This is a genomic window from Pseudomonas sp. MF09150, from assembly GCF_059862355.1.
Genome location: NZ_JCBCUS010000002.1, coordinates 1 through 55486, shown reverse-complemented (window position 1 = coordinate 55486; position 55486 = coordinate 1). Strand labels below are relative to the sequence as shown.

The 55486-nt window shown below is 63.3% G+C and carries 51 protein-coding genes and 1 pseudogene (1 of these 52 cut by a window edge); 17 read left to right on the top strand and 35 right to left on the bottom strand.

The features are described 5' to 3' along the window. Window positions 1–1923: the 3' portion of a pilus assembly protein TadG-related protein gene (locus AC19YX_RS09800; protein ID WP_421548825.1), read on the top strand. It extends 72 nt beyond the left edge of the window; only the last 1923 of its 1995 coding nucleotides appear in the window; the start codon falls outside the window, past its left edge; it ends in the stop codon at window positions 1921–1923. On the opposite strand, the gene AC19YX_RS09795 is transcribed toward AC19YX_RS09800, so the two are convergent. Beyond that, window positions 1908–4661: a PAS domain-containing sensor histidine kinase gene (locus AC19YX_RS09795; RefSeq protein ID WP_421548824.1), complete on the bottom strand. Its 2754-nt coding sequence runs from the start codon at window positions 4659–4661 to the stop codon at window positions 1908–1910. The two genes, AC19YX_RS09800 and AC19YX_RS09795, sit on opposite strands and share 16 nt — an antisense overlap. After that, a complete protein-coding gene (locus tag AC19YX_RS09790; protein ID WP_078469644.1) occupies window positions 4658–5095 on the bottom strand; it encodes a TadE/TadG family type IV pilus assembly protein in 438 nt (145 codons plus the stop codon). Before AC19YX_RS09790 ends, AC19YX_RS09795 begins: the two co-directional genes overlap by 4 nt. A gap of 76 nt (window positions 5096–5171) precedes the next feature. Here AC19YX_RS09790 and AC19YX_RS09785 point away from each other — a divergent pair, with 76 nt between their 5' ends. Both AC19YX_RS09785 and AC19YX_RS09780 read left to right on the top strand, forming a co-directional pair. Next, window positions 5172–5642 carry a prepilin peptidase gene (locus AC19YX_RS09785; protein WP_020299172.1) on the top strand — a complete coding sequence of 157 codons (471 nt, stop codon included), beginning with the start codon at window positions 5172–5174 and terminating at the stop codon, window positions 5640–5642. A 113-nt stretch (window positions 5643–5755) separates the two neighbouring features. Further along, complete coding sequence (locus AC19YX_RS09780) at window positions 5756–6556, top strand: response regulator (RefSeq protein ID WP_500606160.1); 801 nt, start codon at window positions 5756–5758, stop codon at window positions 6554–6556. Window positions 6557–6611: 55 nt separating this feature from the next. Here AC19YX_RS09780 and AC19YX_RS09775 read toward each other — a convergent pair whose 3' ends face one another. Genes AC19YX_RS09775 through cpaB form a run of 8 tightly spaced genes read right to left on the bottom strand, consistent with a single transcriptional unit; the run spans window position 6612 to window position 14068 of the window. Then, window positions 6612–6878 carry a DUF3613 domain-containing protein gene (locus AC19YX_RS09775; RefSeq protein ID WP_020299174.1) on the bottom strand — a complete coding sequence of 89 codons (267 nt, stop codon included), beginning with the start codon at window positions 6876–6878 and terminating at the stop codon, window positions 6612–6614. Window positions 6879–6896: 18 nt separating this feature from the next. Beyond that, window positions 6897–7616, bottom strand: coding sequence for a tetratricopeptide repeat protein (locus tag AC19YX_RS09770; RefSeq protein ID WP_500606159.1), 720 nt, complete (start codon window positions 7614–7616; stop codon window positions 6897–6899). Between the two features lie 10 nt (window positions 7617–7626). After that, entirely contained in the window at window positions 7627–8511 is an 885-nt protein-coding gene (locus AC19YX_RS09765; protein ID WP_500606158.1) for a type II secretion system F family protein, read from the bottom strand. Window position 8512: 1 nt separating this feature from the next. Continuing rightward, entirely contained in the window at window positions 8513–9394 is an 882-nt protein-coding gene (locus AC19YX_RS09760) for a type II secretion system F family protein (RefSeq protein WP_078469648.1), read from the bottom strand. Window positions 9395–9408: 14 nt separating this feature from the next. After that, window positions 9409–10683: a TadA family conjugal transfer-associated ATPase gene (locus AC19YX_RS09755; RefSeq protein ID WP_201129274.1), complete on the bottom strand. Its 1275-nt coding sequence runs from the start codon at window positions 10681–10683 to the stop codon at window positions 9409–9411. Continuing rightward, a complete protein-coding gene (locus tag AC19YX_RS09750) occupies window positions 10680–11870 on the bottom strand; it encodes a CpaE/TadZ family protein (protein ID WP_500606157.1) in 1191 nt (396 codons plus the stop codon). Before AC19YX_RS09750 ends, AC19YX_RS09755 begins: the two co-directional genes overlap by 4 nt. Next, complete coding sequence (locus tag AC19YX_RS09745) at window positions 11867–13111, bottom strand: type II and III secretion system protein family protein (protein WP_500606156.1); 1245 nt, start codon at window positions 13109–13111, stop codon at window positions 11867–11869. Before AC19YX_RS09745 ends, AC19YX_RS09750 begins: the two co-directional genes overlap by 4 nt. 18 nt (window positions 13112–13129) lie before the next feature. Next, window positions 13130–14068: a Flp pilus assembly protein CpaB gene (cpaB, locus tag AC19YX_RS09740; protein WP_078469652.1), complete on the bottom strand. Its 939-nt coding sequence runs from the start codon at window positions 14066–14068 to the stop codon at window positions 13130–13132. Window positions 14069–14404: 336 nt separating this feature from the next. Between cpaB and AC19YX_RS09735 the strand changes: the two genes are divergently transcribed. The 3 genes from AC19YX_RS09735 to AC19YX_RS09725 all read left to right on the top strand — a co-directional run bounded on the left by AC19YX_RS09735 (window position 14405) and on the right by AC19YX_RS09725 (window position 15373). Next, window positions 14405–14611, top strand: a complete 207-nt coding sequence (locus AC19YX_RS09735; protein ID WP_078469653.1) for a Flp family type IVb pilin — start codon at window positions 14405–14407, stop codon at window positions 14609–14611. A gap of 79 nt (window positions 14612–14690) precedes the next feature. Then, window positions 14691–14900, top strand: coding sequence for a Flp family type IVb pilin (locus tag AC19YX_RS09730; protein WP_078469698.1), 210 nt, complete (start codon window positions 14691–14693; stop codon window positions 14898–14900). Between the two features lie 56 nt (window positions 14901–14956). After that, a complete protein-coding gene (locus AC19YX_RS09725; RefSeq protein ID WP_043230252.1) occupies window positions 14957–15373 on the top strand; it encodes a response regulator in 417 nt (138 codons plus the stop codon). 182 nt (window positions 15374–15555) lie between these two features. On the opposite strand, the gene AC19YX_RS09720 is transcribed toward AC19YX_RS09725, so the two are convergent. Both AC19YX_RS09720 and AC19YX_RS09715 read right to left on the bottom strand, forming a co-directional pair. After that, window positions 15556–17223, bottom strand: coding sequence for a ShlB/FhaC/HecB family hemolysin secretion/activation protein (locus AC19YX_RS09720; RefSeq protein ID WP_078469654.1), 1668 nt, complete (start codon window positions 17221–17223; stop codon window positions 15556–15558). 191 nt (window positions 17224–17414) lie between these two features. Next, complete coding sequence (locus AC19YX_RS09715; protein ID WP_201129278.1) at window positions 17415–18935, bottom strand: collagen-like triple helix repeat-containing protein; 1521 nt, start codon at window positions 18933–18935, stop codon at window positions 17415–17417. Between the two features lie 417 nt (window positions 18936–19352). Here AC19YX_RS09715 and AC19YX_RS09710 point away from each other — a divergent pair, with 417 nt between their 5' ends. Next, window positions 19353–19802 (top strand): DMT family transporter, encoded by a 450-nt coding sequence (locus AC19YX_RS09710; RefSeq protein WP_020299355.1) that lies wholly within the window; start codon window positions 19353–19355, stop codon window positions 19800–19802. An 8-nt stretch (window positions 19803–19810) separates the two neighbouring features. Here AC19YX_RS09710 and AC19YX_RS09705 read toward each other — a convergent pair whose 3' ends face one another. Then, window positions 19811–20665: a MaoC family dehydratase gene (locus tag AC19YX_RS09705; RefSeq protein ID WP_500606155.1), complete on the bottom strand. Its 855-nt coding sequence runs from the start codon at window positions 20663–20665 to the stop codon at window positions 19811–19813. Window positions 20666–20667: 2 nt separating this feature from the next. Further along, window positions 20668–22020 (bottom strand): 3-oxoacyl-ACP reductase, encoded by a 1353-nt coding sequence (locus AC19YX_RS09700; protein ID WP_500606154.1) that lies wholly within the window; start codon window positions 22018–22020, stop codon window positions 20668–20670. Window positions 22021–22205: 185 nt separating this feature from the next. Here AC19YX_RS09700 and AC19YX_RS09695 point away from each other — a divergent pair, with 185 nt between their 5' ends. Beyond that, a complete protein-coding gene (locus AC19YX_RS09695) occupies window positions 22206–23483 on the top strand; it encodes an acetyl-CoA C-acetyltransferase (RefSeq protein ID WP_500606153.1) in 1278 nt (425 codons plus the stop codon). 41 nt (window positions 23484–23524) lie between these two features. Here AC19YX_RS09695 and AC19YX_RS09690 read toward each other — a convergent pair whose 3' ends face one another. Continuing rightward, the gene (locus AC19YX_RS09690) at window positions 23525–24253 is read right to left on the bottom strand and encodes a methyl-accepting chemotaxis protein (RefSeq protein ID WP_421548916.1); all 729 of its coding nucleotides are present in this window, start codon (window positions 24251–24253) and stop codon (window positions 23525–23527) included. A 129-nt stretch (window positions 24254–24382) separates the two neighbouring features. Continuing rightward, window positions 24383–25315: pseudogene (locus AC19YX_RS09685) on the bottom strand (cache domain-containing protein); the annotation flags it as partial. A 645-nt stretch (window positions 25316–25960) separates the two neighbouring features. On the opposite strand from AC19YX_RS09685, the gene AC19YX_RS09680 reads away from it, so the two are divergent. Beyond that, window positions 25961–26857, top strand: a complete 897-nt coding sequence (locus AC19YX_RS09680; RefSeq protein WP_020299360.1) for a PA4780 family RIO1-like protein kinase — start codon at window positions 25961–25963, stop codon at window positions 26855–26857. Between the two features lie 173 nt (window positions 26858–27030). Here the strand turns inward: AC19YX_RS09680 and cueR are convergent, their stop codons facing one another. From cueR to AC19YX_RS09665, 3 genes are all read right to left on the bottom strand, one after another. Continuing rightward, window positions 27031–27444: a Cu(I)-responsive transcriptional regulator gene (gene cueR, locus AC19YX_RS09675; RefSeq protein ID WP_078469661.1), complete on the bottom strand. Its 414-nt coding sequence runs from the start codon at window positions 27442–27444 to the stop codon at window positions 27031–27033. After that, on the bottom strand, window positions 27441–29837 hold the full coding sequence (locus tag AC19YX_RS09670) for a heavy metal translocating P-type ATPase (protein WP_500606152.1): 2397 nt from the start codon (window positions 29835–29837) through the stop codon (window positions 27441–27443). The genes cueR and AC19YX_RS09670 overlap by 4 nt, the downstream gene beginning before the upstream one ends. A gap of 116 nt (window positions 29838–29953) precedes the next feature. Next, window positions 29954–30337, bottom strand: coding sequence for a hypothetical protein (locus tag AC19YX_RS09665; RefSeq protein ID WP_500606151.1), 384 nt, complete (start codon window positions 30335–30337; stop codon window positions 29954–29956). A gap of 147 nt (window positions 30338–30484) precedes the next feature. On the opposite strand from AC19YX_RS09665, the gene AC19YX_RS09660 reads away from it, so the two are divergent. Together AC19YX_RS09660 and AC19YX_RS09655 are read left to right on the top strand one after the other, a co-directional pair. Next, a complete protein-coding gene (locus tag AC19YX_RS09660) occupies window positions 30485–30682 on the top strand; it encodes a heavy-metal-associated domain-containing protein (protein WP_020299364.1) in 198 nt (65 codons plus the stop codon). Window positions 30683–30777: 95 nt separating this feature from the next. After that, window positions 30778–31974 (top strand): multidrug effflux MFS transporter, encoded by a 1197-nt coding sequence (locus AC19YX_RS09655; protein ID WP_078469664.1) that lies wholly within the window; start codon window positions 30778–30780, stop codon window positions 31972–31974. A 1-nt stretch (window position 31975) separates the two neighbouring features. On the opposite strand, the gene AC19YX_RS09650 is transcribed toward AC19YX_RS09655, so the two are convergent. The 3 genes from AC19YX_RS09650 to AC19YX_RS09640 all read right to left on the bottom strand — a co-directional run bounded on the left by AC19YX_RS09650 (window position 31976) and on the right by AC19YX_RS09640 (window position 33769). Next, window positions 31976–32155 (bottom strand): hypothetical protein, encoded by a 180-nt coding sequence (locus tag AC19YX_RS09650; protein ID WP_020299366.1) that lies wholly within the window; start codon window positions 32153–32155, stop codon window positions 31976–31978. A gap of 275 nt (window positions 32156–32430) precedes the next feature. After that, window positions 32431–33444 carry a zinc-binding alcohol dehydrogenase family protein gene (locus AC19YX_RS09645; protein ID WP_500606150.1) on the bottom strand — a complete coding sequence of 338 codons (1014 nt, stop codon included), beginning with the start codon at window positions 33442–33444 and terminating at the stop codon, window positions 32431–32433. Between the two features lie 31 nt (window positions 33445–33475). Next, a complete protein-coding gene (locus AC19YX_RS09640; RefSeq protein ID WP_201129294.1) occupies window positions 33476–33769 on the bottom strand; it encodes a putative quinol monooxygenase in 294 nt (97 codons plus the stop codon). A gap of 119 nt (window positions 33770–33888) precedes the next feature. Between AC19YX_RS09640 and vimR the strand changes: the two genes are divergently transcribed. After that, window positions 33889–34818 (top strand): transcription regulator VimR, encoded by a 930-nt coding sequence (gene vimR, locus AC19YX_RS09635; protein WP_078469667.1) that lies wholly within the window; start codon window positions 33889–33891, stop codon window positions 34816–34818. A gap of 107 nt (window positions 34819–34925) precedes the next feature. Beyond that, a complete protein-coding gene (locus AC19YX_RS09630) occupies window positions 34926–36302 on the top strand; it encodes an MFS transporter (RefSeq protein WP_421548813.1) in 1377 nt (458 codons plus the stop codon). A 110-nt stretch (window positions 36303–36412) separates the two neighbouring features. Here the strand turns inward: AC19YX_RS09630 and AC19YX_RS09625 are convergent, their stop codons facing one another. The 3 genes from AC19YX_RS09625 to AC19YX_RS09615 all read right to left on the bottom strand — a co-directional run bounded on the left by AC19YX_RS09625 (window position 36413) and on the right by AC19YX_RS09615 (window position 39669). After that, window positions 36413–37366 (bottom strand): adenosine deaminase, encoded by a 954-nt coding sequence (locus AC19YX_RS09625; RefSeq protein WP_500606149.1) that lies wholly within the window; start codon window positions 37364–37366, stop codon window positions 36413–36415. Window positions 37367–37462: 96 nt separating this feature from the next. Continuing rightward, the gene (locus AC19YX_RS09620) at window positions 37463–38428 is read right to left on the bottom strand and encodes a 2-oxoglutarate and iron-dependent oxygenase domain-containing protein (protein ID WP_078469669.1); all 966 of its coding nucleotides are present in this window, start codon (window positions 38426–38428) and stop codon (window positions 37463–37465) included. A 158-nt stretch (window positions 38429–38586) separates the two neighbouring features. Then, window positions 38587–39669 (bottom strand): BMP family ABC transporter substrate-binding protein, encoded by a 1083-nt coding sequence (locus tag AC19YX_RS09615; protein WP_078469699.1) that lies wholly within the window; start codon window positions 39667–39669, stop codon window positions 38587–38589. A 312-nt stretch (window positions 39670–39981) separates the two neighbouring features. Here AC19YX_RS09615 and AC19YX_RS09610 point away from each other — a divergent pair, with 312 nt between their 5' ends. Further along, window positions 39982–41070, top strand: a complete 1089-nt coding sequence (locus AC19YX_RS09610) for a calcium:cation antiporter (RefSeq protein ID WP_500606148.1) — start codon at window positions 39982–39984, stop codon at window positions 41068–41070. Window positions 41071–41117: 47 nt separating this feature from the next. Here the strand turns inward: AC19YX_RS09610 and AC19YX_RS09605 are convergent, their stop codons facing one another. From AC19YX_RS09605 to AC19YX_RS09595, 3 genes are all read right to left on the bottom strand, one after another. Further along, window positions 41118–42476 carry an 8-oxoguanine deaminase gene (locus AC19YX_RS09605; protein ID WP_201129300.1) on the bottom strand — a complete coding sequence of 453 codons (1359 nt, stop codon included), beginning with the start codon at window positions 42474–42476 and terminating at the stop codon, window positions 41118–41120. Between the two features lie 179 nt (window positions 42477–42655). Continuing rightward, window positions 42656–43342 carry an SDR family oxidoreductase gene (locus tag AC19YX_RS09600; RefSeq protein WP_078469672.1) on the bottom strand — a complete coding sequence of 229 codons (687 nt, stop codon included), beginning with the start codon at window positions 43340–43342 and terminating at the stop codon, window positions 42656–42658. A gap of 25 nt (window positions 43343–43367) precedes the next feature. Beyond that, window positions 43368–43718 carry a MerR family transcriptional regulator gene (locus AC19YX_RS09595; RefSeq protein WP_078469673.1) on the bottom strand — a complete coding sequence of 117 codons (351 nt, stop codon included), beginning with the start codon at window positions 43716–43718 and terminating at the stop codon, window positions 43368–43370. Between the two features lie 82 nt (window positions 43719–43800). Between AC19YX_RS09595 and AC19YX_RS09590 the strand changes: the two genes are divergently transcribed. Continuing rightward, window positions 43801–44235 carry a hypothetical protein gene (locus AC19YX_RS09590; protein WP_078469674.1) on the top strand — a complete coding sequence of 145 codons (435 nt, stop codon included), beginning with the start codon at window positions 43801–43803 and terminating at the stop codon, window positions 44233–44235. 43 nt (window positions 44236–44278) lie between these two features. On the opposite strand, the gene AC19YX_RS09585 is transcribed toward AC19YX_RS09590, so the two are convergent. The 7 genes from AC19YX_RS09585 to AC19YX_RS09555 form a co-directional block, all read right to left on the bottom strand. Further along, the gene (locus AC19YX_RS09585; protein WP_201129304.1) at window positions 44279–45205 is read right to left on the bottom strand and encodes an ABC transporter permease; all 927 of its coding nucleotides are present in this window, start codon (window positions 45203–45205) and stop codon (window positions 44279–44281) included. Next, window positions 45205–46311: an ABC transporter permease gene (locus tag AC19YX_RS09580; protein WP_201129306.1), complete on the bottom strand. Its 1107-nt coding sequence runs from the start codon at window positions 46309–46311 to the stop codon at window positions 45205–45207. The genes AC19YX_RS09585 and AC19YX_RS09580 overlap by 1 nt, the downstream gene beginning before the upstream one ends. An 11-nt stretch (window positions 46312–46322) precedes the next feature. After that, window positions 46323–47888 (bottom strand): ABC transporter ATP-binding protein, encoded by a 1566-nt coding sequence (locus tag AC19YX_RS09575; protein ID WP_078469677.1) that lies wholly within the window; start codon window positions 47886–47888, stop codon window positions 46323–46325. A gap of 552 nt (window positions 47889–48440) precedes the next feature. After that, window positions 48441–49022 (bottom strand): IMPACT family protein, encoded by a 582-nt coding sequence (locus AC19YX_RS09570; RefSeq protein ID WP_078469678.1) that lies wholly within the window; start codon window positions 49020–49022, stop codon window positions 48441–48443. A gap of 11 nt (window positions 49023–49033) precedes the next feature. After that, window positions 49034–49696 (bottom strand): TetR/AcrR family transcriptional regulator, encoded by a 663-nt coding sequence (locus AC19YX_RS09565; RefSeq protein WP_020299383.1) that lies wholly within the window; start codon window positions 49694–49696, stop codon window positions 49034–49036. Between the two features lie 87 nt (window positions 49697–49783). Beyond that, on the bottom strand, window positions 49784–51178 hold the full coding sequence (locus AC19YX_RS09560) for a uracil-xanthine permease family protein (RefSeq protein ID WP_500606147.1): 1395 nt from the start codon (window positions 51176–51178) through the stop codon (window positions 49784–49786). Between the two features lie 131 nt (window positions 51179–51309). Then, window positions 51310–52230, bottom strand: a complete 921-nt coding sequence (locus AC19YX_RS09555) for a LysR family transcriptional regulator (RefSeq protein ID WP_020299385.1) — start codon at window positions 52228–52230, stop codon at window positions 51310–51312. Window positions 52231–52355: 125 nt separating this feature from the next. On the opposite strand from AC19YX_RS09555, the gene aptA reads away from it, so the two are divergent. Together aptA and AC19YX_RS09545 are read left to right on the top strand one after the other, a co-directional pair. After that, window positions 52356–53705, top strand: coding sequence for an omega-aminotransferase AptA (gene aptA / locus AC19YX_RS09550; RefSeq protein WP_078469680.1), 1350 nt, complete (start codon window positions 52356–52358; stop codon window positions 53703–53705). Between the two features lie 74 nt (window positions 53706–53779). Next, the gene (locus AC19YX_RS09545; RefSeq protein ID WP_078469681.1) at window positions 53780–55273 is read left to right on the top strand and encodes a CoA-acylating methylmalonate-semialdehyde dehydrogenase; all 1494 of its coding nucleotides are present in this window, start codon (window positions 53780–53782) and stop codon (window positions 55271–55273) included. The last annotated feature ends 213 nt before the right edge of the window (window positions 55274–55486 follow it).

Genomic DNA, 55486 nt, shown 5'->3' with positions numbered 1-55486 from the left:
TTGGGTCTGGCGCTGCTGTTCATGTTGCTGGTGATCGACAGCGGTCGGCTGTACATGGAGCAGCGCAAGCTGCAACGGGTCGCCGACAACGCCGCGCTGGAAGCCGTGAGCCGTGGCGGCACCTGTCTGTCTGGGCTGACGGCTGCCGCCTACGCCGGGCAAAGCGCGGTACGCAACGGCTTTGTCGTCGACGCCGATACCACCCTGGTGACCACCTGTGGCTCTCTGGTGACCGGTGCCAACAACCTGCGTACCTACACGGTGGATGCCACTCAGTCTTCGGCGGTCCGAGTGATTGCCAGCGACGCGGTTTCCACCAGTGTCGCCGCCGGCATCGGCGCGCTGTTTTCCGGTGGCCCGGCCAGCTTCAATACCCGGCTCACCGCCACCGCTGTGGCAGCCGTACCCACCCCGTCCGTGGCGCAGTTGACCATTCGCAGCACGCTGGCGACGATCGATAGCACCAAGTCGAATCTGCTCAATCCAATTGTCGGCGGGCTGTTGGGCGGCAGTGTGAGTGTCACGGCTGCGGGCTGGACCGGCTTGCTCAACACCAACATCAACCTGCTCAGTTACCTCAACCAACTGGCGATCAACCTCAACGTGGCCGCCGGCAACTACACCCAGTTGCTCAACACCACGGTGAGCATCACCCAATTGATCCAGGCGGCGGCCACTGTGGTTCAGGCCAATGGCGCGACGGCCGATGTGATGACCGCCCTGGGCAACCTGCAACTGGCGGCGGCCAATGCCACGCCGGTCAAGCTCGGTGATCTGCTCAATCTGCAGACCGGCCTGCCCACGACCGCGCTGGATGCCAGTCTGCAACTGTTCCAACTGGTACAGGCGGTGGTGCAGTTGTCCAACAGCAAAAGCGCGGTGGCGGCGACCCTGCCGGTCAACGTGCTGGGGTTGGCCAACATCACGGTGCAGGTCAAGGTGATCGAGCCGCCGCAATTGTCCGCCCTCGGCGATCCGAAACTGGCCAAGGCCAACCCCCTGGGGGCCAACCGGATCTATGTGCGTACTGCCCAGGTACGCACTCTGATCACGGCCAACCTCACAGGGCTGGCCGGGGTCACCGGGATTGCAAATGCCCTGTTGGGACTGGTGGGCAACCTGACCCCGACCCTCAATAGCCTGTTGAGCCTGAACCTGGCGGCGACCATCGATTCCCTGGGCTGCCTGCTGGGCGCGGGCTGCGATCAGATCGACCCCAGGCTATTGCCATCGCCGCAACTGAGCATCGCCCTGGATGCCGGTGGCGGCGTGACCTACGTCACTGACTACAGCTGCCCGACGGGCGCGGTCGGAACCAAGAGCCTGACTGCGCACACCATCACCTCGCTGGCTGATCTGAAGGTCGGCAAGATTGACCCGACCAATGCCTTCTCCTCATCGGCCGAGCCCACGGTAACGCCGTTGCCGGTGATCGACCTGGGGATCTGGACCTGCCACAAAATCCTTGGCCTCGGCAGTTGTGGCCCCGCACGCACGGCGTTTGCCGCCGGCGGGATCGGCCTTATGGTCGACAGCCCGGTGGTGAAGACCAGCCAGGATCTGGTGTACTCCAGCGGCACGCCGTTCGCGACACCGCCCAACGTCAAGCTGCCGCCGACTTACCAGACTGCGGCGCCAAGTACCAATATCGTCGGCAGCCTGGCCAGTACCCTGGCCGGAATCAACCTGGTGACCTACCAGCCGGTGGGTGCCAACCCCCTGGGCTCGATAGTCGCGGGTGTGGGTGGGCTGGTCAGTGGTGTCACCAACCTGCTGATGCCATTGATCAGCGCTGTAATCAGCCCCGTGCTCGACCCCTTGCTCAACAACTTGTTGTCGTCCCTGGGGATCAGCCTGCTGGGGGTCGACGTCGGCGCCAACCTGACCTGTGGCCAGACCGGCAAGGCTTACCTGGTGATCTGATCGGCCTGGATTATTGGCAGTTCGATGCAGAATCGCGCGCCTTCAGTACCGTTCTCGACGCTGAGGTAGCCGCCCATGTTTTCCACGATGCCATAGCTCACCGATAGCCCGAGCCCCGTGCCCACGCCCACCGGCTTGGTGGTGAAAAACGGTTCGAAGATCCGCTCCAGCAGGCGTGGGTCGATACCGCCGCCATTGTCCTCGACCCACAGCCGTACCTTGTGCGTATCACGCTCGGCGTGCAGGGCGATCCAGGGCTGGAAGTCCGGCTGTTTCTCGCGCTTGCCCAGCAACGCATCCCGGGCGTTGACCATCAGGTTGATCAGTACCTGCTCCAGCTGATCGGCATAGCCCTGGACCTGCACCTCGAAACCGAAGTCGCTGATGCGCAGTTCCACACCTTTGCCGCGCATCGCTTCGGCCAGCAACGACAGCGTGCCGTCCACCGCCTGTGCCGGGTTGAAGGGCTGCTGTTCGATCTCCGAGCGCCGGCCGAACACCCGCATATGGTCCACCACCCGCGCGGCCCGTTGGACCTGGGCGTCGATGCGCTTGAGCTTGTCCTGCAGGTAGTCGACCTGTACATCACCGTTACCCAGGCGCTTGAGGACATTGACGATGGCCATGCTCATCACGTTCAGCGGCTGGTTGATCTCGTGGGCGAGGCCGGTGGCCATTTCACCGAGGGTGGCCATCTTCGCGCTCTGCATCAGTTGCAGTTGGGAGCGGCGCACTTCGGTGTTGTCGCGGCCCACGGCCTGGACCTCCAGCAGCCGGCCCTGGGCATCGAACACGCCGCGGTCCGACCAGACCCACCAGGCATGTTCGCGACCCGGCAATTGCAGGCTGATTTCCGCGGTGCTCACCGGTACGTCGGGGCTGAGCCGGCCGATACGCTGCACAAAGGCCTCTCGTTGCTCGTCCGACAGCCACTGTCCGAGGTTGCTGCCGGGCAGTTCTGCGGGCGCGCACTCCAGGTACGCCGCCAGGGGCCGGTTGCCGAAGGTCAGGGTCAGGTCGGGCTGGTAGCGGCAGATCATCGCTGGCGAATCTTCCACCAGGATTCGGTAGCGCTCCTCGCTCTGCCTGACCAACTCGGCGCTCTGGGTCGCCTCGGTGACGTCCAGCCACAGCCCGACCGCTTCGGTCGGCAGGCCCAGGTCGTCGCGCAGCAATTTGGCTTCGTCCAGCAGCCAGTGGTAGTGGCCCTGGCTGTCGCGCAGGCGATAGCGGCTGCGCACCGCGCCTTCACGCAGCAGTTGTCGGGTGCGCTGGAAATACAGCTCGCGATCATCCGGGTGCAGGCGCTCCGGCAGCGAGTCGTTCTGGCAGTCAGCCAGAGTCCAGCCCAGCAGCGGCTGCAGGCTGTCGCTGAAAAAACTGGGTTGCAGGGCGCCTTCGACATAGCGCTGTACATAAATCACCGCTGGCGAACTGGCGATCAGGTTGTTCAAGCGGGCGCAGGCAGCCGCGGCCTGCTGCTCCTGGTTCTTGATATCGCTGATGTCGAGCATGAACCCCACCAGTCGCTGGTTTTCACCCACCCCCAGGGCCTGGCCCTGGACCCGGTACCAGATCGCCGGCAGGCTCGGATCCGGGCGCAGCAGGCGCACGCACACCAGCAGCGGCTTGCCCTGTTCGAGGTCGCGCAAGCGGCTGCCCAGCTCCTGGCGATCGGCCGGGTGCACCTGTTGCAGCCAGTCTTCCAAAGGCAGGCGCGTGGTGTCGGTGTCCAGTTGCAGGCTGGCCGTCAGTTGCGGCGCCAACTGCACTTCGGCGCTATGTGGGTACAGCTCCCACCAGCCGGTGCCGAGCAGATCCTGCAAGGCTTCGAGCCGCTCCAGGTGCTGATGGTGGCGTTGTTCCCGCAGGCGCCCGAGCAAGGGGCCGGCCAGGGCTGCAGCCAGCATCAGCCAGTCGCGATCACTCAACTGCGGTGCCAGATGCTGCACCGGATACGGCGCGCACAGCAGCCAGGCGGCCAGGCCGTGGTCGTCACGGTAGGGCACCAGGAAACCCTCGTGATGGCCGAAGGCGCTGATCAGCCGTGGGTGCTCGCTGAGGCCATGGATCGGGTTCAGGTGCAGCGGGGCATTGCCGCTCAAACTGTCCAGGCTGGTGCCCAGTACCTGGCCGACGTGCCAGAGCTCGGGGGCATCATGGGCGGCGTAATAGCCGTGGATCTGCCAACGCTGGTCCTGCTCGTCGAGCAGGGCCAGGGCGATACAGGGAACGCGCCAGCGCTGGGCCAGGCTCTGCAGTTGCTCGTTCAGCACCTCGGGCAGGCGCGCCATGCTGCACAGGCGCAACTGTTCGCCGATGTGCGCCGCCAACTGCTGGCAGTGTTCGCGGATTCGCGCCTGCTCGCGCTCTTCAAGCAAGTCGCCGATATCCAGCAATTGCAGGATCCAGCCCTCGGCCAAGGGTTGGACCCAGCCACGCAAATGCAGGGCCTGGCCCCCCAGGCGCTCGAAGTCCAGGTCCAGGGTCTGCCCGGTCCAGTCGGCCGGGCGGCCTTCGACACTGGTGCGGCTGTGGGGCAATAGAAATTCGCTCAGTAGCGGCTGCTCGCTGGGCGCCTGTTGCCCCAGGGCATGGCGCAACGGGCCGGCCATATGCAGCACCCGGCCCTGGGCATCGAGTTGCAACTGCAAGCCGATAGCCTGAGGGACAACGAGAGGGGCAGGGGCCGCCTGGCGACCCAGGATGCGGTCGAACAGGGTGTCTCCTGAACTCAAAATTGCAGGCTCGACGAGGCGGTCAGGGTGGTTGGCAGGCTGGGAACGGTGCCTATCCCGGGCAGTACCAGAAACGGCACCACCTGGTTCAGTTTGCTGGTGGGGTAGTTCACGCTCACGGTCAGCACGCCGCCGCTGTACACCGAGCTGTAATCGGTGGCGGCGAAGTTGAAGGCCGATGGAATCCACGCCAGTTGGGTGGCGATCACCGAGTTGGCGAGGTTCTGCACCGTGGTGCCGTAGTTGGCGGTATTGGGGTCGACCGCCACCGCGCGCCGCACGGCTTCGGCAGTGGCCTCATTGAATGACTGCATCATCAGCAGCGGCAGGCTATAGCTGACCAGACCATAAAACACGGCAAAAAAGATCACGAACACCGCGGCGAACTCTATCGCCACGGCGCCTTTTTGCTTGCGGGGGAGGCTCGATTTCATGACTGCGTCTACCCTGACACTGGCTGCCTGATATTGAGCATAGGACCATTCCGCCAAAAGGGACGTTTTTTACCGGATGCCGTATTTCGTACTGTTTATCTGGCTGGCGCTCTGCGCGGCGCAGGACATCCATCAGCGCCATATCGCCAACAGCCTGACCCTGGGGGCGGCGGCGTTGGCCCTGGTTTACCTGTTATGGACCGGCAGCACCTGGCTGGGGGCCAATGCGGCGCAGGGCGGCTGGGCGTTGCTGCTGGCCCTTGCGTTCACCTTGCCCGGTTACGCCATGTCGCGCATGGGCGCGGGGGATGTGAAGCTGCTGGCGGCGTTGGGGCTGGCGACCGATCATCTGTATCTTTTAGGCACCTTTATCGGTGCCGGGGTCAGCAGCCTGCTCTGGGTGTTGCTCGCGCCAAAAGTCTGGCCCCATATAAGTCAGAAACTTAGGTTGCGCCTGCAATATCTTGATCCAAAACAGTCAAAAAAATACGCCTTCGCGCCTTTCGTCCTGGTGGGAATGGTCTTGACTGTCCTCTGGATCCACTAGTCGCCGTGCCCTCTAGCGCTATGTACATAGTCGGAAAGTACGTCTAGGTTTAATTTGTGTATCGGCCCTTATTGCGGGCGGAACAGGAGCGGTCAGGCTCTGGCTGACCAGGCATGGAGTTACATGTGAACAAGCCTAGATTGCAGATGAAGGTGCTGGTCGTCGACGACCAACCGTTGATCGTCGAAGAGCTCTGCGAGTTTCTCGAGAGCAGTGGTTACCGATGTGTCCCCTGTGAATCAAGCCGCGAGGCCATCGAGCGTTTCAGCGAAGACGCTGAGATCTCCCTGGTGCTCTGCGATTTACATATGCCGGGCCTGGATGGCATTCAGCTGGTGCAGGAGCTGCAACGCATTGCCGGCAAACAACGGGTGTTCGAGGCCATCATGCTGACTGGCCGCGCCGAGAAGCAGGACGTGATCAAGGCCCTGCGCGCCGGGATCGCCGACTACTACCAGAAGCCAATCAATCTGGACGAATTGCTCGAAGGCCTGCAACGCCAGGAAGTGGCCCTGCAGGAACGGCAAAAAAACCTGCACCTGGGGCACTTGAACCAGAAGCTGCAATTTCTTTCCGAATCCATCGACGACCTCTACCAGGACCTCGACAAGGTGCGCCGCGCCCCGCAAACCGTGCGCGGCGAGGACACACAGGCGCTCAGCGATGCCGAGGCCATCGAGATGCCGGCCATTTTCCACCAACTGTCACCGCGTCAACTGGATGTGGCGCGACTGGTGGGCAAGGGCCAGACCAACTATCAGATTGCCTGTGAGCTGGGCATCACTGAAAACACCGTGAAGCTGTATGTGTCCCAAGTGCTGCGCCTGACCCATATGCATAACCGCACCCAATTGGCCCTGGCGCTGTCTCCGAGCAATTCGGGGTTGCGCCAGCGCGGGGTGACCGCCCACTAGGCCGGACCACTGCCCAAGCCGGGCAGTGGCTAATTGACCGTTACCTGCCCGCCGCTTATTTGGTAGAAACCTTGCCGCCTGCATCCGGATCGTAGAAGTCTGGAATCTCGTAGCTGTATTTTTTCAGCCAGCGCTGCAGTGCCAACTCGCGTTCGGTGGGTGTGGCGGTCTGTGGGATCTGTGAAGCGACCTTGTTGCGATTCTGCAGCAGCAACCAGCCTTCGGTTTCCTGTTGCTGGGCCGAGGCCGGCCCCGGCTCTATGGCCTGGGCGGCTACGGGCAGCATCAGCAGGGCGATGCAGCAAAGAGTCTGCGGCTTCATCATGAGCACTCCTTTGGCTTACTTGATACTCGGTGACAACGGATCGTCGACTACAGCGACCTGGCCCTTGGCTGCCGAACTGCCGACCGGCGCCTTGAGTTTCTGCGCGCGCTCCTGGGCCTGGTTGAATTGCTCCGGGCTCAGGCCGGCGCGGCTGACCACCTCGGCCGCCTGTTTCCAGTTGTCCTGATAGATCAGCAGGGTCACCAGGTTGACCGCTGCCAGTGGGTCGTTCTGCTTGAGTTCGATGGCGGTGAGGAACTCGAAACGGGCGTCTTCAATACGCAGTTGATTGAGGTAGACCACGCCCAGGTCGTTGCGGATTTTTTCATTGGTCGGTGCCAGCAGCGCGGCGCGTTGCAGATGGGCCTGGGCCTGACCGTTATCGCCCCGGCGGGCGGCAATCTGCCCGAGGCCGTGCTCGGCGTCGGCCGCCAGGCAAGTGCCAAGCAGGCTGCGATACAGCGGCTCGGCTTCGCTGCGGCCCAGCAGCCGGTAGACCTTGGCCTTGCGCAGGCGCACTTCACCGAGGTTTTCCGGCAGGCTCTGCAGGTTGGCCAGGCTGGCGTGCAGCTTGCCTTCATTGGCCATGTCGTCGGCCAGGCTCAGCGACAGCTCCTGATCGGGGCTGGGCTTGGCGCAACTGGTTGAGGACGTCAGGGCGGCCCAAGGCGTTTGTCCATTGGTGGCACAACCGCTGAGCAGCACCAGGCTAATCATGGCGAGTATGACTTTCATCAGGTTCCCTCTAGGAAGCAAAAGCCCGGGCGATGGCGGTGAATCCAGGCCCTGCCAATACGATCAGCAAGGCCGGGAATAGAAACAGCATCATCACCACCGACATCTTGGCCGACATTTTCGAGATGTATTCCTGCAGGCGCGTCAGGCGCCGATCGTCGAGCAACTGCTTGAGCGACTGCAGCGATTTCATCGCGCCGCCGCCCTGCTGGATCAATTGCTGGAGGATCACGCAGGTGTCGGTGAATTCATCGACCGCCAGCAGCACGGCGGTCTGGTTCAATTCGTGGCCTAGCTCAAGCCCGGAGTCGACCCGGGTCAGGATCAGGCGCAACTCGTGGGTCAATTGCGGCAGAAGTTTTTGCCCTTCGCTGGCCAGTACGCGCAACGCCTGCTCCACCGCCATGCCCGACTCGAAGAGGATGCGCAGCAGCGGGATAAAGGTGGAGACCTCGATCGCGATCAGTTTCTGCCGGCGCTTGGCCAGGTAGGCCAGGGCCCGCTTTGGAATCAGGTAGCCGGCACCCGCCGCCAGCAGCGGTGCCAGCCATTTGTTGTCGGCCTCGGGAAACAGCAGCTCCTGGACAAACAGCGCCACGCCCAGCACCAGCAGCGGCACGCCGACCTGGCAGGCGGCGAACAACGAGCGCTGGCTGGCGCGGCGCCAGCCCATGCGGTTGAGCAGGGTCAGGGTCTCGCTGTCGATGCTCACCGAGCGCTGGCCGAAGCGGCTGTCCCCCAGTATCCGCAGCCAACTGCTCAGGCGGTTGTCGCGGACCATATGGCCTTGCAGGCGCTGGGTCACCTGGCGTTCGCGCCGGCGTTGTTCCAGCAGGCTGTTGGCGACCAGCAACAGGGCGCCGAGAAACAGCAGGGCACTTGCCAGGAGGGCCATCTCAGATACTCCGCAACATGCGCCACAGCGCCAGGCAGCCGAAAGCTTGCAGGAGAATGGCGGTGATCAGCATGGTCCTGCCGCTCGGGTCGTTCCACATGCCGAGCATGTAGCCCGGGTTGGTGGCCATGAAGTACGCCACCAGCAGCAACGGCAAGGCGCCCAGGACCCAGGCGGTCATGCGGGTTTCACCGGTCAGTGCGCGCAGTTGCCGTGCGCCCTGGTCGCGCTCGCGAATCAGCTTGATCAGGTTTTCCAGCAGCTCGCTGGCGTTGCCGCCATAACGGTGATTGACCTTGAGCCCGAGGGCGAACATGCGCAGTTCGTCCTGATCGTACAGCTCGGCAAAATCATGCAGCGCCTCCGGCAGGTTGACCCCCAGTTGCACGTTGCGCTCGACCCGGCCCATGGCGGTTTTCAGCGGCGGGCTGCTGGCGTCGATGCTGCCCAGTACCGCGTCGGCCAGGGTGCGTCCGGATTTCAGGCTGCGCACGGTGTGGTCGAGCAACTGCGGCAACTGCTCGATCATGCGTTTGATCCGGCGCTTGTACAGCCAGGCGACGTAGGTGCGCAATGCCAGGGGCGGCAACAGCACCAGGCACAGTGCGCCGACCCAGCCCGCCGCTGCCAGGGCCAGCAGCACCGAGAGCGCCCACAGGGCCAGCCACAGCCCCAGGCGTTCGGTGGGGCGTCCCAGGCCGGCCCGCAGGAAGGCCCGTTCGAGGCCAGTCCAGGTAGTTTTCTCCGGCACCAGTTCCGGCTGTCCTTCGGCCAGGCGATTGAGCACCTTTTCGGTGTTGGTCTTGCGGATGCCGTTGTAGAACAGCCACAGCGAGAGGCCCAGGAGCACCAGGCAAATCAGGGCCAGCAAGGGACCGATCATGGGCTCGCTCCGCCTCAGTTAAGGCTCAGGTCATGTTCGCGACGCAGCTTGTCGCCCGCCGGGTTGATCGCCTCGCGCAGGAAACCGAAGCCGTTGCGTCGATCGAGTCGAAACAGGGTGTTGGTGACGTAAATGTCATCGCGCACACCCACCACCTCCACCACTTCACTGACACAGCGCCGGCCATCGGGCATGCGCGTCAGCTGGATCACCACATCCAGCGCGGCGCAGATCATCTGGCGCAGGGTACGTTCGGCGATCTGGCGACCGGTCAGGCCCACCAGGGTTTCCAGGCGCAGCAAGGCGTCCTGGGCGGTGTTGGCGTGCACCGTACTCATGGAGCCGTCGTGCCCGGTGTTCATCGCGGTCAGTACGTCGAGCACTTCGACGCCGCGGATCTCGCCGAGGATGATCCGGTCCGGGCGCATCCGCAGGGCGTTGCGGATCAGGTCACTGGCTTTCACTTCGCCATGGCCTTCAGCATTGGGCGGACGGGTTTCCAGGCGCACCACATGAGGGTGGCCCAGTTGCAGTTCGGCCACGTCCTCGATGGTGACCAGGCGTTGGTGCGGGTTGATCAACTGGCTGAGGATGTTGAGCAAGGTGGTCTTGCCGGTCCCGGTCCCGCCGCTGATGAGGATGTTGCAGCGCTTGCTCACAGCCTCCTGGAAAAATTCGAAGATCGCCTGGTCGATGGTCTGCATGGCCACCAGATCGGCGCTCTTGAGCATGTCCTTGCGAAACTTCCGAATCGACAGGCAGGGCCCGTCGAGGGCGATCGGCGGGATGATGGCGTTGACCCGGCTGCCATCGGGCATGCGCGCATCCACCATCGGCGAGGACTCATCCAGGCGTCGGCCGAGGGGCGCGAGGATCCGTTGCATCACCCGTTCGACATGGTGCGCGTCGATGAACCGCAGGTCGCTCTGGTGCAGCACGCCGTCGCGTTCGACGAACACCCGGTGCGGGCCGTTGACCAGGATCTCGGTGACGGCCGGGTCCCGAAGCAACACTTCCAGCGGGCCGAAGCCGGTCAGCTCATCGACTATCTCTTCGGCCAGGCGCTCCATTTCATAGCGGGAGATGGCTAAGTGCATGCGGGCGATGTACTCCGCCACCTTGTCGGTGACGAACTGCGAAAGGTTCTGCCGCGAGCCTTCCAGCAGGTTTTTTCCGGACTCTTCGATGGCGTCGATGATGTAGCGATGCAGGACCAGTTTCAGCCCTTCATGGTCGGTGTTGCCGACCGGGCCGCGCGATTGTGCGCCGAACAGTTTTTCTCCGTTCATTTGGTTCCTCGCATGCGGTTGAACCAGTTGGACTTGGGTTTGGCCAGGCCTTCGGAGCGCTTGGCCAGGCGTTCGCCAAGAACGCGCAGGGACTGGGTGAGGTTTTCCCGGGGGGCCATTTCAAACAGGGTGACTCCCTGGTTCTTGGCGTTCAGGCGCACCTCCGGGCTATGGGCCAGGGCTGCGATCACTTCCAGGCCGAAGGTCTTGCCCAGGGTGTCGGAGTCCGGGGCGACATTGCGCAGGTAGCGGTCCACCAGCAGCCGTGCATGGTCCAGTTTCATGCCTTTTTCGCGCCACAGATTGAGCACCGCCAGATTGCGCCGGCAGTCCAGAACGCTCTGGTCGGTGGACCACAGCAATTTGTCGCAATGGCTGACAAACGTGCGCAGGGCCTCGCTGTCGGGCTGCCCGGTGAGGTTCACCACAATGTGCTGGAAGTGCTGGCGCAGAGCGCTGAGCAGCATGTAGAGCTCGGCGGCGCTGGTGCGATCGAGGGGCTCGTCATTGGCCGCATAGGCGAGAATCCGCAGGCCGGCCTCGGCGGTGGTAAAGGCGCTGTCGATCAAGGTCGAATCCAGGCGGCGCAGATGGCGCAGGGCATCGCCGAAGTGGAACGAACTTTCCAGGCCCAGCAGCGCCAGGCTGTCACCCGGAGGCAGGCCCAGGTCCAGCAGCAGGGTCTGCTGTCCGCTTTTTTGCACCACCAGCGCCAGATGGCTGGAGATCAGGGCGCCGTCGGTATCGCTCTTGGTGCCGTAGAGCACGGTCAGGCCGCCGAGCAGAGTGCTCGGCGCCACCGGGGGCAAGCGTTTGCTCAGGCGCCTGACCAAGCCGGCGACTTCGCTGGAGCGCGAGCCATAGGCGACGAAATCCCGTGCACCGGCGCGCATCGCATTGAGCACCAGTTGATTGTCCATGCCGTCGCCCAGCGCGACGATGGCCAGCATCGGCTTCGCCTCCAGGGCGCCCTCGATCAAGGCCGACTGGGCCACGACGTGCTCGCGGTCGAGGCCGATGAACACCAGGTTGGCGAACGTGACGTCGACCAGGGCCAGCAACTCGTCGAGGCTGCCGCCGCCGGCACTCACCACCTGGCCCAGGGGCGCGAGGGCGCCTTGCAGCCACTCCAGGTCGGTGGCGTTGCGGGTGATGGCAAGAAAGGTCTGGCTCAGGCTTTGGCTCATTGCGATAACCCACTGCGTTTATCGAAGTTACCGTTTTCCAGGAAGAACATGCGGTAGAAGTTCGGGTCGTAGTTGCGCAGGCGTTCGCCGGGCAGGGATGGCAGCCGGGCATCGGCCGCCAGCGGCTGCACCAGGTGCGGGGTGACGATCATCAGCAGCTCGCGTTCTTCGCGGCTGATGTTGGTGTCGCGAAAGAACGCACCCAGTACCGGGATATCGCCCAGGCCCGGGAATTTGTTGACCTGGGAGCTGTTGCGGGTGCTGATCAGGCCGCTGATGACGAAGCTCTCGCCGTCGGCCAGGGAAATACTGGTGTCGGTGCGGCGTATGGTCAGCGCCGGAACCTGGGTACCGGCTATGGTCACGGCGTTGCTGTAGTCGAGCTCGCTGACTTCCGGGGCCACTTTCAGGCTGATGCGCTGGTTGTCGACGATGGTCGGGGTCAGGGTCAGGCGGATGCCGAACTCCTTGTATTCGATGGTGACGCTGTCGCTGCCGGCACTGGGTACCGGAATTGGAATCTCGCCCCCGGCCAGGAAGCTTGCACTCTGTCCGCTGAGGGCCACCAGGCTGGGGCGCGCCAGGGTGTAGGCAAAGCCGCTGCCCTCAAGGGCGTTGATCAGGGTCAGTACCCGGCCGTTGCCGAAACCGAGGTTGAAGCTGCCGTTGTCCAGAGGAATGTTGGTCCGCGCGCCACCGAAAGTGGGAGTGGTGCCGCCGGTATTGGGCGCGGTTCCCGGGGCGCCGAACAGGAAGTTGCTACCACGGCCGAAGATCGAGGTGCTGGCTTCCTTGAGCTTGGTGCGGCTGACCTCGACAAAGCGGATATCGGTCTGGACCTGGCTCGGCAGCAGCGGGTCTTGCGAGGCCAGGGCCACGCGCCCGGTCATGTCGGTCGTCGCCCGGCCCTGGACGAACACCATGCTCTGGCGCGGGGTGCTGGCGCAGGCGGTCCAGATCATCAGGGTGGTGGCGCCCGGCGCCATGCCGGTCAGCAGGAACGCCTTGTCGCCGTTGGGGTGGACGTCGGCGATTTTCGGGTCGCCCACCGCCAGCCGGGTGATGGCTACCGGTGACTGCAGCTCCTGCTGCAGGCCTTCGCCGATTTGCAGTACGGCGGGTAACGGTGCCAAGCCGCCGCAGCCTGCGGTACTGGCGGCCAGCACTTGACCCATAGGCTGGCTGGCCAGCATCAGGGTCAGGAGTGCGGCTTGGGACATCAGCATGGAACGACTGCGCATGTGTGCATCCTTGCTCAATCAGGGAGTTTGTTGGGTGACCTGGTTACCGCGAATCACCTCGACCGCACGGCGGGTTCCGCCGCCATGCGTCGCCGGGCTCGCGGGGCCGCTGCCAAGGGCCAGTTGGGTGAACTGGAACAGGTTGCTGTTGGCGGCATCGATATTGGCCAGGGAGTCCTGATCCCCGGCCCAGTAGCGCGCCAGGCGCTGCTCCTCGCTGCTGCGCACGGCCAGGCGCAGGGTGCCGACCTGGGTCGCGAGCATCATCCGACTCAGCAGTTGTTCCGGCACTGCCAGCACCACCGTGCGTGCGGCCAGCCGCCGTTGGTCCTGCTTGATTCGTTCATCGACGCTCAGCGCCGGGGATGCCGGTTTGCCGTCGTTGGTCAGGCCCAGCTGGTCGCCTACGGCCAGTACCCGCATCGCCGGGACGGCAATCTGGGCCGATTGCTGGAGGTTGGTGGCGTCCTGGCGCAGGAACAGCAGCACATCGACGTAATCCCCCGGGCTCAGTTGGCCGGCGGCGCCTATCACCTCGTCTACCGCGACTGCCAGGGCCCGTTCATCGGGGTGGATCATGCGGGCCAGGGCACCGCCGGTGGTGAAGCTTTCGTCGCTGAGCCAGGTGCCGCCGGCCAACTGGCGCCAGGGCGTGCGCCCGACGGCCTGGTCGATGCTGGTAAGGCTGCCGGGCGGCACTGTGCGCAGCCGCTCCAGGGTCAGGTCGGCAGCGCTGAGGGCGACAAACGGCGGCACATCATGGGCCAGGACCACCACCGGTTGGCGGGTCTGGTCCTCGGCCGTGGCGACGGTTTTTTCCACGGTACCAGGGGTGGCGGGCTGGGCGACCGGAGCCGGCGGCGGGGGCTGGCGGCTGACAACCAAGCCCCAGTAACCGACGAACACCGCACCCAACAGCAGCAGCCCAGCCAGAATCATGGTGACGCGACTGTTCATATTAGGTTCTCCCTTTCCTGCTGCACTACTAAGCCTGCGCTTGCAAATGACTCAACATCGCAAATAAGGCAGCTATGAACATGCAACTATTTCGCTATTTGAAGGTAGCCCAGCTAGGACGAAACGCCATTACTCCTCTGAAAATAACTAACGAAAGTATGATGAGCGCCATTGAATCAAGGTTTTCTGGCGTCAACCTTCCAATTAATACTTAGTGATTAATCAGTTCTTACAGTTGTAGGTCGGCCGATTGTTGACAATGCTCTGGTTGCAAAGAAGGTCAATGTTGCAGCGCAGTAGTGTTATATCGGCGCCCTTGGCGCAAGGAGAAGTAAGATGATTCTTCAATATCTGATACTCAGAGCACGTCTTTTCTTCGACCGAACCGAAGGTGCCTCAGCGATCGAATATGCGATTGTGGTAGCGATGGTGGCGGTTGTCGTGGTGGCTTTCGTGACCCCAATGGGCGCACGGGTCCTGGCCATTTTCAACAACGTTCTGGTCGCCCTGGGAGGTACCGCGGTCACTCGTCCAACCCCATGACAGCCGCTCGTTGATCTTGATGATGTAATCAGCCGGGAGCATCGGGTTGCCGGCTGGTTGGTCGCTACGGGGTCTGTCCATGATTCTTGACTATCTTGTACTGCGCATGCGCCTTTGGCTGCTCTGCACCGAAGGCGCCTCTGCGATTGAGTATGCAATCGTGATCGCCATGGTCGCTGTGGTGGTATTGGTCTTCGTGACCCCTGTGGGCGACCGCGTTGTAGCGATATTCAACAACCTGCTGGTGGCTCTGCAAGGCACGGCGGTGACACGACCAACGGTGCCTTGAGGTCGATTGTTGCCTGCGATCAAGGTCTCCCAATATTCAGCGCCAAGGTGTTGCTCATGACTGCTTCATCGTCTCCACGCCAGCAGCTTCTCCTCGTGGACGACGAGGAGGATGCAGTGCTTGAACTGGCCGAGCTGCTGGAAGGCGAAGGCTTTTGCTGCTTCACCGCAACCTCGGTAAAACTCGCCCTGGCCCACCTCACGCGCCATCCGGATATCGCATTGGTCATCACCGACCTGCGCATGCCGGAGGAAAGCGGCCTGTCGTTGATCAGGCGCCTGCGCGAGCACACCTCGCGCCAGCACCTGCCGGTGATTGTCACGTCCGGGCACGCCGACATGGATGATGTCAGCGACCTGTTACGACTCCAGGTACTGGATCTGTTTCGCAAACCCATCTATCACGTGCGCCTGCTGGAAACCCTCGACAACTTGTTTCCCCAGCCTAAGTTGCACTTGGTGGGGCCTCACTAGATGCAGGTGATCCAATGGCTGGGTGTCGGCTAGTTGAGGACGTGCGGAAAAGTTTGTAAGCCTGTCGATACTTTCAAGTAGCAACAGGCTACTCAGGTTTCTGGGAAAACCGTCTGCAACATATGAATGAATAACAACAAGACAACCCGTCTGGCGCGGGTTGTTTTTGTGGGGGTGTTCAACTAAAGCTGGTAACTGAAGCTCAAGGTGTAGCGTGGGCGCCGGTTGTAAGTGTCCAGGGCTTCATCGGACATCGGCTTGGCGACCTCAAGGGCGATGTTGTAGTACTTGGCGTCACCGAAGCGCAGGCCTGCCGCGGCCGAAGACATATCGCTGCCCTTGATCTGCAGTTCGTTGAACCAGGTCTTCGCCCGGTCCAGCACCACGTAGGGTTGCAGCACCCTGACCCAGGCGCCTTCGCGATAGAAGCTGTAGTTCACTTCATAGGCCACGCCCCAACCCTTGTCGCCCAGGCCCTGGTCGTCCGGGTAGCCACGGCCGAAGTTCTGCCCGCCGAAAGTCGCGCGTTCGCTGTCTGGCACGGTGTCGTCGGTCCAGTACAGCGCGGCCGACATCACCCCCTGCCAATTGTCGAGAAACTTGTCACTCTGCACCCCGGCCAGGCGCAGCCGGAAGAAGTCCAGGTCCAGCTTGTTGTCGGTCTTGGCCCCCATGCCATCGATGCCCTGGTACATCCCGGCGCTGAGGATGCGCAGTTGGCGCGGGTCGGATTTGCTCCAGTCGCCTTCAAAGGCCACGGCGCGGGTGTTGGTTTTTTCATCCAGGGTCAGCGATGTGCCGTTTACCTTGTAGCGGGTCTTGTCGTTGATCGCATACAAGCGTGCGCCGGCGCTGAGCATTTCGTTGGGCGAGGCAATGAAGGGGTGGGTGAGGCCGATGGAAAAACGATCGTTCTCGCGGTGCGGGTCCAGCTCCAGGCCGTTGCCCAATTGCAGGCTGGCGCGTGGGTCGGCACGGTAGCGGGTGCCGTAGAGCACCAGTTGGGTGCCTTCGGCGTTGATGAACTGGTTGTAGTCCACGCGGTAGTACTTTTCGTGGTCCTTGCCTGGCGGAAACAGCCCGCTGATGCCCAATTGCTCGCCCATGGAGGTCTGCGAGTTGCTGCTCACTCCCAGCAACGCCTGCAGGCCGTTGCGGTTGTCCTCGGTGGTGCCCAGGGTGCTGGTGAACGGTTTGCGGCTGGCCTGGGCAATCAGGTAAGTCGCGCCATCGGTGGTGCCAGGAGGCGGAACCTGTGCTTGCAGGGTCACCCCTGGCACCCGGCTCATCAGGGTGGTGTAGCGCTCGAAGGTCTTGCGCGTCAGTGGCCGTTCGGCCTTGAGCTTGGCCACCAGTTTGTCCAGGTAGGCCGAGACCGGGCCGATATCGCCCTGCAACTGGTAGTCCTTGATATAGCCCTCCACCAGTACCACGCGTACCAGGCCCTGGTCGAAATTCTGCTGGGGCAGGAAGGCGTAGGACAGCAGGTAACCGTCCTGCTGGTAGCGGCGAGTGATATTGCGCGTGGCCTCGATCAGCGCGCCAAGGTTGCTTTCGTGCCCGATCAGCGGTTGGTAGATCGCCGCCAGCTCTTCGAGGGGGTAGACGGTGCCGCCTTCGATCTGCAGCTTGCGGATGGTGACCTTGGTCCCCGTCATCAGGGGCTGCCCCTGAGCGGCACTCGGCTCCGGCAACTGCAATTGCGGGGTGGCCGGGCGATAGGCATCGGCCGGCAGGTTGGGCTGGGGCAGATTGCGGATGGTGTCGTTGCCATTGAGAAAACGCGGGAGGGAGTCAGCGTGAACGTAAGAGCAAAAGCCCAGTAACAGCAAGGAAGCCAAAGCGCGCATAGGACACTCCATGGTCAAACCGCAGCATCGCGAAAAATCTTCAGTCGAGTCGTCCGTCAGGATCTTGGTCGAGATGGGAAACGCAAAACTGTCCTGCTCCAAAAAGAAAAAGACGAGAGACTCATCTGAATCTCTCGTCCCAACCAAGCGTAGGCGCTGTAGGTAAGGCCGTCGAATCGGCCAGGTGCAATTTATTTTTTGCCGCCGCCCAGTGCGCCGGTCAAGCCACCCAATACGCCACCCAGGCCACCGCTGACGCCGACCCCGGCTCCCGCACCGACACTGGCGCTGCCACCCAGGCTACCGGTCAAGCCACCCAGACCACCCAGACCGGCACCGCCTGTGCCGCCGTTGACCAGGCCACCGACCGAGGCCACGGCACCGCCCAGGCTGGTGACGGTTTGGCCCAGGGCACCGGCCACTGGATTGCCGTTGCCGGCGCTGAGGGTGGTGCCGACGCCGCTGACTGCGCCGCCCACTTGGCCCAGCAGGCCGCTGACCGGGCCGCCGAGGCCGGTGGCTGCACCGACTTGTTGAGTCAGGCCGGTGACGCTGCTGGTGACCGGGTTGAGCGCCGAGCCGAAGTTGCCGCCGACACTGGCCAGAGGAGCACTGACCACCAGGTTCGGGCTGCCGCTGCCGCCGAGGGCGCCACCGACCGAAGCGATCAGGCCGCCGATCGAGGCACCGGCCACGCCGCCAGCGCTGACCACGCCATTGTTACTGCCGGCGTTCAGGCCATTGCTCAGATTGGCCACTGCGCCGCCCACGGTTTCCAGCAGGCCGTTGTTGTTGCCGGTGCCTCCAGTACCTGTGCCAGTGCCGTTGGGGCTGACATAGCCGCCGACTTTGCCGACCGCGGTGCCGACGTTGCTCAGGGCGCCACCGAGGGTATCGGTGAGCGGGTTGCCATCGCCGGCATCGGTGACCTTATCGCCGACACCGTCCACAGCCTGGGCGACCCCGTTGAGTACCCCTTTGACCGGAGCGCCGAGACCGGTTGCGCTGCCGACTTTGCCGGTCAGGCCTTCAGCCAGGGTGACCACGGGCACCAGGACATTGTTGCCCACACCATCGGTCAAGTTGCCGACCGGGCCGCTGCTGGTAACGGTATTCAGGGTGTTGCCGAGCATGGTCACCTTGTCCCCCACGCCGTCCAGGACCGGAGCGACTTTGGTGACGATGCCACCTACCACGGGAACGCTTTGGGTCGTGGTGGCGAGTTTGCCGCTGAGGTCGGAAACACCGTTGCCGACATCGCTCACTACATTGCCCACCACGGCTGTGGTTTTGCTCACGGCTTTAGGGTCGGTACCCAGTTTGCCGAGGCCGTTGGTCAAGCTCGAACCCACGGTGTCGACCACATTGCCGGTGGTATTGACAGCGCTCTGGACCACGCCGCCGACCACTGGAACCGCGGCCAGGGAGTCGCCCAGGTCGCTGACGCCATTGCCTACGCCGCTGACGGTGCTACCAACGGTGGACACCAGGCTGCTGGTGACCAGTGGGGTGGTAGTGCCACCGCCTGTACCGCCGCCTGTGCCTCCACCGGTGCCACCGCCAGTGCCGCCGCCGGTACCGGTGGTGCTGTCAGGGGTGGAGCTGCTGGAACTGCTTTTGTGGCCGCCACCGCCGCTGCTGCAGCCTGCCAGGCTGAGAGAGAGGATAAGGGCTACTGCTGTGCTTGCTTTCAACCAAACTTGAGTGTTCATGAGAGAAATTCCTTGCACCTGTACAACGTTCGTTGTTTTCGATAGCTCTCCAGTTCTGTCGCTGGGGATGCCTTCGTCCGTTGTCTACATAAAAGGCTCAGGGGCTGTTTCCCACCATTCTCAACTTGGTATTAACAACTTATATATTCGCTCTCAGGCCTCGCGTAGTGACTAATACCAAGGGTAGGGGTGACGGTATTGTGTTGCGATAAAAGCCTTATAAATCAAAGGCTGTCAGTTTTCTGCCGGCGGGTGTGAGGTGGCTTAAAACTTAAGTTATATATATACAATTAATCATTGGATTCAGCGCTCAAGGCGCTGGGTGAGGGGGATTAAAGTGTTGGCCCGTTACACCTATCTTTATCGCCGGGCGGATTAACCTATACTGCGCAGCCAAAAATCCTGCCGGAGTTCCCTATGCCCGCCCCAGTCTGGTGGCTGTTGTGCCTGCCTTTTATTGCCGGCGCCTTTTTGCCCCTGCAAGCCGGAATCAATGGCCAGTTGGCCAAACAGGTCAGCAGTGTGCTGGCCGCCGCCCTGATTTCCTTTTTTGTCGGGACCCTGGCCCTGTTGGTGCTGGTGATGATGCAGCGTGAAGTGCCGAGCCTGGGGGCGCTCAAGGGCCTGACCTGGTGGCATTGGTGCGGTGGCCTGCTGGGGGCTTTTTTCATCACCACGGCGGCCTTCGCCGGCCCGCGGATCGGCGCCATGCTGTTTATGTCCCTGGTCCTGGCGGGCCAGCTGGGCATGGCGCTGGCCCTGGACCACTTCGGCTGGGCCGGTTTTCGCGAGGCGCCGATCAGTGTCGGCAAGGCCGCCGGGCTGGTGTTGATCCTGGCGGGGGTGTTCCTGATTCGTCGCGGTTGAGACGCCCCTCAGGCAATCGGGCGCCAGGTGCCCAGCATGTGCTGCAACTCGCCTGCACCCACCAGTTGCAGATCGCCGCTTGAGCCCGGCGCGCTGCTCAGGAGCGTGACCTCGCTGGGCAGGCGCACCGGTTTCCTGAACTCCACGGCAATCTCGATGTTCGCCGCCGGCAGATGCTCCGCCAGCGCGGCCAGGGTACGTGCCTTGTTCCACAGGCCATGGGCGATGGCCTGGGGGAAGCCGAACAGTTTGGCGCTCGCAGCACTGAGGTGGATCGGGTTGTAGTCCCCGGACACCTTGGCATAGCGCCGCCCGATGTCCGCCGGGGCTGGCCAGCGCGTCAACTCTTCAAGGGCGGCGGATGCCTGCAGGCTATCGGCCGGCGGCGTACCGGGCAGCTCCACACCTTTGCACAGCATCCGGCTCTCGGCTTCCCACAATGGGCCAAGCTGGTCGTCGACCTGGGTGATGACATCGAACACCGCGCCCTTGGCATGGGCTTGCAGATTGCGCACCCGCACCCCGACCTGCAGCCGGCCGACACCCCCCAAGGGGCGGATGACACGGATCCGGTTGGCCAGGTGAATCAGCCCCAGCAACGGAAACGGAAAGTCCTTGGCGGTCAGCAATTGCATCTGCAGGGCGAACGCCAGCACGTGTGGATAAGTGGGCGGCAGCAGGCCGTTCTCGGCAAAGCCGCAGACCTTGCGATAGGCCGCAAGGTTGCTGGGCTCGAGATCCAGCCACAACCGCAGGCCGGATTCGGGGAGCTCGGTGCCGGTGATCTTGCGGCGCAGGGCGGCCCGCAGGTACAGCTCGGGCAGCTTGGGTGGGGCGTCGAGTTGGTGCCAATGCTCAGCCATGGTCATGCTCCCAGTACGCTTTGCCCGCAGACGCGCAGGGCTTGTCCGGTGACCGCGCCGCTGCCGGGCTGGGCCAGCCAGGCCACGGCTTCGGCGACGTCCTGCGGCAGGCCGCCCTGGCCCAGGGAGCTCATGCGGCGCCCGGCTTCGCGCAGGGCGAAGGGAATATGTGCAGTCATCTGGGTTTCGATAAACCCCGGTGCCACCGCGTTGATACTGATGGCGCGTTGCTGCAACAGCGGCGCCCAGGCCTGGGCCAGGCCGATCAGACCGGCCTTGCTCGCGGCGTAGTTGGTCTGCCCGCGATTGCCGGCGATGCCGCTGATGGAGGCCAGCAGAATCACCCGACCTTCGTCATGCAGGGTTCCGCTGTCGAGCAGGGCCTGGGTCAGGACCTGCGGCGCATTGAGGTTGACCGCCAGCACCGCATCCCAGAATTCGGGCGTCATGTTGGCCAGGGTCTTGTCGCGGGTGATGCCGGCGTTGTGCACCACGATGTCGATGCCATCGGGCAATTGTTCGATCAATTGCTCGGCGGCGTCGGCGGCGCAGATGTCCAGGGTAATGCTGCGCCCGCCCAGGCGTGCGGCCAGGGCTTCAAGATCGGCCTTGGCCGGGGGCACGTCCAGCAGCACCACGTCGGCGCCATCCCGGGCCAGGGTTTCGGCAATCGAGGCGCCAATGCCCCGGGCGGCCCCGGTGACCAGGGCCTTGCGCCCGGCCAGGGGGCGACTCCAATCCTGCACCTGGGCCGTGCAGGCCTGCAGGCGCACGACCTGGCCGGAGATGAACGCGCTCTTGGGCGACAGGAAAAACCGCAGCGCCCCTTCCAGCTGTTCTTCGGCACCGGCCCCCACGTACAACAATTGCAGGGTGCCGCCGTCGCGCAGCTCCTTGGCCAGGGAACGGCTGAAGCCTTCCAGAGCCCGCTGGGCACTGGCGGCGAAGGGTTGGTCGAGGGTCTCCGGGGCGCGGCCGAGAATCACCAGATGGGGGCTGTGATCGAGGTTTTTCATCAGCGGCTGGAAGAACTCGCGCAGCTGTTTGAGCTGGTCGGTGTGGACCAGGTCACTGGCATCGAACACCACCGCCTTGAGCTTGGGCCCGTGGCCGGGAATCCATGGGGTGCCCAGGCTGGGGTCGTTGCCGTAGTGATAGGTGGCATCGGTCAGGCGCTTGGCTAACTCGCCCACCTGCTGCGCCAGTGGCCCGCCGCCGATCAGCAGGGCGCCGTCGATGGGCCGCAGGCGACCGGCCTGCCAGCGTTCCAGGCGTACCGGTGACGGCAGGCCAATGGCCGAGACCAGACGATGGCCGAAGGCCGAATTGGCGAAGTCGATATAACGGTCAGACATGGAATGCTCTCCGATTCAGGCTGTCTGAAAACTACTGCGTGCTGAACGCGTTCGGCGCCCGGTCCACTCTCAGCCTGGTTGCTGGGGGGTTAAGACTGTGGACCACCTCGGGCCTTCAGTCGTTCGATCCACGAGATACAACCTACGCTTGTGGGTTGTCGCACTCACAGAATAGGGAGCTTTCCATGACTCAGCTGCGCCGCGTCGCGATTATCGGCGGTAACCGCATCCCCTTTGCCCGCTCAAACGGCCCGTACGCCACCGCGAGCAACCAGGCGATGTTGACTGCAGCGCTCGAGGGCCTGATCGAACGTTACAACCTGCACGGCCTGCGCCTGGGGGAGGTCGCTGCGGGGGCGGTGCTCAAGCACTCGCGGGATTTCAACCTGACCCGCGAATGCGTGCTCGGCTCGCGCCTGGCGCCGACCACGCCGGCCTATGACATTCAGCAAGCGTGCGGCACCGGCCTGGAAGCCGCGTTGCTGGTGGCCAATAAAATTGCCCTGGGGCAGATCGAGTGCGGGATTGCCGGCGGTGTGGACACCACCTCCGACGCGCCGATCGGGGTCAATGAGGGCTTGCGCAAAATTCTGCTGCAGGCGAATCGGGAAAAGAGTCTGGGCGACAAGCTCAAGACCTTTCTTCAGTTGCGTCCCCATCACCTCAAGCCCGAGCTGCCGCGCAATGGCGAGCCCCGCACCGGGCTGTCCATGGGCGAGCATTGCGAACTGATGGCGCAGACCTGGAACATCCCCCGCGCCGAGCAGGACCAACTGGCCCTGGAAAGCCATCAAAAAATGGCCGCGGCCTACGCCGAAGGCTGGCACAACGATCTGATCACGCCCTTTCTTGGCCTGACCCGCGACAACAACCTGCGCCCGGACCTGACCCTGGAAAAACTCGCCAGCCTCAAGCCGGTGTTCGAGCGCAGCGCCAAGGGCACCCTGACCGCCGGCAACTCCACACCGCTGACCGATGGTGCTTCTCTGGTGCTGTTGGGCAGCGAAGCATGGGCCAAAGAACGCGGCTTGCCGGTGCTGGCCTACCTGCGTGATGGCGAGGCGGCGGCGGTGGATTTCGTCAACGGCGCCGAAGGCCTGCTGATGGCGCCGGTGTATGCCGTGCCGCGCTTGCTGGCGCGCAATGGGCTGACGCTGCAGGACTTTGATTACTACGAAATCCATGAGGCGTTCGCAGCCCAGGTGCTGTGCACCCTCAAGGCCTGGGAAGACGCGGACTACTGCAAAAACCGCCTCGGGCTTGAGGCACCGTTGGGGGCTATCGACCGCAGTCGCCTCAACGTCAAGGGCAGTTCGCTGGCGGCGGGGCACCCGTTTGCGGCCACGGGCGGGCGCATCGTGGCCAATCTGGCCAAGTTGCTGGAGGTGGCAGGGCAGGGGCGCGGGCTAATCTCGATCTGCGCCGCCGGAGGCCAGGGCGTGACGGCGATTGTCGAGCGCTGAAGGGGGGGGCGCCTGCAGGATAGGTGCAGGCGCCGCTTGCATCAGGTCTTGAAGCGGCGGACCAGGCTGTCCAGTTCATCGGACAAGCCGGCGAGGCTCTGGGAGTCCAGGCGCGCCGAGTTGGCCAGTTCCGCCACCAACTGCGCATCGCCATGGATCTGGCTGATGTGGCGGTTGATGTCTTCCGCCACCTGATGCTGTTCTTCGGCGGCGGTGGCGATCTGGGTGTTCATGTCGCGGATCACGTCCACCGACTCGCGGATCTGCCCGAAGCTGCTGCGCGCCAGACCGATACGGCTCACCGACTGCTGCGACACTTCCAGGCTGGCGTGCATCTGCTGGGTCACCGCACTGGTGCGCTTGGCCAGGTTGCCCAGCAGGCCGTCGATTTCCGCGGTGGAATCGGCAGTGCGTTTGGCCAGGGCGCGCACTTCGTCGGCCACCACGGCAAAGCCGCGGCCCTGTTCACCGGCACGGGCCGCTTCAATGGCCGCGTTCAGGGCCAGGAGGTTGGTCTGTTCGGCAATTGAGCGGATGGTGCCGAGGATCGACTGGATGTCATTGCTGTCGCGTTCCAGTTGTTGCATCGACTGCGCCGACTGTTCGATTTCCTGGCTCAACTGATCGACGCTGTGCACGGCGGCGTCGATCTGCTGCTGGCCTTCCCGGGCCTGGCGCTGGCCGCTGTCGGCCGACTCGGCGGCCTGGCTGCAGGAGCGTGCGACTTCGTTGGCGGTGGCGACCATTTCGTGGAACGCGGTGGAGACCATGTCCACGGCTTCGCGCTGGCGTCCGGCGGCTTCGGCCATGTCGCTGGAGACCTGGGTCGAACTGCGGGAGGTGGCGAGAATCTTGTTCGCCGCCTGGCCGATGCTCTGGATCAGGTTGCGGATCGCGGTCAGGAACTGGTTGAACCAGTTGGCCAGTTGCGCGGTTTCATCGCTGCCCCGGATGTTGAGGTTCTGCGTCAAATCGCCTTCGCCCTGGGCGATGCCTTCCAGGCCGCTGGCCACACTGCGGATCGGGCGCACGATCACGCTGGCGAAACTGGCGCCCACCACCGCGAACAGCACCGCCAGCACGCCGGCAATGATTGCGATCAGCCAGGTCAGTTGGGTCGCTGCGCCCATCACTTCGTTCTGCTTGATCAGGCCGATAAAGGTCCAGCCCAATTGCTCCGACGGCCAGACGTTGGCCATGTAGCGTTCGCCATTGAGTTCGACCTCCACCAGGCCCTTGCCGGCCTTGGCCAGTTGGGCATAACCCGCGCCTAGGCTGTCGAGGGCCTTGAAGTTGTGTTCCGGCAGCTTCGGGTCCACCAGCACGGTGCCGGTGTTTTCCAGGAGCATCAGGTAGCCGGACTCGCCCAGTTTGATCTGCTTGACGATCTCGGTGAGCTGCTTGAGCGACACGTCGATGTTGACCACGCCGCCTTGGGCGCCCAGCTGGTTGGCCACGGCGCGCACGGTGCTGACCAGCACGGCGTCGTCACCGGCCCAGTAATAGGCGGCGGTTCGTACGGTCTTGCCCGGGTTGGCCATGGCGGTCTTGTACCAGGGGCGGATGCGCGGGTCATAGTTGGACATTTTCGGGTCCCCGGGCCAGAAGGCGTAACCGCCACTGGACAGGCCGTAGGACACATAGGAGTACGCCGGGTGGCTGGCGGCCAGGCTGGCGAACAGATCAAACAACTGCTTGTCCAGCTCGCCGTCGGGGAGTTGCGCGGCATCGGCGCCGACGCGGCTTTTCACGCTGGCGTCGGCCGATTTGACCAAGGGTTGGCTGGCCAGGTAATCGACGTTCTGGCTGATGCCCTCGAAAAACAGCTGCATGGCGTTGCTGACCTGGCGGATCTCCCGGGCGCTACCGTCGACGAAATTGTCCTTGGCCTCGCTGCGCAGGTTCAGCACCACGAGCGTGGCGACCAGCACCACCGGCAAGCAGGCGATGATTGCAAACGCCCAGGTCAGTTTCTGTTTGATGTTCATCCGCGCTCCAGAGTTTTTTCTTGTAGGCCCACGACGTGCACATGACTCGCGGATTAACGGCAGCTTTAAACAATGCGGTGATTTGCGTCCGTTGGGCGGGCATCGAGCGAGGCAGGGCGAACCAATGCCGGGTGCTGACGTCTCTATCGGATTGTCGAACAAACTCCTTTTGTCCCTGATGACTTCGGCTGCATAGAGGGAAAATTGAGGTGCTTCGAGAAAATTCCTCCGCTAAACAAGGAAAAATATCTCGGCCTCTATTGGAAATGTCTGCGACTTGCATCCCCACGGCCTGGCTGCCACTGGGCTATGATCTGCGTCGGTCGATAGGCGTCGGCTGATGTGTTCGATTTATCTGGCACATTGAGTGCATCTTTACCGTTGCTATCTGCGGTTCATAGGTCGGCAACCTCTCCCCGCCATGCGAGGATTGCCGTATAACGAGTGACATTCGCGTGTTCGGTAATAAAGGACCCACAATAAAAGCTGATGAAGACTCCAAAACGCATTGAACCCCTGATCGAGGACGGTCTGGTCGACGAGGTGCTGCGCCCACTCATGAGTGGTAAAGAAGCAGCTGTTTATGTGGTGCGCTGCGGCAACGAGTTACGTTGCGCCAAGGTTTACAAGGAGGCGAATAAACGAAGTTTTCGTCAGGCGGCCGAGTATCAGGAAGGCCGCAAGGTGCGTAACAGCCGGCAGGCGCGAGCCATGGCCAAGGGCTCCAAGTTCGGTCGTAAAGAAACCGAGGATGCCTGGCAGAACGCTGAAGTGGCGGCCTTGTTCCGTTTGGCGAGTGCCGGCGTGCGAGTGCCCAAGCCGTTCGATTTCCTCGAAGGCGTGTTGTTGATGGAGCTGGTGGCCGACGAATACGGCGACGCCGCCCCGCGCCTCAATGACGTGGTGCTGGAGCCGGACCAGGCCCGTGAATATCACGCGTTCCTGATCTCGCAGATTGTGCTGATGTTGTGTACCGGCCTGGTGCACGGTGACCTTTCCGAGTTCAACGTGCTGCTGACGCCGGACGGTCCGGTGATCATCGACCTGCCACAGGCGGTGGATGCGGCGGGCAACAACCACGCGTTCAGCATGCTGGAGCGTGACGTCGGCAACATGGCGTCCTACTTCGGGCGCTTTGCCCCGGAGCTCAAGCGCACCAAGTACGCCAAGGAAATGTGGGCCCTGTACGAAGCCGGGACCTTGCACCCGGCCAGCGTCCTGACCGGTGAGTTCGACGAACCGGAAGAGCTGGCAGATGTCGGCGGGATCATGCGCGAGATCGAAGCAGCGCGTCTCGACGAAGAACGCCGGCAAGCGGTGCGTGCCGCTGACGATGCGCCTCCCGGCAAGTCCGAAGAGCCGCCGCCTCCGCCCTGGATGCAGTAAGCCTCAAAAAAATCCGGCCTTAGCCGGATTTTTTTTGCCCCTGATTCTGTAGTCGCTGCCGAAGGCTTGGGCGGCGTTCGGACGGTGGTCGGACGGGCCGCTGTGGAAAGTCAGCGGTATGAAGAGCGTTGCAGGGGGCCAGCGCAGCCTTCGGCAGCGGCTACAGCTGTGCCTCAGGCCGGAACAGGCTCGCAGCAGCTACCCGACGCCAATTCCTTGAGAATCGGACAGTCCGGTCGATGATCGCCCTGACAATGCTCCACCAGGTCCTGCAAGGTGTCGCGCAGCGCGGCCAGTTCGCGGATCTTCTGGTTCAACTCGTCGATATGCTGCCGAGCCAGGGCTTTGACATCGGCACTGGCCCGCTGGCGGTCCTGCCACAGGGTCAGCAGCTTGCCGACTTCCTCCAGGGAAAACCCCAAATCCCGCGAACGCTTGATAAAGGCCAGGGTGTGCAGGTCATCCTCGCCATACAGGCGGTAGCCGCTGTCGCTGCGATGGGCCGGCTTGAGCAAGCCGATGGATTCGTAATAACGAATCATCTTCGCGCTCAGGCCGCTGTGGCTGGCTGCTTGGCCGATGTTCATTCCAGCTTCTCCAGGTCTTTGGGTTTCCAGGTCTTCAAGAGCAGGGCGTTACTGACCACGCTGACGCTGGACAGCGCCATCGCCGCGCCCGCCAGCACCGGATTCAACAGGCCGAAGGCCGCCAGCGGGATGCCGATCAAGTTATAGACGAAGGCCCAGAACAGGTTCTGGCGGATTTTCGCATAGGTCTTGCGGCTGATCTCCAGGGCCGCAGGCACCAGGCGCGGATCGCCACGCATCAGGGTGATCCCGGCCGCATGCATCGCCACGTCGGTGCCGCCCCCCATGGCAATACCGATGTCGGCGGCCGCCAGGGCCGGGGCGTCGTTGATGCCGTCGCCGACCATGGCCACCACTCCGGTTTTCTTCAGTTCGGCGACGGTGGCGGCTTTATCCGCCGGCAGCACTTCGGCATGCACATCGGTGATGCCCAGGGCCTCTGCCACGACTTTGGCGCTGCCACGGTTGTCGCCCGTCAGCAGGTGGCTGCTGATATGGCGTGCGTTGAGTTGTTGCACCGCTTGCAGGGCGCCCGGCTTGAGGGTGTCGCCAAAGGCGAACAGGCCCAGGACTCGCAGTTGCGGACTTTGCTCTATCAGCCAGGACAAGGTCCGGCCCTCGGTCTCCCAGGCCTGGGCCGACTCGGCCAGGTCGCCGGCGCTCAGGCCGCTTTCTTCGAGCATGCGCTTGTTGCCCAGGGCCAGTTGTCGGCCGTCGAGGCTGCCGGCGATGCCGCGACCGGTCAGCGACTGGCTGGAGGTGACGTCGGCCACCGTCAATTGACGTTCGGCGCACAGGTCCAGCACCGCCTTGGCCAGCGGGTGTTCGCTGCCACGTTGCAGGGCGCCGGCCAATTGCAGCAGGGTGCTTTCATCGGTATCCACCGCGCGCAGGTGGGCGATGCGCGGTGTGCCGGAGGTCAGGGTGCCGGTCTTGTCGAATACCACGGCGCTGACTTCATGGGCGCGTTCCAGGGCTTCGGCATCCTTGATCAGAATGCCGTGGCGGGCGGCGACCCCGGTGCCGGCCATGATGGCGGTCGGCGTGGCCAGGCCCAGGGCACAGGGGCAGGCGATGACCAGTACCGCGACGGCGTTGATCACGGCGGTTTCCAGCGGTGCGCCGTATAGCCACCAGCCGATCAGCGTCACCGCTGCCAGCAGGATCACGACCGGGACGAACACCTGGCTGACCCGATCCACCAGCTTCTGGATCGGTGCCTTGCCGGCCTGGGCGTCTTCCACCAGGCGGATGATGCGTGCCAGCACGGTTTCCGCACCGAGGGCCAGGGTCCGTACCAGCAGCCGGCCTTCACCGTTGATGGCACCGCCGGTGACCTGGTCGCCCGGCTGTTTCGGCACCGGCAGGCTTTCGCCGCTGATCAAGGCTTCATCGGCGTGGCTCTGGCCTTCGATCACTTCTCCGTCCACCGGGAAGCGCTCGCCCGGCTTGACCATGACCAGGTCGCCCAGGCGCAGTGCACTGATGGCGACGTCCTGTTCGCGACCGTCGATCACTTGTATGGCTCGTTCCGGACGCAGGGCTTCCAGGGCGCGGATGGCGCTGGCGGTCTGGCGCTTGGCCCGGCTCTCCAGGTATTTGCCCAGCAGCACCAGGGCGATCACCACGGCCGAGGCTTCGAAGTACAGGTGCGGGGTGTGGCCATGCATCGCCGTGGCCCATTCGTAGATGCTCAGCCCATAACCGGCGCTGGTGCCCAGGGCCACCAGCAGGTCCATGTTGCCGGCACCGGCGCGTACGGCTTTCCAGGCAGCCACGTAAAAACGCGCGCCAAAGATGAATTGCACCGGAGTGGCCAGGGCGAACTGGGCCCAGGCCGGCAGCATCCAGTGCAGGCCAAAGGGTTCCACCAGCATCGGCAGGACCAGAGGCAGTGCGAGGAGGATGGCCAGCACCAGGGTCCAGCGTTCGCGGCGCAGGCGTTGCTGTTGGTCATCGGGCGCTTTCTGGTCGGCCTGCCACAGGCTGGCGCTGTAACCGGCCTTGGTCACTGCGTCTATCAACACCGCAGGCTCGACCTGGCCCAGCAACTCCACATGTGCCCGTTCGTTGGCCAGGTTGACGCTGACGCGGCTGACCCCCGTCACCTTGTTCAAGGCCCGCTCGACACGGCCGGCGCAGGAGGCGCAGGTCATGCCGCCGATGCTCAGTTCCAGGCTCTGGGCCGGTACGCTGTAGCCGGCGCTGTGCACCGCCTCCAGCAATGCCGGCAAGCTGTCCGTGGGCGCCTCGACTCGGGCCTGTTCGGTGGCCAGGTTGACGCTGACCGCGCGAGCGCCGACGACCTTGCTCAGGGCGCGCTCCACGCGCCCGGCGCAACTGGCGCAGGTCATGCCGGCAATGGGCAGGTCGAAGGTGGTTGATTCAGGCATCGCTGACACTCCCTGTAAAAGTTGCCTACAGGATCAACCTTGCCATGCGGGCAAGGTCAAGCGCCATGACGCGGGGTGCTTCAATTTGTCTCGCCGGCCCCGTGTGAGGCCCGCGTTCAATAACCCAGGGCGGCGGGTTTGAGGTAAATACCGGACTCGCTCATGGCGATGCGGTATTTGACGACGTCACCGGCCCTCAGGGAAATGTCCTGGGAACCCGGTGCAAGCAGGCCCGGGCTGCAACCCGGGGCCTGGCCCGGCAGCAGTTTCAGGCGCAGCGAAACCTTGCCTGGCGGCAGGTTGAACGAGGCGGACTGCTCCTGAAACAGTCGGCCTGCCAACTGATCCTGGATGTACAGGCCGATTTCGCAGGAGGTGGCGACTTCCAGGCGTTCCCTGGAAATGATCAGAACCCCGTAGTCTTCCCCGGCGGCGCTGGCCGCAGGCGCGGCTGCCAATAAACCAAGCATGCTGAATAGGCTGAAAGCTGACCAGCGCATGGCTGAATCTCCTACTGTCGTGTCATAGAGGGTCAAGCTTGGCCGAGCGCGGCGCTGATTGCCAGCCCGGCAGCGCAAAGCAGAACTTGACCTTGCCATGGTGGCAAGGAAGAGACTGGGTCCAACCCTCACAACAGGAGCAACCTCATGCAAGTATTCAATGTTCAAGGTATGTCGTGCGGCCACTGCGTCAAGGCCATCACCCAGGTGCTTCAGGCCAAGGACCCGGCGGCCGAGGTCAAGGTCGACCTGGGCGCGAAGGAGGTCGGTGTGCAAAGCCGGCTGACCGACGACGAGGTCATCGGCCTGATCAGCGGCGAAGGCTACAAGGTGCAATTGGCCTGAGTCTTTTTGATAGGTAGCGACCTATCGGAATGTTCAAGGCATCCAAGCGCGGCTAGACTGTCGGGTTGCTGACTGATGCTCGACTTGGATGCCTGATGAATTTACGCACGATCCTGATTCTGGGCGCCTTGAGCGCCTTTGGCCCGCTGGCGATCGACTTCTATCTGCCGGCTTTTCCGGCGATGGCGCTGGCGTTTGGCACCGATGAAAAACACGTTCAACTGACCCTCGCGGCCTACTTCCTGGGGCTGTCCATCGGCCAACTGGCCTATGGCCCGGTGGCGGACCGCTTCGGGCGGCGCATGCCGTTGCTGGTCGGCGTCAGTTTGTTCACCCTGGCGTCGCTGGCCTGTGCCTATGCGCCGAACCTTGAGTGGTTGATTGCGGCACGCTTCGTCCAGGCCCTGGGCGGTTGCGCAGGGATGGTGATTTCCCGGGCGGTGGTCAGCGATAAATGTGATGCCGTGGGTTCGGCCAAGGTGTTTTCCCAGCTGATGCTGGTGATGGGCCTGGCACCGATCCTGGCGCCAATGCTCGGCGGCCTGCTGGTGAACCTCTATGGCTGGCAATCGATCTTCATCATGCTCACGGCGTTCAGTGCCCTGTCCGGTCTGGCGGTGGCCCTGGGCTTGCCGGAAAGCCTGCCGGCCGGCCTGCCACGCCAGCCGCTGTCCGGTTCGTTGCGCCAGTACGGGCGCCTGCTGGCCGACCGGATATTCCTCGGCCACGCCCTGACCGGCGGCATCGCGATCGCCGGGATGTTTGCCTACATTGCCGGTTCGCCCTTTATCTTCATCAAGCTGTATGAGGTGCCGGCCGAGCATTTTGGCTGGTTCTTCGGGATCAACGCCGGCGGTTTCATCCTGGTGGCGCAGATCAATGCGCGGCTGTTGGCCAAGCGTGGCCCGACCTTCCTGCTGGCGCGCACGGTGTGGATTTACCTGGCTGCGGCCCTGGTCCTGCTGGGCATCAGTTCAATGCACACGCAAAAGCTGTGGCCGCTGTTGCTGCCGCTGTTTGTGTGTATTGCCAGCCTTGGCTGCATTATTCCCAATGCCTCGGCATGCGCCATGAACGGTCAGGGCGCACGCGCCGGCAGTGCCTCGGCCTTGCTCGGTTGCCTGCAGTTCAGTGTGGCGGCCGGGGCAGCCTGGCTGGTGGGGTTCCTGCACGATGGCAGCGCCATGCCGATGGCCATGGTGATCAGCCTGTGCGGCGTCCTCGCGGTGACGATGGCCGTGCTCACCCGGCGTTTGCAAAACGCCAGGGCAGTTGAGGCGGCGAAGCTCTGACTCAGCCGGCAGCGCGCTGCTGGCTTTCGGGGAATCGGTGGGGGGCTTGCAGACGGGCTTCCAGGGTTTGAGCGAAGGCGCGGGCTTCGGCTTCGCTGCGAAAGGTGACCGCATGCTGGTCCAGGCGGACCTGCCATTGGGAGCCTTGGGGTTTCGCCAATTCTTTTATCAGGATCTTCATTGCTGACCTCCTCGGGTAAAAGACTGCGTTGCAAAGGCCTCCAGTGTAGACCCGAATACGGTCATGAATATGACAAGCGTCAACTCTCGGACTGACGGCATTGCCCCTCCGGCAATGCCGTCTGCCCCGGCCTTCAGAACTTGTTCACGATCTAGCAAGCGACGCTCAGGCAAGGCAAAAATGGCTGAGAAAGCCCAGTTTAGGGTCCTAAATGAGCATTTCGAAGCCATTTTTAACGCCGCATGAGCTAAGCGCAGCAGATCGTGAGCGGTTTCTTAGAAGCCTTCGAGGACAATCTTGCCCTTGGCCGTGCCGCTTTCCAGCAGTGCATGGGCCCGCCGCAGGTTGGCCGCATTGATGGTGCCGAAGTGCTCGCCGACCGTGGTTTTCAAGGTGCCGGCGTCGATCAGCTCGGCGATGCGGTTGAGCAAGACATGCTGTTCTTGCATGTCTGGGGTTTCGAACAACGAACGGGTGTACATGAACTCCCAATGCAGCGACAGGCTCTTGCGCTTGAGCTTGGTCACGTCGAGGCTTTTCGGGTCGTCGATCAGCGCCAGCTTGCCTTGGGGGGCCAGGGCTTCCACCAGTTGGTCCAGGTGCAGGTCGGTCTGGGTCAGGCTGGCGACGTGGGTCACGCTGGCCTGGCCGGCACGCTTGAGTTCTTCGCTCAGCGGCTGGCTGTGATCGATCACCAGGTCGGCCCCCAGGTCCTGGACCCAACGTTGGGTCTGCTCCCGTGATGCGGTGCCGATGACCTTGAGCCCCGTGAGCTGGCTGGCCAACTGCGTCAGGATCGAACCCACGCCACCGGCGGCGCCGACGATCAGCAGGCTCTGGCCCACGTCTTCGCGGCCTTCGCGGATCTGCAGGCGTTCAAACAGCAGCTCCCAGGCGGTGATTGCGGTCAGGGGCAGGGCCGCCGCTTCAGCAAAGCCCAGGGTCTTGGGCATATGGCCGACAATCCGTTCATCGACCACGTGCAACTCGCTGTTGCCGCCGGCACGGGCGATGGAGCCGGCGTAGAACACCTTGTCGCCGGCCTTGAACAGGCTGACTTCGCTGCCCACGGCCTTGACCACACCGGCCACGTCCCAGCCCAGGACCTTGGCCGCGCCACTTTCGGGCTGGGCGTTCTGGCGCACCTTGGTATCCACCGGGTTGACCGAGATGGCTTTGACTTCCACCAGCAGATCACGGGGGCCGGCGACGGGCTCGGGGAGTTCGATGTCCTGCAGGGACTTGGGGTCGTTGATCGGCAGGGCGTTGTAATAAGCGATGGCTTTCATGCTGGGTTCCTGATGAAGGGGGCAAGGAGGGTCAGATAATCAACTGCAGGCGCTTGAGCTCGAAGTGCTCGATCGCCTCGCGGGTCTGGGCAATGAAATGCTGGAAGTGCGCGGTGTTGTTGTGAAACTCCAGGGCCGCCTCATCGTCCCAGCGCTCCAGCACATAGAAGGTATCGGGCTGCGCGGCGTCCTGGTGCAGTTCGTAGTACTGGCAGCCGGCTTCGTCTCGGCTCGGTGGAACCAGGGCGCTGAGCTCGCGCTGCAGCCTGGCCTGTTGATCGGGCTTGGCAATCAGGGTGGCAATGGCGGTGAAGGACTGGGACATGTGGTGTTCCTGAAGTAGGTAGCTAGGCGATGGACAGATGATTGGCTATTTCTCTTGAAGATAAAACCGGCTAAAAGAGCAGGCTCTTTCAATATTTTTTTGATAATGCCGGGTGCAAGATGCTGCGATTCGACGACCTGCAATTGTTTGTGCGCGCGGCCGACCTGGGCAGCCTGTCGGCCGCGGCGCGGGTCATGGACATGTCGGCGGCCGTGGCCAGCGCCGCCCTCAAGCGGATCGAACAGCAGTTGGGGGCGCGTTTGCTGGCGCGCTCGACTCGCAGCCTGCGCCTGACGGCCGAGGGCGAGGGGTTTCTCGAATATGCCCGTGCGGCCCTGAGCAACCTCGACGAAGGCCGGCGCCTGCTGGCCAGCGGCCAGGATCAGGTCAGCGGGATTCTGCAGTTGTCCGCACCCTCGGATTTCGGGCGCAATCTGCTGCTGCCCTGGCTCGACGAATTCCAGCGCGAGCACCCCAGGTTGACCCTGCGCCTGCTGCTGGGGGACCGCATCGCTGATCTGTTTCGCCAGCCGGTGGACATCGCCCTGCGCTACGGCGAGCCCGAAGACTCAAGCCTGGTGGCGCTGCCGGTCGCTCCGCAGAATCGCCGGGTGCTGTGCGCCGCCCCCGGCTACCTGGCCAGGCATGGCGAGCCGCGCCAGCTGGAGCAACTGGCGCAGCACAACTGCCTGCTTTATATGCTCGGCAGCCGAGTCCACGACCACTGGAGTTTCCATGACGGCAAGCGCGAAGTGGGCCTGACCGTCAACGGCGACCGCTTCAGTGACGATGCCGATGTGGTGCGCCTGTGGGCGGTGGCCGGGGCGGGGATTGCCTACAAGTCCTGGCTCGATGTGGCCGCCGACGTGCTGGCCGGGCGCCTGAAAGTGCTGATGCCGGAACTGCTCTGCGAGCGTGCGCCGCTGAACCTGTTGTGCGCTCACCGCGCGCAGTTGAGCAAACCGGTCAATCTGCTGCGCGAGATGCTCCAGTCGCGCTGCGCCGCGATTTCCGCCCACTACCCCGCCGGCAGCGCTTTGGATCAATGATTACAGGGCCCGTGCGTCGTTCTCGGACGCAGCCGAGTCGCATCCAGCAATAGCCGCCAGCCTCGATCGCGCACACTCGATTGCAGACCATCAATCGGGGGCAGGCTATGAATATTCAGGGGTACAGCGCCGCAGAGCGACTGGAACGGTTGCCCATCAGTGGCTATCACCGGGTTATTTTCATCATCATTGCCCTGGCGTTTTTCTTCGACTCCATGGACCTGGCGATGATGACGTTCCTCCTGGGCTCGATCAAAACCGAGTTCGGCCTGAGTTCGGCCCAGGCCGGGCTGCTCGCCAGTTCGAGCTTTTTCGGCATGGTGGTCGGGGCGTCCCTGTCGGGAATGCTCGCCGACCGCTTCGGCCGCAAGCCGGTGTTCCAGTGGAGCATCGTGCTCTGGGGGATCGCCAGCTACCTGTGCTCCACGGCGCAGACCGTCGAGGGCCTGACGCTGTTTCGCATCCTGCTGGGGATCGGCATGGGCATGGAATTTCCAATCGCTCAATCGATGCTGTCGGAGATGATTCCGGCCAAGCGCCGCGGGCGTTACATCGCGTTGATGGACGGGTTCTGGCCCCTGGGGTTTGTTGCCGCCGGGGTGCTGTCGTACTTCCTGCTGCCGTTGATTGGCTGGCGCGATATCTTCCTGGTGCTGGCGATACCGGCGGTGTTTGTGCTGGTGATCCGCTTTTTTATTCCCGAGTCGCCGCGCTGGCTGGAGCAGGCCGGGCGACACGCCGATGCGGACCGGGTGCTGTGCGCCATCGAGGACAAAGTCCGCGCGTCGTTGCAGCGTGTCGACTTGCCCGAGCCGATTGCCTTGCCACGGGTTGCAAGTACGCCGGGCACGTTCTTTTCGGCGTTGCGCGAGATCTGGTCGCCGCTCTATCGCCAGCGCACGATGATGATCTGGAGTGTGTGGTTCTTCGCCCTGCTCGGGTTTTACGGGCTCACGTCCTGGCTCAGCGCTTTGCTGCAACAGTCGGGGTTTGCGGTCACGCAGTCGGTGTATTACACGGTGCTGATTTCCCTGGGCGGGATTCCCGGATTCTTGATGGCGGCCTGGCTGGTGGAGCGCTGGGGGCGCAAACCGGTGTGCATCGTCACCCTGTTGGGCGGCGGGGTGATGGCGTTTCTCTACGGGCAGAGCGCGGTGTTTGGCGGCAACGTCAGCCTGCTGATCGGCTCCGGGCTGTTGATGCAGTTTTTCCTGTTCGGCATGTGGGCGGTGCTCTACACCTACACCCCTGAGCTGTACCCGACATCGGCGCGGGCCACCGGCTCCGGGTTTGCTTCGGCGATCGGGCGGGTGGGCTCGTTGCTCGGGCCGTTGGTGACCGGGCTGGTGTTCCCGATCACCGGACAGGGCGGGGTGTTCGCCCTGGGTGCGCTGTGCTTCGCGATTGCCGCGGCGGTGGTCTGGCTGTTCGGCACGGAAACCCGCGGCAAAACCCTTGAGGAGTTGAGCGAAGCCACGGTGTAGCCGCTGCCGGCAGGCTGCGCTGGCCACACCAGACACCGCCCACTCACCTGACACCCCTGGCCGATCTCCCGGGCCCGCGCAGCCTCGCGGGCTCGGCAGCGGCTACCGACTTACGGTTTGACCAGGCGCGCGTCGAGGCTGTTCTGGGCCAGGCGTTTGGCTTGGTCATGGGTCATGCCGAGGTGGGTGTGCAGGGCGTGGAAGTTTTCGGTGACGTAGCCGCCGAAGTAGGCCGGGTCGTCCGAGTTCACCGTGACCTTCACCCCACGCTCGAGCATGTCGAGGATGTTGTGCTGGGACATGTGGTCGAACACGCAGAGCTTGGTGTTGGACAGCGGGCACACGGTCAGCGGGATCTGCTCGTCGATGATCCGCTGCATCAAACGCTCGTCTTCGATGGCGCGCACGCCATGGTCGATGCGCTGGATTTTCAGCAGGTCGATGGCTTCCCAGATGTATTCGGGTGGTCCTTCTTCGCCGGCGTGGGCCACGGTCAGAAAGCCTTCGTGACGCGCCCGGTCGAACACGCGCTGAAACTTGCTCGGCGGGTGACCCATTTCCGAACTGTCCAGGCCCACGGCGACAAAGGCGTCACGGAACGGCAGCGCCTGGTCCAGGGTTTTCTGCGCTTCGTCTTCGCTCAAGTGGCGCAGGAAGCTCAGGATCAGGCCGCTGGTGATACCCAGTTGCTGTTCACCATCTTTCAACGCAGCGGCGATGCCGTTGAGCACCACTTCAAACGGCACGCCACGGTCGGTGTGGGTCTGCGGGTCGAAGAAGGGCTCGGTGTGAATCACGTTCTGTGCCTTGCAGCGCAGCAGGTAGGCCCAGGTCAGGTCGTAGAAGTCCTGGGAGGTGCGCAGCACGTCCGCGCCCTGGTAATACAGGTCGAGAAACTCTTGCAGGTTGTTGAAGGCGTAGGCCTTGCGCAAGGTTTCGACGTCGCTCCACGGCAGGGCGATCTTGTTGCGTTCGGCCAGGGCGAACAGCAGCTCGGGCTCCAGCGAACCTTCAAGGTGCAAATGCAGCTCGGCCTTGGGCAGGGCGTTTAGCCAGTCGTACATGGTTCAGTCTCATCAGGTGCAGTCGGGTGCTGCGAAAAGCTCGCCATTCTACAGGCGCCCGCTGAAATATTCGGTAAAACCTGACCAAGCGGTTGCTCAGGCGCCTTCCAGCTCACGCCGGTAAGCATAGGTGTCGGCAAAGCGCGAGAGCAGGAATTCGGCGCAACTGGTGGCGGGGTATTTTGCTGGCTGTTCGGCGCTCTGGCAGCCGGGCAGGCACTCGATGCGGGTGTCGGGATGGGGCTCGGCGAAGAACGGCATCGAATAGCGATCGACTCCCAGCGGGCTGATGACCCGGTGCGGCGTCGACAGGTAACGGTCGTTGCTCCAGCGCGCCATCATGTCCCCCAGGTTGACCACGAACGTGCCCTCGATCGGCGGTGCATCGATCCATTGGCCCCGGACATTGCGCACTTGCAGGCCACCGGCGGTGTCCTGGTAGAGCAGGGTGATGCAACCGTAGTCGGTGTGTGCGCCGGCGCCTTGCTGCTCCTCGGAGCTGGCGGTGTGACGCGGCGGGTAATGGATCATCCGCAGCACACTCACCGGTTGTTCGAAGCGGCTGTCGAAGAAGTCGCGATCGATGCCCAGGGCCAGGGTCATGGCCCGCAGCAGGGTCTGGGCCAGGGCCTGCATGTCCTGGTAGTGGCGTTCCATCAGGGTTTCCCAACCAGGCAGGTCCGGGTGACGGTTGGGCCCGCGCAGGGGTTTGTCCGCCAACACCTCCGGGTGATCGGCCGGCAGGTGCAGGCCCATGTCGAAGGTTTCCTTCAAGTCGCTGGGTTTGCTCGGGTCCAGTTGCTCGGTGGCGATGGCGCCGTAGCCGCGGTGATGGCGGGTCTGGGTGATGTCGATCTTGAGCTTTTCGGCGGTGGGCAAGGCGAAGAATTGCCGGGCGCTGTCCAGCAGGTGTTCGATGCGCTGGGCGCTGATCGGGTGGCCTTTGATGTAGAAGAAGCCCCACTCGCGGCAGGCCTGGTCGATCTGTTGCGCAACGCTGTGCCAGCCTTGGGGATGATCCTGGTAGAGCGGGCTGATATCGATGACGGGCAGTTGGTTCATAAGAGGATCTGCTCCTTATTGTTCGCGATAACTGTAGCCGCTGCCGAGGCTGCGCGGGCCCTCCCATACGCCTGCACTGTCGGGAACATCTACAGTGCCTTGAGGCCAGCGTCCAAACGCTGCAAGAGCCTGCGGCAGCGGCTACAGGTTCAGAGGGGTTATTTCGGGATATCGGCTTTCATGCCTTCGACGTAGTAGTTCATCGAGGCCAGTTCGGCGTTGCTGGCGCTGACGCCAGGGCCCAGCTTTTCGACGCCGGCCTGGTCCTTGATCGGGCCGGTGAAGGGGTGGAAGGCGCCGCTCTTGATATCGGCGATGATCTGTTCGGCTTCGGTTTTGACCGGGGCCGGCACCAGGTCGCTAATGGGCAGTTCAACCGTGCCTTCCTTCAGGCCGCCCCAGTAGTCCTGCGGTTTCCAGCTGTGGTCGAGCACGCCCTGGGTGGCCTGGATGTAATGCGGGCCCCAGTTGTTGACGATGGAGGTCAGCACGGCCTTGGGCCCGAAGTGCGCCATGTCCGAGGCATAACCCACGGCGTACACACCACGACGTTCGGCGGCCTGGATCGGTGCCGGGCTGTCGGTGTGTTGGAAGATCACGTCGGCGCCCTGGTCGATCAGGGCATTGGCGGCGTCGGCTTCCTTGCCCGGGTCGAACCAGGAGTTGACCCACACCACCTTGATCTCGGTGCCCGGGTTGTATTTGTTCAGGGCCAACTGGATGGCGTTGATGTCGCGAATCACCTCCGGAATCGGGAAGGAGGCGACGTAGCCAATCTTCTTGGTCTTGGTCATCTTCGCCGCCAGGAAGCCACCGACGTAGCGCCCCTCATAGGTGCGCGCCAGGTAGGTGCCCAGGTTCTTGTCCTGCTTGTAGCCGGTGGCGTGTTCGAAGGTGACCTTGGGGAACTGCTTGGCAACCTTCAGCGTCGGGTTCATATAGCCGAAGGACGTGGTGAAGATCAGGTCGTACTTGTCCTTGGCCATATTGCGGATCACCCGCTCGGCATCAGCGCCCTCGGCGACGTTTTCCACGTAGTTGGTCTTGATCTGGTCGCCGAACTTTTCCACCAGCGCCTTGCGGCCCTGTTCATGCTGATAGGTCCAGCCGTGGTCGCCGATCGGGCCGATGTAGACGAAGCCGACTTTCAACGGATCGGCCGCGCTGGCACTCAGGCCGGTACTCAGGCCGATGGCAGCGGTCAGGGCGCACAGCAGCTTTTTCAACGGACGTTTATGCATGAATTCGAACTCCATTTTGTTGTGGGGAGGGCTGGGCTTTCAGGCTCTGACAGCCCAATGCAAATAGCTGACCAACAAGACAACAAAACGCCCGGGGCAGGTTTTACCTGGGCTGAAGGCCATGGCACGGCGGTTCGGCGGGTGGAAGATGAGGGGCGTGAAGGTGGCCCGAACAGCCCCGGGAGCCAACCCGGTGCGCTGGCCGCCCGGCATGCCAACCCCTGGTGCACTAAGGTGTAACGAAACGTTAGTGACTCGCAGCAGTCTGTAGCTCATCTCCTGTCTTTGTTTCGAATTGTGTAAAGGACTGCAATGCTCACGTCACTCAAGCAAGAAACCTTCCTGTTGCTGGCGCTGGTCGCCGCGCTGGTGGCCTATCCCCTGGAGCATGTATTGCTCAACAGTGGCCAGGGCGTGGCGCTGGGGTCCGGGCTGGTGCTGATCGGCTTTATCGTCGCCGCCTCGATGCGCGTGGCGCACCATGCCGAGCTGCTGGCGGAAAAAGTCGGCGACCCCTACGGCACCATGATCCTGACCCTGGCTGCGGTGCTGGTGGAAGTGGTGATCCTGGCGATCATGATGAGCAACGAGGCCTCGCCGACCCTGGTGCGCGACACCATCTACTCGGCGGTGATGCTCGACATCAACGGCATTCTCGGCCTGGCCGCGCTGATGGGCGGGATCAAGCACGGCGAGCAGTCGTACAACGATGATTCGGCGCGCACCTACAGCGTGATGATCCTCACCGCCATGGGCATGTCGATGGTGGTGCCGGAGTTCATTCCCGAGTCTGACTGGAAGGTCTACTCGGCCTTCACCATCGGCGCGATGGTGGTGCTCTACACATTGTTCCTGCGGATGCAGGTCGGGCCCCACAGTTACTTCTTCAGCTACAGCTACCCGCAGAAGCGCCGGGCCAAGGACCCGTCCGAGCAGGCGCCGGCGATCAACCTCGGGCTGAGCATCGGCATCCTGGTCTTTGGTGTGGTGGTGATCGGCGCGTTGGCCGAGGTGATGTCCAAGCCTCTCGACCTGGGGCTGGAAGGCACGGGGGCGCCGCCGGTGATCACGGCGATCCTGGTGGCGGCGATTTCCGCCGCACCGGAGATCCTCACTGCATTGCGCGCCGCGTTGGCCAACCGCATGCAGTCGGTGGTCAACATCGCCCTGGGAGCCTCGCTGTCGACGGTGATTCTCACGGTGCCGGTGATGGAAGCCATGGCGCTGTACACCGGCCAGCCGTTCCAGATGGCCATGACCCCGGTGCAGACCGTGATGATTTTCATCACCCTGATCGTCAGCGCGATCAACCTCAATGACGGTGAAACCAACGCCATCGAGGGCATGACTCACTTCGTGCTGTTTGCCACTTTCATCATGTTGTCGCTGCTGGGGCTGTAGCCCTTTCGCCGACCCGCCGCTTGCAGCGGGTCGGCGAAAGCCGGCGATCAGCTGCCGGCAATCAACTGCCGGGCCGCCTGGCTGTGATCGGCGATCAGGCCTTTCAGGTCGAGGCCCTCGACCTGGCCATCGACCACCCGCCACTGACCGCCGACCATTACCCGGTCCGCCCGATCAGCGCCGCACAACAGCAGCGCCGACAACGGATCGTGGCTGCCGGAAAAGCGCAGTTCATCGAGCTTGAACAGGGCCAGGTCAGCCTGTTTGCCCACCGCCAGTTCCCCGATATCACTGCGCCCAAGCAGTTGCGCCGAGCCACGGGTAGCCCAGCCCAGGACCAATTCGGGGGTGATCTTCTCGGCGCCATAACGCAAGCGTTGCAGGTACAGGGCCTGGCGGGTTTCGAGGATCATGTTCGAGGCGTCGTTGGACGCCGAGCCATCCACCCCCAGGCCCACGGGGGCGCCGGCGGCGATCAGGTCCAGGGTTGGGGCGATGCCCGAAGCCAGGCGCATGTTGGAACTCGGGCAATGGCAGATGCCGGTACCGGCGGCCCCGAGGCGGGCGATTTCATCGGGGTTGAAATGGATGCCATGGGCCAGCCAGGTGCGGGGGCCGAGCCAGCCGACGCTGTCCAGGTAGTCCACGGTACGCAGGCCGAAGCGTTGCAGGCAGAAGTCTTCTTCATCCAGGGTTTCCGCCAGGTGCGTGTGCAGGCGCACATCCAACTGTTCAGCCAATTTGGCGCTGGCGCTCATGATTTCCGGCGTCACCGAGAACGGCGAGCAGGGCGCGAGGGCGATCTGCACCTGCGCCCCGGCTCCGCGCTCGTGGTACTGCGCGATCAGGCGCTGGCTGTCATCGAGAATCACCTGCCCCTGTTGCACCGTCTGCTGTGGCGGCAGGCCACCATCGGCTTCGCCCAGGCTCATGGAGCCGCGTGTCAGCATGGCGCGCATGCCCAACTCACGGACGCTTTCGACCTGCACGTCGATGGCGTTTTCCAGGCCCTCGGGAAACAGGTAATGGTGGTCCGCCGCCGTCGTGCAGCCCGACAGCAGCAGCTCGGCCAGGGCGACCTTGGTGGCCAGGGCCAGCTTCTGTGGAGTCAGTCGGGCCCAGACCGGGTACAGGGTTTTCAACCAGGGAAACAGCGGCTGGTTGACCACCGGCGCCCAGGCGCGGGTCAGGGTTTGATAGAAATGATGGTGAGTGTTGATCAGCCCGGGCAGCAGCACATGCTCGCGGGCGTCGAAGACCTGCGCGCAGGGCGCGGACGGTTGCTGTCCGGCGCCGAGCACTTCGACGATCAGGCCGTCTTGCAGCACCAGGCCGCCACGGGCGTCGAGGGCATTGCCGGTGAAAATGGCGAGGGGGTTTTTTAACCAGGTACGGGTCGCAGGCATGGTGGCCGGCTCCTCTGAAAGTGGGTTCAGGTTAGCCAGCTCAGTGTTTTCCTGTCTGCTGATCCAGGTTCGTCGCGGGGACGAGGTGCGCAGTCTAGCGAAAGATCGAGCGCTCGACAAAACTTCTCGGCGGCGCCTTGCAGCCGCAGCCAGAGGCCACGGCTACAGCGGCTCTCGGCTTACCAGGGAATGGTTTCGCCCTTGTAGTTCACGAAGTGGTGCCCACCCTTGCCGGTGTAGGCATTGACCTGGGCGATCAGGCCTCGGGTGCTGGTTTCCACGTCGATGTCGGCGCCTTCGCCGCCCATATCGGTTTTCACCCAACCCGGGTGCAACGACAGCACGGTGAGCTTCTGCGAGCCAAGCTGGCTGACGAAACTGTTGGTCATGGAGTTGAGCGCCGCCTTGCTCGCCTTGTACAACGCCAGGTCCGGCGCGTCGGGCATGGTCACGCTGCCCAGTACCGAACTCATGAACGCCAGTACGCCGCTGCCATCGCGAATCTGCCCGGCAAAGCGCTGGGCGAGGTTGATCGGGGCCACGGCATTGGTGAAGAACAATTGGCCGACTTCGGCCAGGGTCGCCTTGCCCGGCGTCTGGTCATCCGGGCCCTTGACCCCGGCGTTGACGAACAGCAGGTCGAACACCTGGTCCTTGAGCTTCTGGTTCAGGGCGATCACGGCCTGCTGGTCATCCATGTCCAACTGTTCGATGCGCACCGCGCCCAGCGCCTGCAAGGCCTCGGCCTTGTTCGGGTTGCGCACGGTGGCGGTGACCTGCCAGCCATCTTCCAGCAGGCGCTGGACCAGGCCCAGGCCGAGGCCGCGGGAGGCGCCGATGATCAGGGCGTGTTTAGGCGTAGACATGAGTGGCTTCCTTGATAAATGAATGTCACGGATTCAATGGACAGCTTTGCCCGAGCCTTTGTTGCAGCTCCTGGCGCAGCTCGCCCAGTTCATTGATGCGGGTTTCGATCAGGGTCAGTTTGTCTCGCAGCAGTTGGCTGACGGCGCTGTCGGGGTCGGCCGCTTGCCACAGTGCGCCGACGCTGCTGCCGATCTCGCCCAGGCTAAAGCCCAGGCGCTGGGCGGTCTTGATGTAGAGCACCAGTTGCACCATTTCCGCCGGGTAGTGCCGGTAACCGTTGGCGCTGCGTTGTGCGGCGATCAGCCCGCGTTCTTCATAGAAACGCAGGGTGTCGCGGCTGACGTCGCAGGCTTGGGCGAGTTCGCCGATGCGCATGGGGATCGCTCAAGAGGGCTTGACCTTGGAGCATACTCCAGGCTTTAGCCTGCGCGCTCCTTGAATATTCGGAGCGAGTTTTATGTGGACTGCACAGCATTACCGGACACTGGTCCGCGCCAGCGGTTGGTACGACCTGCTGGTGACCGTGGCGTTTGTCACCCCCTGGAGTTTCCTGGCCCTGCACGGGCTGCTGCAAGGGCTGGCCCAGAGCTTGAACCTGCCCGGTGAATTACCGGCGTTCGAACCCGCTCATCTGTTGATGGCCAACCTGATGGGGTCGATTGTCTGCGTGTGGTCAGTGCTGCGTATCCGCGATCCGCAGCAAGCGTTCGGCCGTTATGACGCGGTGGGGCGCATCCTGTTCGCCACCTGGCAGATCTACGCCATCGCCCACGGCGCCACGGCGCTGTTGTGGGGCATTGTGTTTTTCGAACTGGCCTGGTGCATCGCGCAACTGCTGCCGGTGCAATCTAGCGAGGGAACGGGCTTCCGCTCGCCTGCGCAGCAGGCGTAAACCCTGATCCCCCAGGCTCCTGAGCTGAACGCCGTGCCCGGCTTCAATGCCCCGCCTGCCACGGCTGCCCCAGTGACACTGGGGCATACAGCCGGGTGCGCAATGCATCCCGCGACAACAGCACCAGGACCACGATGGTCGCCACATACGGCAGCATCGCCAGCAGGTTCGACGGGATCGCCAGCCCCAGCCCCTGGGCCACCAGGTGCAGGATGCTGGCGAGACCGAACAGGTAGGCGCCGAGCAGCAGGCGCCAGACCCGCCAACTGGCGAACACCACCAGGGCCAGGGCGATCCAGCCACGCCCGGCGCTCATGTTCTCGGCCCACATCGGTGTATAGGCCAACGACAGATAGGCCCCGGCCAGCCCGGCCATGGCCCCGCCAAACAGCACCGCCAGGGTACGTACCCACAGCACTGGCAGGCCCATGGCACTGGCGGCATCGGGGTTTTCGCCCACCGCCTGGATGATCAGGCCGATCCGGCTTTTGAGAATGACCCAGGCCACCAGGGCAAACAGGGCGAATGACAGGTAGACCAACAGGTCCTGGGCGAACAGCATGCGCCCGATCAACGGGATCTCGCTGAGCAGCGGGATCGCCAGGGGCTCGAAACCGGCCAGGGGCTTGCCGACCCAGGCCGCGCCGACAAAGCTCGACAGGCCCACGCCAAAGATGGTCAGGGCCAGGCCGGTGGCCACCTGGTTGGCATTGAACACCAGCGCCACCAGGGCAAACAGCGCCGACAGCAGCATCCCGGCGAGCATCGCCAGCAGCACCCCGAGCCATAGGTTGCCGCTGCTCAGGGCGACGATAAAACCGATCACCGCGCCGAACAGCATCATGCCTTCCTGGCCCAGGTTGAGGACGCCGCTTTTCTCGCAGATCAGTTCGCCCAGGGCCACCAGCAGCAACGGCGTGCCGCAACGGACCATGGCGTAGAAAATATTGCTCAGCAGATCGATATCCATCACAGGGCTCCTGCGTGCACGGAAGAGGTGGCGGCGCGGCGGGCCCAGCGCAGGTTCAGGCGTGGCCGATAGAGAATCAGCACATCACTGGCCAGCAGAAAGAACAGCATCATGCCCTGGAACAATTGGGTGATGGCCTGGGGCAGGTTGAGGCTCATTTGCGCGCTTTCGCCGCCGATGTACAGCAGGGCCATCAGCAGGCTGGAGAACAGAATGCCGATCGGGTTCAAGCGCCCGAGAAAGGCCACGGTGATCGCCGCATAGCCGTAACCCGGGGATACCTGCGGCACCAGTTGGCCGATCGGCCCGGTGACCTCGCAGACCCCGGCCAGCCCCGCAAGCCCGCCGCTGATCAACAGCGCGAGCCAGATCAGGCGCTTCTCGCGAAAGCCGACAAAGCCGGCAGCGCGCGGGTCCAGGCCGAGCACCTTGATCTGAAATCCGACAAAGCTCTTTTGCAGCAGCACCCAGACCGCCACCAGGGCCAGCAGGGCGAAATACACCCCGGCGTGGACCCGGCCATCGTCGAGCAGCAGCGGCAGGCGGCTGGCGTCGCCGAACATCGCCGATTGCGGAAAGTTGAACCCTTCCGGGTCCTTGAGCGGGCCGTGGACGAAGTACAGCAAAAGGTTGAGGGCGATGTAGTTGAGCATGATGCTGGTGAGGATTTCATTGGCGTTGAAGCGCGTGCGCAGCCAGGCCGTGAGCCCGGCCCAGGCGGCGCCGGCCAGGGTCCCGGTGAGCAGGATCAGCACCAGCGCCCAGCGGCTTTGCATATCGATGATGTTCACCGCCAGGGCACTGCCGGCCAGGGCGCCGAGCAGCAGTTGGCCTTCGGCGCCGATGTTCCAGATCCGCGCCCGGTAGGCCACGGCCAGGCCCAGGGCGCAGAGCAGAATCGGCAAGGCCTTGACCAGCAATTCCGAGACGCCGTAGAGGTCGCTGATGGGGGCGATCAACAGCGTGTGCAGGGTCAGCAGCGGGTCATGGCCCAGGGCAATAAATAGCAGCGAGCCGCAGCTCAGGGTCAAGGCCGCCGCCAGCAGCGGCGAGCACCAGAGCATCAGGCGCGATTGCTGGCCACGGGGTTCGAGAGAAAGCAGCATGGGAAACTCCGTCAAAGCGCCGGGGCGGTTGGGTGGCAGGGTGCGTCGAACTGGCCGGCCATCCAGCCGCCCACTTCCACCAAGGTGGTGTCGCCGGTGGCTTTGAGCGCCGACAGGCGGCCGCTGCACAGGGCGCCGAGGCGGTCGCTGATCTGGAATAGTTCATCGAGGTCTTCGGAGATCACCAGGATCGCCGCCCCCGCATCGCGCAGGGCAATCAGCGCGCGGTGGATGGTGGCGGCGGCGCCGACGTCGACGCCCCAGGTCGGGTGCGCGGCAATCAGCAGCCGGGGTTGCTGGAGAATTTCCCGGCCCAGGATGAATTTCTGCAGATTGCCCCCCGACAGGCTGCGCGCCGGGGTCTGGGCGTCGGGTGTTTTGACCCCGAAACGCTGGATGATCTGCTGGGCCAGGGCTTGCACCTTGTCGCGCTGGATCAGGCCATGGCTGACCAGGCCTTGCTGGAAGGCGGTCAGCAGGGCGTTGTCCGCCAGGCTCAATTCCGGCACCGCACCATGGCCCAGGCGCTCGGCGGGGACGAATGCCAGGCCCAGGGCGCGGCGCGCATCGGGCCGCAAGTGGGCCACGGCGTGCTCGGCAAAGCAGATGCGCTGGCTGTCCGCGCGGGGCAATGTCTGTTCGCCGCTGAGCAACGCTAGCAGTTCGTCCTGGCCATTGCCCGCGACCCCGGCAATGCCGACGATTTCACCGCTGCGCACCTCCAGGTCCAGGCCTTGCAACGAGCAGCCGAACGGGTCGGGGTTGTGCCACGCAAGGTTCTGCACCCGCAGGAAGGCCGGGCCACCGCTGACTTTCGGGTAGTGGGCGAGCAATCCCGCGGCCTCGCCGACCATCAACTGCGCCAGTTGCTGGTCCGAGCAGTCGGCCGGCACGCAATGCCCGGCCACCCGTCCGCCGCGCAGCACCGTGGCGCTGTGGCACAGGGCACGGACCTCGCCGAGTTTGTGGCTGATAAACAAAATGCTGCAGCCTTCGCTGGCCAGGCGGCGCAAGGTCACGAACAACTCGTCGGCCTCCTGCGGGGTCAGGACCGAGGTCGGCTCGTCGAGAATCAATAGGCGGATGTCCTGCATCAGGCAACGAATGATCTCCACCCGCTGACGTTCACCCATCGACAGGCTGTGCACCAGACGGTCCGGTTCCAGGGCCATGCCATAGCGCTGCGAGACTTCGCGGATCTTCGGTTCCAGCGCTTTCGGCGTACCCGCCTTGGCACCCATGGCCAGGGCAATGTTCTGCGCCACGCTGAGGGTTTCGAACAGCGAGAAATGCTGGAACACCATGCCGATCCCCAGGCTCCGTGCCTGGGCCGGGTTGCGCATGAGCTGGCGTTGTCCTTGCCACAGCAGTTCTCCGGAGTCGGCCTGGGTCACGCCGTAGATAATCTTCATCAGGGTGCTTTTACCGGCGCCGTTTTCACCCAGCAGGGCGTGGATTTCACCGGGCTGGATGCTCAGGTCGATGGCGTCGTTGGCCAGGCAACCGGGGTAGCGCTTGCTGATTCGGCGCAGTTGCAGGCGAGGCGTTGGATCAGGGACGGGCACGGGGTTTGGCATGACGGACTCGGGTCGCTTGGCGTTATGCCTGTGGATAAAGCAATTTCCTGGCCAGTGAGTCAGGAAACCGCCAAAAAGCTCAGCGGGCTGCGGCTGCGTGCACCTTGGCGGGATTTATTGCAGGCCGCGGCGGCACCACTTCGGGGCAAGTGGCTGAAAAAGGCGGCGGGGCGCGAAAACTTTCCTGATCAAAAAACAGTCAGGCGTCTGCGAGCCAGGAGGGATATGGGGTTGGCGCAGCGTTGCACGGGTTATCCACAGCTTGCTCCACAGTATTTGTGTGCAAGCGCTGCGCGCGGGCATAAGCGTCGAGGGGCTTTGTTCCAAAGGCGATAAACCGGCCTAAGCCGCTGTTTTGCTGTGGAAAAAAGCATATCAGTCGCGGATTGGACAAAAACTGAACAACCTCCGCAAAGCCACGTTACAGAAGGGTTACAGCCGGATGTGCCCAGTTTATCCACAGCCGGGTGCACAGCAGATGTGGGCAAGTTCGGAGCGGCGCAAAAGGTTGTGCACAGGTGGGCGAGGCGGTGCCGGGCCGTCTTGGTGCAATCAGCGCTGCAAGAGGATGCGTCCGCGGCTCAAATCCGCCAGCTGGTTTTGCAGGGTGTCGAGTTGCGCCTCGCCCAGTGCCAGTTGCAACTCCACGCCATTGGCGGTGAAGTTTTCGGCAACCACCAGGCCACCCAGTTCCGCAACCCGCAGCTTGACCAGTGCCAACTCGCTGAACGCGCAGGCGCAGTGCACCGGCACGCGCTTGATCAGCTCGATGCGTTCGGCGCCTTGCAGGCACTTGTTGGCGCCCCCGCCGTAGGCCCGGGCCAGGCCGCCGGTGCCGAGCTGGATACCGCCGTACCAGCGGATCACCAGCACCGCCACCTGATCACAATCCTGAGCCTCGATGGCCGCCAGGATCGGCCGCCCCGCGGTGCCGCCGGGTTCGCCGTCGTCACTGCTGCGGTACTGGTCGGCCAGCTTCCAGGCCCAGCAATTATGGGAGGCATTGAGGTCGCTGTGTTGCTCGATAAAGGCCTGGGCCTGAGCCGCGCTGGTGATAGGCGCGGCGAGGGCGATAAAGCGGCTTTTGCGAATCTCTTCGCGGTACTCGCAAAGGCCGGCAAGGGTAAAGGGCATGCGCAGGTTTCTTAGATGACGGGCTTGAGGCCGCAGCCTTTGAGGATGATGCGGATCAGGTTGTTGCCGGCGTCTTCCATGTCTTGCTTGGTCAGTTTGCTGCGTCCGGTGACGCGGCAGATCTGGGTGGCGAAGTCGGCGTAGTGCTGGGTGCTGCCCCACAGCAGGAAAATCAGGTGCACCGGGTCCACCGGGTCCATCTTGCCGGCGTCGATCCAGGCCTGGAACACCGCGGCACGGCCCTGGAACCAGGCGCGATAGTCCTGGCTGAAATATTCGCTCAGGCATTCGCCGCCGCTGATGATTTCCATGGCGAAGATCCGCGAGGCCTGGGGTTGGCGACGCGAGAATTCCATCTTGGCGCGGATGTAGCGGGTCAGGGCTTCGGTGGGATCGTCATCGGCGTTCAGGGCGTTGAAGGTGCTGTCCCACAACTCGATGATGTTGCTCAGCACGGCGATGTACAGGCCAAGCTTGTTGGTGAAGTAGTAATGCAGATTCGCCTTGGGCAGCCCGGCATTCTGGGCAATGGTGTTCATGCTGGTGCCTTTGAAACCATGACGGGCGAACTCGTCTTCGGCGGCCTTGATGATCGCCTCTTCGTTCTTTTGACGAATGCGGCTGGCGGGTTTTCCGGAGTGAGCACCGGCGTGGGCAGGGACTTCAAGGGTCATAGGCATTTCCGAGCGGGTCTGTGGGTGCAACCAGTGCGTTGATAGCGCACCCACAGGCATCAGACAAGCCTTATGGCCATAAAAGCCTTAAAGCGGTTCCAGGGTCTCGCTTTCCAGGGCCGGTTTTGTGTCACGGGCATCGCGGGAGGTTTCCGGCAGCAGCAGGCACATGATCAGCGCAGTCAGGCCGCCGCTGGTGATCGCCGAGTCGAACAGGTTTTGCACCAGCTTGGGCAGCAGGTGCAGCAGGTTGGGCTGCGCGGCGATGCCCAGGCCCACGCCAAACGAGGTGGCGATGATCAGCATGCTGCGCCGGTCCAGCGGCGCCTGGGCCAGGATGCGCACACCAGCGGCGGCCACGCTGCCGAACATTACCAGGGTTGCGCCGCCCAGCACCGGCTTGGGAATCTGCTGCAACACCGCGCCAATCAGCGGGAACAACCCCAGGCAGAACAGCACCAGGCCGATGTACAGGCCGACGTAGCGGCTGGCCACGCCGGTCAACTGGATCACCCCGTTGTTCTGGGCAAAGGTGGTGTTGGGAAAGGCACTGAAGGTGGCGGCGATCATGCAACTGACGCCATCCCCCAGGACCCCGCCCTTGAGCCGGCTTATATAAGAAGGGCCGCTGATGGGCTGGCGGGCGAGCATGCAGTTGGCCGTGAGGTCGCCCACGGTTTCGATGGTGCTGATGAGGTAGATCAGGGCCACCGGCAGAAAGGCGCTCCAGTCGAAATTGAACCCGAACTTGAACGGGATCGGCAGGCTTACCAGCGGCAGGTCGGGCAGGGGCTGGGGCACCAGCTTGCCGCTGAACCAGGCCGCCACGCAGCCCAGGGCCAGGCCGATGATGATGGCTGAAAGGCGGATCCACGGGGTATTGGAGCGGTTGAGCAGGATGATGGTCAGCAGCACGAACAGACCCAGTGCCAGGTTGCCCGGCGCGCCGAAGTCTGCGGCATTGAAGCCGCCTCCCAGGTCAGTGATGCCGACCTTGATCAGGCTGATGCCGATCAGGGTGATGACGATGCCGGTCACCAGCGGGGTGATCACCCGGCGCAGCTGGCCGATAAAACGGCTGAGTACGATCTGCACCAGTGCGCCGAAAAAGCACACGCCGAAGATCATCGCCAGGATGTCTTCCGGGCTGCCACCGCGCTGTTTGACCAGAAACCCGGCCGAAAGCACGGCGCCAAGGAAGGCGAAGCTGGTGCCTTGCAGGCAGATCATCCCGGCACCGATGCCGAACGGACGGCGCGCCTGGATAAAGGTCCCGACCCCGGACACCATCAGCGCCATGCTGATCAGGTAGGGCAGGTGGGCCGTCAGGCCCAGGGCCGAGCCGATCACCAGCAGCGGAGTGATGATGCCGACAAAACTCGCCAGCACATGCTGCAACGCGGCAAGCAGGGCCGCCAGGGGTTTGGGGCGATCATCGAGGCCGTAGATCAGATCGTTGGGGGTGGACGATTGTTCTTGCATGGGCGTGGAACTCTGGGCTGACGGTTCAAGGTCTCCATGCCCTGCAAAAAGCTGTCCAGGTGCTCAGGTTATTTTTCCGTATGGCTGCCGGTGCCCAATGGATACGGGTTTCGCGTGGGGGCTAATGATCTTCAGCGAGTGGCCGCCAGGCTCTCGAGAAAGCTTTCAAGCACCAGATGGGGGCGTCGGCCCTTGCGCGTGACCGATGCCAGGCTCAGGTCATAGAAGCGCGAAGCGGGCTTGAGTGCACGCAGCCGCCCCTGTTGCACCCAGAGTTGAGCGTAATGGTCCGGCAGGTAGCCGATGTAACGCCCGGTGAGAATCAGGAACGCCATGCCTTCGCGGTCCGACGCGCTGGCGGTGCAATTGAGTGCCTGGTAATGGGCCTGGATCTCCCCCGGCAGGCGGAAGGTCGGGGCGATGGCGTCTTGATCGTTGAGGCGCGCATCCTCGAGCTTTTTATCGTCGACATAAAACAGCGGATGGCCGACCGCGCAGTAGAGCAGCGAACGCTCGCTGTACAGCGGCTGGTATTCAAGACCGGACAAGGCGCTGGCCTGGGGCACCACGCCGACATGCAGGCGGCCGTCGAGTACGCCCTGCTCGACTTCGTTGGGGGCGATCATGCGGATCTGGATTTGCACGTCGGGCCCGCGCTCCTTCAACTGCGCCAGGGCGTGGGTGATGCGCATGTGGGGCAGGGTCACCAGGTTATCGGTCAGGCCGATGATCAATTCACCGCGCAGGTGGCGGTGCAGGCCGTTGACCTCGGTGCGGAAACTTTCCAGGGCACTCAACAGTTGCAAGGCCGACTGATAGACCTCGCGGCCCTCTTCGGTCAGCGAGAACCCCGCGCGTCCGCGTTGACACAGGCGCAGGCCGAGGCGTTGCTCCAGATCGCTCATCTGCTGGCTGATGGCCGAGCGCCCGATCCCGAGTACGGTCTCTGCCGCAGAGAATCCGCCACATTCGACCACGCTGCGAAAGATCCGCAGCAGGCGGATATCAAAGTCGCTGACTTGGGCCAGCGGATCGGCTCGACGGCTGCTCATAGTTTAGTAAGGGCCTGACTGAAGGTTATAAAAGTTGGATTTCACAGACTTTATAGCCGTGGCAACTTAGCTGCAACAACGCTTTTGGCTTCCTACGCCGCTTATTGCCCCGCGAGGTTTTGCTCATGAACATGCCTGAAAACGCTCCAGCTTCCCTGGCCAGCCAGCTCAAGCTCGATGCTCACTGGATGCCGTACACCGCCAACCGCAACTTCCAGCGCGACCCACGGCTGATCGTTGCTGCAGAAGGCAGCTACCTGATCGACGACAAGGGGCGCAAGGTTTACGACTCCCTGTCCGGTCTGTGGACCTGCGGCGCTGGTCACACGCGCAAGGAAATCCAGGAAGCCGTTTCCAAGCAACTGGGCACCCTCGACTACTCGCCAGGCTTCCAGTACGGCCACCCGCTGTCGTTCCAGTTGGCCGAAAAAATCACCGACCTGACTCCGGGCAACCTGAACCACGTGTTCTTCACCGACTCGGGCTCGGAATGTGCCGATACCGCAGTGAAGATGGTGCGTGCCTACTGGCGCCTGAAAGGCCAGTCGACCAAGACCAAGATGATCGGTCGCGCCCGTGGCTATCACGGGGTGAACATCGCCGGCACCAGCCTCGGTGGGGTCAACGGCAACCGCAAGCTGTTCGGCCAGTCGATGATGGACGTCGACCACCTGCCGCACACCCTGTTGGCCAGCAACGCTTTTTCCCGTGGCATGCCGGAGCAGGGCGGCATAGCCCTGGCCGATGAGCTGCTGAAATTGATCGAACTGCACGACGCCTCGAATATCGCGGCGGTGTTCGTCGAGCCGATGGCCGGTTCCGCCGGTGTCCTAGTGCCGCCGCAGGGTTACCTCAAGCGCCTGCGTGAGATCTGCGATCAGCACAGCATCCTGCTGGTGTTCGACGAAGTGATCACCGGCTTCGGTCGTACCGGCTCGATGTTCGGCGCCGACAGCTTCGGCGTGACCCCGGACCTGATGTGCATCGCCAAGCAAGTCACCAACGGCGCGATCCCGATGGGCGCAGTGATTGCCAGCTCCGAGATCTACCAGACCTTCATGAACCAGGCGACGCCCGAGTACGCAGTGGAATTCCCCCACGGCTATACCTATTCGGCTCACCCGGTGGCCTGCGCGGCCGGCCTGGCGGCACTCGATCTGCTGCAGAAGGAAAACCTGGTGCAGAGCGTGGCCGAGGTTGCGCCGCATTTCGAGAATGCCCTGCACGGTATCAAGGGCTCGAAAAACGTGATCGACATTCGCAACTACGGCCTGGCCGGTGCGATCCAGATCGCCCCGCGCGATGGCGATGCGATTGTCCGTCCATTCGAAGCCGGCATGGCCCTGTGGAAGGCCGGGTTCTACGTGCGCTTTGGCGGCGACACCCTGCAGTTCGGCCCAACTTTCAACAGCAAGCCGCAGGACCTGGATCGCCTGTTCGACGCGGTCGGCGAAGTGCTGAACAAGATCGACTGATTCGCCCTTCTATATAGAACACTGATCAGGCGCGCAGCGATGGGCGCCTGTGGACAACTTTTCAGGAGCCCTGCATGAGCCTTATCCAGCATTTGATCAACGGCGAACTGGTGACCGACAACGGTCGCAGCGCTGATGTCTTCAACCCGTCCACTGGCCAAGTGATCCACCAGGTGCCGCTGGCCAGCCGTGAAACCATGCAAGTCGCCATCGACTCGGCCAAGGCTGCGTTCCCGGCCTGGCGCAACACGCCACCGGCCAAACGCGCCCAGGTGATGTTCCGTTTCAAGCAACTGCTGGAGCAGAACGAGGCGCGGATCTCCCAACTGATCAGCGAAGAGCACGGCAAGACCCTGGAAGACGCCGCCGGTGAACTGAAGCGCGGTATCGAGAACGTCGAGTACGCGTGCTCTGCTCCGGAAATTCTCAAGGGCGAGTACAGCCGCAACGTCGGCCCGAACATCGATGCCTGGTCCGACTTCCAGCCTCTGGGCGTGGTGGCCGGTATCACCCCGTTCAACTTCCCAGCCATGGTGCCGCTGTGGATGTACCCGCTGGCGATCGTCTGCGGTAACTGCTTCATCCTCAAACCCTCGGAACGTGACCCAAGCTCGACGTTGCTGATCGCCCAACTGCTGCTGGAAGCCGGTCTGCCTAAAGGTGTGCTGAGTGTGGTGCACGGCGACAAGGGCGCAGTGGATGCGCTGATTGAGGCGCCGGAAGTCAAAGCGTTGAGTTTCGTCGGTTCGACGCCGATTGCCGAGTACATCTATTCCGAAGCCACCAAGCGCGGCAAACGCGTTCAGGCGCTGGGCGGGGCGAAGAACCATGCGGTGCTGATGCCGGATGCCGACCTGGATAACGCAGTAAGTGCGCTGATGGGCGCGGCTTATGGTTCCTGCGGTGAGCGCTGCATGGCGATCTCCGTGGCCGTGTGTGTCGGCGACCAGGTGGCGGACGCCCTGATTGCCAAGCTGGTGCCGCAGATCAAGGCGCTGAAAATCGGTGCCGGCACTTCGTGTGGCCTGGACATGGGGCCCCTGGTCTCCGCCCAGGCGCGGGACAAGGTCAGTGGCTATATAGAAGACGGCGTATCGTCGGGCGCCAAACTGGTGGTCGATGGTCGTGGCCTGAGTGTGGCGGGTAACGAAGACGGATTCTTCCTGGGTGGCTGCCTGTTTGATCGGGTGACCCCGCAGATGCGCATCTATAAAGAAGAGATCTTCGGCCCGGTACTGTGCGTGGTCCGGGTCAACAGCCTGGAAGACGCCATGCAACTGATCAACGATCACGAGTATGGCAACGGCACGTGCATCTTCACCCGCGACGGTGAAGCGGCGCGCCTGTTCTGCGATGAGATCGAAGTGGGCATGGTGGGTGTCAACGTACCGCTGCCGGTGCCGGTGGCCTACCACAGCTTTGGCGGCTGGAAGCGTTCGCTGTTCGGTGACCTGCATGCCTATGGCCCGGATGGTGTGCGCTTCTATACCCGTCGCAAGGCCATTACCCAGCGCTGGCCGCAACGCGCGAGCCACGAAGCCTCGCAATTCGCCTTCCCTAGCTTGTAAGTAGAAAGGTAAAAGGCCGGCCCCACAGGGGCCGGCCTTTGCTTTTAAGGGCTTTTTTGATCGATATGACAGAATTGTGAAATTAAGGGTTGACGGCAGATTCTGGAAGTCTATAATTCGCCCCACTTCCGGCGCAGTCGAAACGGAAAACTCCTTGGTAAACAAAGAGTTACGCGGTTTTCGACAGCGAGCTGCTTCAGATCATCGAAGCCC

Excerpts from the sequence above, each read along its gene's own strand:
- AC19YX_RS09790 (WP_078469644.1), bottom strand. The coding sequence starts at position 5,095 with ATGAAATCGAGCCTCCCCCGCAAGCAAAAAGGCGCCGTGGCGATAGAG.
- AC19YX_RS09785 (WP_020299172.1), top strand. The coding sequence starts at position 5,172 with ATGCCGTATTTCGTACTGTTTATCTGGCTGGCGCTCTGCGCGGCGCAG.
- AC19YX_RS09780 (WP_500606160.1), top strand. The coding sequence starts at position 5,756 with ATGGAGTTACATGTGAACAAGCCTAGATTGCAGATGAAGGTGCTGGTC.
- AC19YX_RS09775 (WP_020299174.1), bottom strand. The coding sequence starts at position 6,878 with ATGAAGCCGCAGACTCTTTGCTGCATCGCCCTGCTGATGCTGCCCGTA.
- AC19YX_RS09770 (WP_500606159.1), bottom strand. The coding sequence starts at position 7,616 with ATGAAAGTCATACTCGCCATGATTAGCCTGGTGCTGCTCAGCGGTTGT.
- AC19YX_RS09765 (WP_500606158.1), bottom strand. The coding sequence starts at position 8,511 with ATGGCCCTCCTGGCAAGTGCCCTGCTGTTTCTCGGCGCCCTGTTGCTG.
- AC19YX_RS09760 (WP_078469648.1), bottom strand. The coding sequence starts at position 9,394 with ATGATCGGTCCCTTGCTGGCCCTGATTTGCCTGGTGCTCCTGGGCCTC.
- AC19YX_RS09755 (WP_201129274.1), bottom strand. The coding sequence starts at position 10,683 with ATGAACGGAGAAAAACTGTTCGGCGCACAATCGCGCGGCCCGGTCGGC.
- AC19YX_RS09750 (WP_500606157.1), bottom strand. The coding sequence starts at position 11,870 with ATGAGCCAAAGCCTGAGCCAGACCTTTCTTGCCATCACCCGCAACGCC.
- AC19YX_RS09745 (WP_500606156.1), bottom strand. The coding sequence starts at position 13,111 with ATGCGCAGTCGTTCCATGCTGATGTCCCAAGCCGCACTCCTGACCCTG.
- cpaB (WP_078469652.1), bottom strand. The coding sequence starts at position 14,068 with ATGAACAGTCGCGTCACCATGATTCTGGCTGGGCTGCTGCTGTTGGGT.
- AC19YX_RS09735 (WP_078469653.1), top strand. The coding sequence starts at position 14,405 with ATGATTCTTCAATATCTGATACTCAGAGCACGTCTTTTCTTCGACCGA.
- AC19YX_RS09730 (WP_078469698.1), top strand. The coding sequence starts at position 14,691 with ATGATTCTTGACTATCTTGTACTGCGCATGCGCCTTTGGCTGCTCTGC.
- AC19YX_RS09725 (WP_043230252.1), top strand. The coding sequence starts at position 14,957 with ATGACTGCTTCATCGTCTCCACGCCAGCAGCTTCTCCTCGTGGACGAC.
- AC19YX_RS09720 (WP_078469654.1), bottom strand. The coding sequence starts at position 17,223 with ATGCGCGCTTTGGCTTCCTTGCTGTTACTGGGCTTTTGCTCTTACGTT.
- AC19YX_RS09715 (WP_201129278.1), bottom strand. The coding sequence starts at position 18,935 with ATGAACACTCAAGTTTGGTTGAAAGCAAGCACAGCAGTAGCCCTTATC.
- AC19YX_RS09710 (WP_020299355.1), top strand. The coding sequence starts at position 19,353 with ATGCCCGCCCCAGTCTGGTGGCTGTTGTGCCTGCCTTTTATTGCCGGC.
- AC19YX_RS09705 (WP_500606155.1), bottom strand. The coding sequence starts at position 20,665 with ATGGCTGAGCATTGGCACCAACTCGACGCCCCACCCAAGCTGCCCGAG.
- AC19YX_RS09700 (WP_500606154.1), bottom strand. The coding sequence starts at position 22,020 with ATGTCTGACCGTTATATCGACTTCGCCAATTCGGCCTTCGGCCATCGT.
- AC19YX_RS09695 (WP_500606153.1), top strand. The coding sequence starts at position 22,206 with ATGACTCAGCTGCGCCGCGTCGCGATTATCGGCGGTAACCGCATCCCC.
- AC19YX_RS09690 (WP_421548916.1), bottom strand. The coding sequence starts at position 24,253 with ATGGTCTCCACCGCGTTCCACGAAATGGTCGCCACCGCCAACGAAGTC.
- AC19YX_RS09680 (WP_020299360.1), top strand. The coding sequence starts at position 25,961 with ATGAAGACTCCAAAACGCATTGAACCCCTGATCGAGGACGGTCTGGTC.
- cueR (WP_078469661.1), bottom strand. The coding sequence starts at position 27,444 with ATGAACATCGGCCAAGCAGCCAGCCACAGCGGCCTGAGCGCGAAGATG.
- AC19YX_RS09670 (WP_500606152.1), bottom strand. The coding sequence starts at position 29,837 with ATGCCTGAATCAACCACCTTCGACCTGCCCATTGCCGGCATGACCTGC.
- AC19YX_RS09665 (WP_500606151.1), bottom strand. The coding sequence starts at position 30,337 with ATGCGCTGGTCAGCTTTCAGCCTATTCAGCATGCTTGGTTTATTGGCA.
- AC19YX_RS09660 (WP_020299364.1), top strand. The coding sequence starts at position 30,485 with ATGCAAGTATTCAATGTTCAAGGTATGTCGTGCGGCCACTGCGTCAAG.
- AC19YX_RS09655 (WP_078469664.1), top strand. The coding sequence starts at position 30,778 with ATGAATTTACGCACGATCCTGATTCTGGGCGCCTTGAGCGCCTTTGGC.
- AC19YX_RS09650 (WP_020299366.1), bottom strand. The coding sequence starts at position 32,155 with ATGAAGATCCTGATAAAAGAATTGGCGAAACCCCAAGGCTCCCAATGG.
- AC19YX_RS09645 (WP_500606150.1), bottom strand. The coding sequence starts at position 33,444 with ATGAAAGCCATCGCTTATTACAACGCCCTGCCGATCAACGACCCCAAG.
- AC19YX_RS09640 (WP_201129294.1), bottom strand. The coding sequence starts at position 33,769 with ATGTCCCAGTCCTTCACCGCCATTGCCACCCTGATTGCCAAGCCCGAT.
- vimR (WP_078469667.1), top strand. The coding sequence starts at position 33,889 with ATGCTGCGATTCGACGACCTGCAATTGTTTGTGCGCGCGGCCGACCTG.
- AC19YX_RS09630 (WP_421548813.1), top strand. The coding sequence starts at position 34,926 with ATGAATATTCAGGGGTACAGCGCCGCAGAGCGACTGGAACGGTTGCCC.
- AC19YX_RS09625 (WP_500606149.1), bottom strand. The coding sequence starts at position 37,366 with ATGTACGACTGGCTAAACGCCCTGCCCAAGGCCGAGCTGCATTTGCAC.
- AC19YX_RS09620 (WP_078469669.1), bottom strand. The coding sequence starts at position 38,428 with ATGAACCAACTGCCCGTCATCGATATCAGCCCGCTCTACCAGGATCAT.
- AC19YX_RS09615 (WP_078469699.1), bottom strand. The coding sequence starts at position 39,669 with ATGCATAAACGTCCGTTGAAAAAGCTGCTGTGCGCCCTGACCGCTGCC.
- AC19YX_RS09610 (WP_500606148.1), top strand. The coding sequence starts at position 39,982 with ATGCTCACGTCACTCAAGCAAGAAACCTTCCTGTTGCTGGCGCTGGTC.
- AC19YX_RS09605 (WP_201129300.1), bottom strand. The coding sequence starts at position 42,476 with ATGCCTGCGACCCGTACCTGGTTAAAAAACCCCCTCGCCATTTTCACC.
- AC19YX_RS09600 (WP_078469672.1), bottom strand. The coding sequence starts at position 43,342 with ATGTCTACGCCTAAACACGCCCTGATCATCGGCGCCTCCCGCGGCCTC.
- AC19YX_RS09595 (WP_078469673.1), bottom strand. The coding sequence starts at position 43,718 with ATGCGCATCGGCGAACTCGCCCAAGCCTGCGACGTCAGCCGCGACACC.
- AC19YX_RS09590 (WP_078469674.1), top strand. The coding sequence starts at position 43,801 with ATGTGGACTGCACAGCATTACCGGACACTGGTCCGCGCCAGCGGTTGG.
- AC19YX_RS09585 (WP_201129304.1), bottom strand. The coding sequence starts at position 45,205 with ATGGATATCGATCTGCTGAGCAATATTTTCTACGCCATGGTCCGTTGC.
- AC19YX_RS09580 (WP_201129306.1), bottom strand. The coding sequence starts at position 46,311 with ATGCTGCTTTCTCTCGAACCCCGTGGCCAGCAATCGCGCCTGATGCTC.
- AC19YX_RS09575 (WP_078469677.1), bottom strand. The coding sequence starts at position 47,888 with ATGCCAAACCCCGTGCCCGTCCCTGATCCAACGCCTCGCCTGCAACTG.
- AC19YX_RS09570 (WP_078469678.1), bottom strand. The coding sequence starts at position 49,022 with ATGCCCTTTACCCTTGCCGGCCTTTGCGAGTACCGCGAAGAGATTCGC.
- AC19YX_RS09565 (WP_020299383.1), bottom strand. The coding sequence starts at position 49,696 with ATGACCCTTGAAGTCCCTGCCCACGCCGGTGCTCACTCCGGAAAACCC.
- AC19YX_RS09560 (WP_500606147.1), bottom strand. The coding sequence starts at position 51,178 with ATGCAAGAACAATCGTCCACCCCCAACGATCTGATCTACGGCCTCGAT.
- AC19YX_RS09555 (WP_020299385.1), bottom strand. The coding sequence starts at position 52,230 with ATGAGCAGCCGTCGAGCCGATCCGCTGGCCCAAGTCAGCGACTTTGAT.
- aptA (WP_078469680.1), top strand. The coding sequence starts at position 52,356 with ATGAACATGCCTGAAAACGCTCCAGCTTCCCTGGCCAGCCAGCTCAAG.
- AC19YX_RS09545 (WP_078469681.1), top strand. The coding sequence starts at position 53,780 with ATGAGCCTTATCCAGCATTTGATCAACGGCGAACTGGTGACCGACAAC.